Origin of the sequence: Fictibacillus fluitans (genome assembly GCF_030418125.1) — a bacterium.
Classification (GTDB): Bacteria; Bacillota; Bacilli; order Bacillales; family Fictibacillaceae; genus Fictibacillus_C; species Fictibacillus_C fluitans.
In genome coordinates, this window is record NZ_JAUHTR010000001.1 from 1 (window position 1) to 57,671 (window position 57,671).

A 57,671-nucleotide genomic window follows, 5' to 3' on the forward strand; every position below is an offset into this window, starting at 1 on the left:
TGTTCAAAGCCTCCAACGTCTGCCGCTTCTGAACGGGCATCTCAGCTTTTCTTAGATCCCTATAGGGTTTTTGTCGGCATCGAGGGTAAATCCTTCTCCCAGGACTTCGTGGACGTCATTGACGGTCACAAACGCGTGAGGATCGACCCGTTCAATGACTTGCTTGAGGCGGACAATTTCGTTGCGGGCGAATACACAGTACAGCACTTCCTTCTGTGTGCCGGTAAAGCTTCCCTTTGCAGTGAGAAGGGTAGCTCCCCTGTCCATCTCTTTCATGATGAGAGCGGCAATTTCGGTATTTTTTTCAGAAATAATCATTGCTGCTTTACCGGCATACGCGCCTTCCTGCATGAAATCAATCACCCTTGCCCCTACAAATACGGCGACAAGGGTATACATGGCTTCTTTGTAATCAAGATAGATGAGTGAAATGGAAATGACAACGAAATCAAACATGAACATTGTTTTTCCCATGCTCCAACCCAGAAATTTATGACCGAGCCGTGCAATAATATCCACTCCGCCGGTTGTTCCTCCATACCGGAAAATGATGCCGAGCCCAATGCCTATAAAGGCACCTGCGAACAGGGCGGCGAGCGGCATGTCATGTTTCAGGTCTACCCTGAGCGATGAAAACCGCTGAAAAAGGAATAGAAACAGAGATACACCAACAGTCCCGATTAATGTATAAATGAATGCGTTTTTTCCAAGAAGCTTCCAGCCGACGAAAAAAAGCGGAAGGTTCAGCGCCAGGTTTGAATAAGAAGGATCAATATGGAACAAAAAATAAAGAATAAGGGTGATGCCGGTAAAACCGCCTTCAGCAAGATTGTTTTGCATGTTGAAATGAACAATGCCAAAGGAAAAGATGGCGGAGCCTAATAAAATAAAAAAGACGTTTTTAGTGCGGATGGGAAAAGTCATTTGTGCCTCCTGATACTGTTGCTTGGCCTTGATGGCGTTTTCATTATAAAGCAAAACCGGGGGGGGTTCAATCGCTCAAGAAATTTGTCAAATGCTTTATTCTCCGCTAACATTAACGTAGGATTGAACAAGAGGTGATATGCGATGAATAAGACCATGCAAGACATGCAAAAAGAAGTAGATACATATATCAGCCAGTTTAAAGAAGGCTATTTCAGCCCTCTGGCCATGACTGCGCGAATGACTGAAGAGCTTGGCGAGCTTGCCCGTGAAGTTAACCACTATTATGGGGAAAAACCGAAAAAATCAACCGAAAAAGAACAGACGGTCGAAGAGGAACTCGGCGATCTATTCTTCGTCTTACTATGCTTTGCCAATTCACTCAATATTAGTATGGAAAAATCGTTTGATATGGTTATGAAAAAGTTCAATACGAGAGACAAGGACCGATGGACACGGATTGAAGAAGGAGAGGAACAATAAAATGAACAAGGAAATTTCAATCGTCATTGCAGGACCGAGAGGGAAAATGGGGAGTGAGGCCGTCCGTATGGTAACTGAAACCCCTCATTTTAAGCTGGTGGCGGTGATTGACTCAAGAAATGACGGCATGATGCTGAAAGATGTCGAGGGAATGCCGCAACTGGACATTCCTGTATACGAGGATGCGCCAAGGTGTTTTGCGGATATACGTCCTGATGTGCTGATTGACCTGACAAAGCCGGATGTGGGAAAAGTTCATCTTGAGCAGGCACTGGAACATAATGTCCGTCCTGTGATCGGGACTACCGGTTTTTCTGATGAGGACCTTGAACGCCTGAAGAACCTCGCTTCCGAACGCGAACTTGGGGCCATCATTGCACCCAACTTTGCTGTTGGTGCTGTTTTGATGATGAAGTTTGCCCAGATGGCTTCAAGGTACCTTCCGGATATTGAAATCATTGAAAAGCATCATGACCAAAAGCTGGATGCTCCTTCAGGAACCGCGCTGAAAACCGCACAGCTGATCCGGGAGATCAGAGAATCGAAACGCCAGGGGCATCCCGGGGAGAAGGAAGATCTCAAGGGAGCAAGAGGCGCCGAAATGGACGGCATCCGGATTCACAGTGTGCGCTTGCCAGGGCTTGTTGCCCATCAGGAAGTCATTATGGGCGGTGAAGGACAAACACTGACGATCAAACACGATTCCATGAACCGGGCTTCGTTCATGCCCGGTGTTAAACTGGCAGTTGAAGCGGTCATGAATGTGGACCATCTGGTTTACGGCTTGGAAAATATTATTGAATAAAAAGGGTGGGGAACGATGAGAATTGCGTTGGTGGCGCATGATAATAAAAAGCAGGAAATGATAAATTTTACTGTAGCTTATGAACCGATTTTGAAGAAGCATGAATTGTTTGCCACTGGTACTACCGGGCAAAAAATAATGGATGCTGCCGGACTCAATATCCACAGGTTTCAATCCGGCCCGCTCGGCGGAGATCAGCAGATTGGGGCGTTAATTGCGCAGAACCAGATGGATCTTGTGCTTTTTTTCCGGGATCCGTTAACCGCGCAGGCACACGAGCCCGATATTTCCGCGCTCATACGGCTCTGTGATGTTTACCAGATCCCGGTCGCGACGAACGTGGCAAGCGGAGAACTGTTTATCCGGGCCATGGGTCGCGGTGATTTTAATTGGAGAACCATTATTACAGAGAGAGAAGGCAAATGATGATGAAATTAGAAAGCTGGCTCGCTTTTGGCGCTCATTCTGACGATGTTGAAATCGGAATGAGCGGTTCCATTGCGATTCATACAGCTAAAGGGGGCACAGTTACCATTTGCGACCTTACCAAGGCCGAACTATCATCCAACGGAACTGTTGATCGGAGGAAAGAAGAAGCAAAAAATGCTGCGGAAGTGCTTGGCGTAACGGAGCGGCTGAATCTTGGAATCCCTGATCGCGGCATCTTTATGAAAGAGGAGTACATAGCAGCCGTTGTGTCAGTCATTCGGAAAGTGAAGCCGGACACTATTTTTGTTCCGTATTCGTTGGATCGTCATCCGGACCATGGGAATTGTACAAAGCTGGTGGAAGAGGCAGCGTTTTCTGCAGGGGTAAAAAATGTTTCAGATCCTGAGGGGCTTCCCCCGCACAGGGTCAAAAATATATATTTTTATTTTATCAACGGCTTTCACAAGCCCCATCTGCTTGTTGATATATCATCAGTTTTTGAAAAAAAGGTGGCGGCGCTGAATTGTTATGAAAGCCAGTTCGTCAAAGGCGATGACAGTTTTGATACTCCGCTTGTCAATGGATATATTGAGTCTGTCAGCGCCAGGGAAAAGATGTATGGTTCTGAAGCAGGTGTTGCCTTCGCGGAAGGCTTTATCACCAAAAAGCCATATTTATTAAAGACATTGTAAGGAGAACCAGATGAAACTGAAAATTGGAATTACGTGTTATCCTACCGTCGGCGGCTCCGGGGTCGTGGCTACTGAACTTGGAAAGCTGCTGGCTGAAAAAGGGCATGAGATTCATTTTATTACTTCAGCCCTGCCCTTCCGCCTGGGAAAAGTTTATGCGAATATCTTTTATCATGAAGTGGAAGTCAACAATTATTCCGTCTTTAAATACCCGCCCTACGATTTGGCTCTGGCAAGTAAAATGGCGGAGGTCGCCAAACGTGAGAAGCTGGATATTATTCATGCTCATTATGCGATACCTCATGCGATTTGTGCCTTTTTGGCGAAGCAGATGGCAGGTGAACAGCTGAAGATCGTTACCACCCTTCATGGGACCGACATAACCGTCCTTGGCTATGATCCCTCCCTGAAAGAGATGATTAAATTTGGTATTGAAAATTCTGATGCCGTAACGGCGGTATCCAATAGTTTGAAGAACGATACTTACCGGCTGCTGGGCGTCGAGAATGAGATTTATCCCATTTATAATTTTGTGGATGAGCGAGAGTATTTTAAGCAGGATGCGAGCCATCTGAGGAAAGGATATGGGATTAAACCGGAAGAAAAGGTCATTATTCATATTTCCAACTTCCGGACGGTTAAACGGGTGCCCGATGTCATTAAAGCGTTTCATCAAATAGTAAATGAAATTCCGGCCAAACTTTTATTGATTGGAAACGGTCCGGAATTTACGGTCGCCTGCAAGCTCGTTCAGGAATTGAATATCGAAGACCATGTTCTCTTTCTTGGAAAACAGGAAAATGTGGCTGAACTGTTTTCCATCAGCGATTTAAAGCTTCTTCTTTCGGAAAAAGAGAGCTTTGGGCTTGTTTTGCTTGAAGCCATGGCTTGTGGAGTCCCGGTTGTTGGAACAAACATCGGCGGAATACCAGAAGTAATCCTGGACGGGGAAACGGGCTACATTTGCGAGCTGGGTGACATAGATGGCATTGCCCGTGCTTCTCTTTCCATTCTGACGGATGAAAGCAAAAAACAGAGATTTTCCTATCAGGCGATGCAGCATGTCAGGGACCATTTTCATTCTTCCAAGATCGTGGAAGATTATGAGCAGCTATACTACAGCGTTTTAAAAGGATAGGATGCATTATGAGAGATCTTTTTGAAGGTGCGCAATCTATCATGCACCGACTGGAAGAGGCAGGATTTCAGGCCTACATGGTAGGCGGCTGTATCCGGGATCTTCTGCTGGACCGCGAAATAGGGGATATTGATATAGCCACTTCGGCACTTCCTGCTGAAGTTTCTTCCCTTTTTCAAAAAACCATCCCAGTCGGCATTAAACACGGAACAGTGATTGTCCGGCAAGAATCGGTTTCGTTTGAAGTGACAACCTTCCGAAAAGAAGGGAAGTATGTGGACCGCCGCCACCCTTCGTCTGTAGAATATATTGAGTCACTCGAAGTGGATTTGGCGAGAAGAGATTTTACCATTAATGCGATGGCCATGGACCGCTTCGGGAGGATTCATGACCCGTTTGGCGGCAGGCAGGACCTGCAAAATCAATTGATTAAAACCGTCGGAAATCCCAGTGAACGATTCCTTGAGGACCCTCTCCGGATTATGAGAGCCCTCCGTTTTTGGTCGGTCATGGGCTTTTCGCTTGAAACCGAAACAAAAAGGGCCTGTGTGTCCTTGTCCAAAGAATTAAAGGAAATTGCTGTTGAACGGCTCGCAGTGGAGTTTATTAAGCTGCTCCGCGGCAGGGATGCCGCCGGCTGCCTGGCGTTTATATTTGAAGAAGGAATTTCTTCTTCGCTCCCGGAACTTGAAAGATTTAAAGACAGGTCGGATTCGCTTTCGTCCTTTGACTGGACCAGGTTAGAGAGTGATGAGGAAAGATGGGCCGCTCTTCTTTTTTTACTTGGGGTTACCGATTTGCCTGGCTTTCTAAAATCATGGAAACGATCCAACGCCCTCATCCGGGAGGCTGGCCTGCTCTTTGGTTTTTTGGACAAGGATGTACGGCAACCGCTCTATTTGTATGAACTCGGCGAGGAACGGGCAGCATCCTGTTTGCGGATGAGAAATCTGCTGCAGGGGAAAAAGGCCAGTGAAGATGTCCAGGAGCTTAAGGAATCCTACCGCGGGCTGCCCATTCATTCGAGAAAGCAGCTGGCAGTCAATGGCCGGGACATTGTAAAAGTATTTGAAAGGGAAAAAGGACCATGGATCCAGAAGGTTCTTGGTGAAATTGAAAAAAGTGTCCTTGAAAAGACGGTACAAAACAATAAAGAAGAGATACTGAGTTGGGTAAGGAGTTGGAAAGAATAATGAGACAGCACTTGCTGCAGATGCTCATAAACAATGGGGGCGACTATGTTTCCGGACAGCAGATCAGCGACGAGCTGAACTGTTCACGCACTGCAATCTGGAAGCATATTGAGGAATTGCGCAAAGAGGGGTATGTGATTGAAGCGGTGCCGCGCAAGGGATACCGGATTACATCCGCGCCAGACCGTGTTACGGCGGCAGAAATCAACGCCCGGCTCAAGACTGAGGTTCTAGGAAAGGTCATTGTGTACGAGGAATCTGTCAAAAGTACACAGGAAATTGCTCAACGGCTCGCACAGTCTGGCACAAATGAAGGAACGCTGGTGGTTGCTGATGAACAAACCGGCGGAAGAGGGCGTCTCGGCCGTCAATGGCAATCGCCAAAAGGAACGGGAGTATGGATGAGCCTTATTCTTCGTCCCGACATTCCTCTCCAGAAGGCTCCCCAGCTCACCCTGCTTGCAGCGGTCGGCATTACCAAAGCCATTGCGAAGGTTACAGGTCTCCGGCCGGAGATCAAATGGCCAAACGACATTCTGGTCAAGGGAAAAAAGGTAGTCGGGATTTTAACGGAACTCCAGGCGGAATCCGACCGTGTTCATGCGGTTATCATCGGTCCAGGCATCAATGTTAATGTAGGCCGGGATGATTTTAACGACGAGCTGAAGGATATTGCCACTTCCCTGAAAATAGAATCGGGAAAAGAAATCAAACGGGCAGAATTGATTTCAGCCATTCTTCACGAGATGGAAGAGCTTTACCATGATTATTTGAACAACGGGTTTGAGCTTGTAAAGCTTTTATGGGAAAGCTACGCAAACAGCATCGGGCGGCGCATTCGTGTGCGTACGCTGAATCAGCAGATTGAAGGAATCGCAAAGGGCATCACTGATGACGGGGTTCTCCTTCTTGAGGACGATGAAGGGAAGGTTCATCCGATTTATTCGGCGGACATTGAAATTCCCAGAACCTGAATAATGTGGTAAAGTATGAAGTGTAGAAAAGGCGGTATCCCGGGAACGGGAACTGCACTTTCTGTGAAGGAAAGATTAACGTATTAATCTGCCTAGATCCATAAAGGGACCGGGACAGAGGGATTGCAGAAACACACGTACTTTAAAACCCCTCTGATGAATCCGAGGGGTTTTTTTTCCTCTGTGCCTCCTTAAAAAAGGAGGAGTAAGGATGAAAACGACTCAAAGTTTTCTTGCAATGAAGCAAAATAAGGAAAAGATTGCGATGTTGACCGCCTACGATTACCCTTCCGCCCAGCTCGCCCAGAGAGCAGAAGTGGATATGATTCTTGTCGGTGATTCACTCGGAATGGTGGTTCTTGGCTATGATTCGACGGTACCGGTTACAGTGGACGATATGATTCATCATGCCAAGGCTGTAAAACGCGGCGCGCCAGACACCTTCATTGTGACTGATATGCCGTTCATGAGCTATCATGGCACACGAGCCGAGACTGTTAAAAACGCAATGAGAATCATGCAGGAAACCGGTTCCCAGGCCCTTAAACTTGAGGGAGGAAAAAGCGTCATCGAAACGATCCGCTATTTGGTGGAGGGCGGAGTTCCTGTTGTCGGCCATCTTGGGCTTACTCCGCAGACAGCCGGTGTGCTTGGCGGCTATAAAGTTCAAGGAAGGGATTCAGCGCAGGCCATTCAGCTGTTGGAAGAGGCGAAATTAATCGAAGATGCCGGAGCTTTTGCCCTTGTTCTTGAGTGTGTCCCTAAACAGCTCGCCCAAGTGGTCTCCGAATCCGTGGGGATACCTGTAATCGGTATTGGAGCAGGCAGGGAAACCGACGGGCAAGTGCTCGTCTACCATGATCTTATCGGCTATGGATTTCACCACATCCCCAAATTCGCAAAAATGTATGCCCGAACCGCCCATCCCATTTTAAAAGGGCTTGAAAACTATGTTGCTGAAGTGAAGGACGGAACGTTTCCTGAAGAAGCGCATTCATTTTCAATGAAGCATGAAGAAGCACAAGCGCTGTACGGAGGGAAATAAGTTGAAGATTATAAGAAGCATCCGCGAGATGACGGCATACAGCAAAACGCAATTGGCAGCGGGGAAGAGCCTGGGTTTTGTTCCGACCATGGGATATCTCCATGATGGGCATGCGGCTCTCATGCAGCAGGCAATAAGAGAAAATGATATTGTGGTGGTCAGCAGTTTTGTCAACCCGCTTCAATTTGGACCGAATGAAGATTTTGAGCGGTATCCAAGGGACTTTGCACGTGATGAAAAAGTGGCTAACGACAATGGGGTTGATGTGGTGTTTTATCCCGAAGTACGGGAAATGTATCCTGATCAGCCATCTGTTGTTTTGCATGTTACGAAAAGAGTCAATGCTCTGTGCGGCAAAACAAGGGAAGGGCATTTCGACGGGGTGGCAACCGTTCTTTCCAAACTGTTTCATCTTGTTTCACCCACAAGGGCTTACTTCGGGATGAAGGATGCACAGCAGGTAGCGGTTGTCCAGGGGTTGATCAAAGACCTGAACTTTCAAGTAGAGCTGGTGGCATGCCCGACTGTCCGGGAAGAAGATGGTCTGGCAAAAAGCTCCAGAAACGTATACCTGTCACCGCAGGAGAGAAAAGAAGCACCAGTGTTATACCGTTCCCTCAAGGTGGCGGCAGAACTGCTTGAAAAAGAGAAAAATATTACACTTGTGAAAGAAAAAATGGTAGAGTATGTAGAGACAGAAACAAGCGGCAGCGTGGATTATTTTGAAATTCTTTCTTACCCTGAGCTTGAGGAAGTTCCCTTCTCCGGGCAAACAATGATCATCGCCCTTGCCGTCCAGTTTGAGAATGCCAGGCTGATTGATAATTTGCTGTTTACCCACAACGAAAGGGAACAATAGGTGATATTATGTACAGAACAATGATGAAGGGCAAGATCCATCGCGCCCGTGTAACCGAATCGAACTTGAATTACGTGGGAAGCATAACGATAGATGAAGATATTCTTGATGCGGTTGACATGGTTCCCAATGAAAAGGTGCAGATTGTAAACAATAATAATGGAGCAAGATTTGAAACATATATTATTCCGGGTCCCCGGGGAACCGGAGTCATGTGCCTGAATGGCGCAGCTGCCCGCCTCGTACAGGAAGGCGATGTTATTATTGTGATTTCCTACTGCATGCTTTCGGAAGAGGAAGTCCATTCCCACCAGCCGAGAGTTGCGATCATGGATGAAAACAACCGGATTACAGAAATACTAGGTTATGAACCGGCTTCAACGATTCTTTAACCCCTTCTTCAAGGGGTTTTTCTATTTACATACAAGAGCTGCACAAGAAGTGCATGCCGTTTGACCCGAGGTGAAAAGGATGAACAACCGTTATGTTGTTATTGATGTAGAAACAACTGGAAATTCCCCCGCCCGAGGAGACCGAGTCATTCAAATCGGAGCTGTGGTGGTTGAAAATAACATAATTGTTGACCGTTTTTCTTCCTTTGTGAACCCGGAAAAACCCATTCCGCCGTTTATTGAGCAGCTTACCGGGATCAATGATGAAATGGTTGCAGATGCGCCTTTATTTGAGGAAGTAGCCCCTGCCATATTACAGATGCTCGAAGGCTCTTATTTCGTGGCCCATAACGTTTTATTTGATTTGAACTTTTTGCAGGAAGAGTTTGAAAACAGCGGCTACCGGCGGTTTTCCGGACCGATGATTGACACTGTGGAACTTTCCAGAGTTTTATTGCTGCAGGCTGACAGCTATCAGCTCGGACAATTGGCGGACTATCTGGGCATAGTCCATGAAAATCCACATCAGGCAGACAGTGATGCTGAAGTAACGGCACACTTGCTCGTTCAGCTCCTCGATAAGCTCGAGGCGCTTCCGCTGCTGACGCTTCAGCGTCTTGAACCATTTTTGAAAAAAATGCAGAGCAGTCTGGAGGAAATCGTAAAGGACATCATCCTTTCAAAGTCTTCCAGAATAGAAGATGAGGAAGGAATGGATTATTTCCGGCAGCTCGCGATCAGGTCTTTTTCACCCGTTGAAAAAGAAGACATCGGGGCAGCCGCCGGCATTGATCCTCAATCCTTGTTGCGCACTCTTGCTGAGGAAATGGAACATTATGAAACAAGAGAAAGTCAGCAACAGATGATCGGCATGGTTTTTGAAGCAATGGAAAATCATCAGCACGCGATGATCGAGGCCGGAACGGGTGTAGGAAAGTCACTTGGCTACCTTATTCCTTCCCTGGTGTACGGAAAGCAGAATGACCGGCCAATCATAATCAGTACCCATACGATTCAGCTTCAGCAGCAGTTGATGGAGCGGGATATTCCGATACTGAAGAATATTTTGCCATTCTCGTTTCATGCCACAGTATTGAAAGGCCGCAACAACTATTTGTGCCTTCGTAAGTTTGAACAATCACTTGATGACTCTTACGATGATAATTATGATACCAATCTGACAAAAGCCCAGCTGCTCGTCTGGCTGACTGAAACCACCCAGGGCGATGTCGAAGAATTAAATCTTGCCTCAGGCGGCAAGCTCTTCTGGCAGCAGGTGAAAAGTGATTCGGGCTCCTGCCTGAATCAGCGGTGTCCCTGGTTTTCCAGATGTTTTTATCACAGGAAGCGAAGAGAGGCCATGACGTCGGATCTTGTGATCACAAACCATGCTCTTTTGTTCACCGATGTTAAATCCGATTCCCAGCTGCTGCCTTCCTACAAGGAAGTAATTATTGACGAAGCGCATCATGTGGAGGAAGTGGTGAGCGACCATTTCGGCGTCCAGACGGACTATTTTGTGTTTGCAAGAATACTTGAACGCATGGGCACAAAAGAAGACAGCGGGCTTATACAGAAACTTTACGGATTGACAGAAACGGTGGAAGTGCCCGGTCTGACAGAGGCTCTTGACGACATTGCAGCATCGCTGCCCGAGCTGAAACTGGAATTGGACGATCTTTTCCGGACGCTTCGTGACTATGTGCTTGATGCCAAAAAAAGCAATTTGAATGATTTCGGCCGTGTCAGCTACCGGTTCGGGGAACGGGACGGCAAACGTGCAGCATGGAAGGCAATCACGGAGATGTCCCATCGTGTTCATTTTGAAATCAATGATTTGGAAAAGCTGCTGAAAAAGGCCGCACACCTGTGCGAAGAAAAGGAAGACCACTTCACCTTCAAGCAAAAAGGGGTTGTCGCTGATTTTAATGGTGTGAGAAACCAGCTGCAGGAGGAGAAGGAAAAGCTCCGGCACCTTTTACGTGAGGTGAACGATGATGAAGTATTCTGGCTGGAGGTAGAGGCGAAGGGAGCAAAAAATGCCGTTTATCTGTACAGCAAACCGATCATCATCGGAGATATGCTGGCTGATGAATTTTTTGCGAAAAAGAACAGCGCGGTTCTGACCTCGGCAACGCTTTCGGTCAGAAACTCGTTTCAGTATATGATCTCCCGGCTGGGGCTTGATGATTTCGGTCCGGTGGCTGCTAATCTTCCATCTCCGTTTTCCTACGATCAGCAGGTGAAGTTTATGGTTCCTGAGGACATCCCGCTCATTAATGAAGTGGACCAGGAAACCTTTGTTGCCGTTATTGCCCGGCAGCTTTACCATATTGCCAAAGTGACCAGAGGCAGGATGCTTGTTTTGTTTACTTCGGGCGACATGCTAAGGGAAACATACAATGTGTTCAAGGGCATATCTGATGCTGACGAGTTTGTCCTGTTTGGGCAGGGAATAGACAGCGGAAGCAGGGCTCGCCTCACGAAGAACTTCAAGAAATTTGAACAGTCCATTCTGTTTGGAACAAGCAGCTTTTGGGAAGGGATTGACATTCCTGGCGAAGATCTGTCCTGTCTTGTCATTATCCGGCTTCCATTTACCCCGCCTGATAATCCGGTAACTGCAGCAAGGGCAGAAAAACTCAGGAATGATGGCGGGAATCCGTTCATGGAGCTATCTCTTCCCCAGGCCATTATCCGCTTTAAGCAAGGGTTTGGAAGATTGGTACGTACACAGCGCGATAAGGGTGTCGTGTTTGTCTTCGACAGGAGGATAACAGAGACCCGCTACGGCAAGTCGTTCATTACATCACTGCCGCCAGTGCCTGTGCAAAAGGGACTGATGGCCGACCTGCTGACTGATCTTGAAGGATGGCTCGATCAGTCATAAAATAGATGGAGATTGCCTGTCCCCAAAAAGGCGGAAGTCTGATATAGTAAGTTACGAGATGGAATTGGGTAAGGAGGCAGCTGGTTTGGAGAGCAGAATTAAAGTTCTTTCCACGGTAAAGATTGGCAAATCGCCGGATCTTTACAAGGTTGTGACCGAATTAAACAAAACGCTGAAACACAAGGATGTCATGTTCGGTCTGGCACTCGATGAACAAGATGAAAATAAAATGATATTTACCATCTACAAAACATAAAAAGGATGCAGTCGAGATGAAAAAATGGTGGATTATCCTTGGGATAGCCTGTATTGGAATTATCCTCTGGCAGAGCATTTCACTGTATTATAAAATTCTTTCAAACCGTGATGCGGGACAGGAGAGAGCGGTACAGGCTGCACAAAACAACTACGCTTTAACTGTTGATCAGATGGATTATTATCATGGTGACCAGGCGCTGGATGTGATCAGCGGCACTTCCGGGAAGTACGGGAAAGTATATGTGCTGGTAAATAACAAAGGCAAGACCAAGCTGGTGAAACAAAGTGATGGACTGACAAAACAGCAAATGAAGAACTATGTGGACAAAAATTTCAAACCAAAACAGTGGGTGAATCTCCGTCTTGGAATGGAGAACAGCCAAGTCGTATGGGAAGCCGTTTATCTCGATGATAGCGGCAGGTACACGTTTTACTACGGCGATTTCCAAACCGGAGAACGCTATAAAAAATACAGTATCAAGCAGGAAATCTAAAAGTGAGGGATGAAAAGAATGGAACTGGCAAACCGAGTAAAAGCACTTACACCATCTACGACACTCGCCATCACGGCAAAAGCAAATGCATTAAAAGCAGAAGGGCATAATGTGATTGGACTGGGCGCGGGAGAACCGGACTTTAATACCCCGGAACACATCATTGAAGCCGCATACCGGGCCATGAAGGAAGGGCACACGAAATATACAGCTTCCGGCGGCCTGCCTGCACTGAAAAAAGTGATTGCTGAAAAGTTTAAAAAAGACCAGAATCTTGACTACTCACCTCAGGAAATCGTAGTTGGGACAGGAGCGAAACAGTCACTCTATTCCCTGTTTCAAGTTTTACTTAGCGACGGAGACGAAGTTATTATTCCAACGCCTTACTGGGTGAGCTATCCTGAGCAGGTGAAACTAGCAGGCGGTGTACCGGTCTATGTGGAAGGCAAGGAAGACAATGCGTTTAAAATTACACCGTCACAGCTTGAAGAAGCAGTCACAGGAAAAACAAAAGCGATCGTCCTCAATTCCCCAAGCAACCCGACAGGCTCTTTGTACAATGAAGAAGAACTGAGACAAATCGGGGATGTTTGCTTAAAACATAATATTCTAATCATTTCGGATGAAATCTATGAAAAATTAATATATGACGGTGCACAGCATACGTCCATTGCCCAGCTTTCTCCTGAACTGAAAAAACAGACCATTATCATCAACGGGGTTTCCAAGTCTCATTCCATGACAGGATGGAGAATCGGATATGCGGCTGGCGACAGCACAATCATTAAAGCAATGACCAATCTGGACAGCCACAGCACCTCCAATCCGACCAGCATTTCCCAATATGGCGCAATTGCTGCCTACGAGGGGAGCCAGGAGCCGGTGGAAGAGATGAGAAAAGCCTTTGAATCCCGTCTGAACACCGTTTATGAAAAGCTGATTCAAATTCCGGGCTTTTCATGTGTGAAACCTAAAGGAGCGTTTTATCTCTTCCCGAATGTGAAGGAAGCGGTCAGGATGACCGGTTTTAACAGTGTGGATGAATGGGTGGCAGCGCTGCTTGAGGAGGAGAAAGTTGCCCTTGTTCCGGGCTCCGGATTCGGATCACCGGACAATGTGAGGCTTTCTTATGCTACCTCACTTGAAAAATTTGAGGAAGCTTTGGAGCGAATTGCCCGTTTCATGGAAAAAAAGAGCAAATAATAGAGTTTGAGGGTATTTGATTTTTATAAGTGATTAGATGATAATCACTTATACATAGAATGATTTGGAGGGTGTCACGTGAAAACAACAATTTCCCAATTAAAAAACCATATCGATGAGACAGTGACCATCGGTGCATGGCTGAGCAATAAGCGCTCAAGCGGCAAGATTGCTTTTTTGCAGCTTCGGGACGGAACCGGCTTTGTTCAAGGTGTAGTCGTTAAAGCTGAAGTGGCTGAAGACATCTGGACAACAGCAAAAGGACTTACGCAGGAAACCAGCCTGTATGTAACAGGGAAGGTCCAGCAGGATGACCGCTCTCAAACAGGTGTTGAGCTCGTCGTTACAGACGTAAAGGTCATCTCAGAGTCGGTGGATTATCCGATTACGCCAAAAGAGCATGGCACAGAGTTTTTGATGGATCACCGCCATCTTTGGCTGCGTTCCAAACGCCAGCATGCGATTATGAAAGTCAGAAACGAAATTATTCATGCAATGTATGAGTTCTTTCATAAAAATGAATTTATCAAAGTCGACCCGCCTATTCTGACAGGGAGTTCTGCCGAAGGAACTACGACTTTATTCCATACCAAATATTTTGATGAAGACGCATATCTTTCCCAAAGCGGGCAGCTGTATATGGAAGCGGCAGCCATGGCTCTTGGAAAAGTTTTCTCATTCGGTCCGACATTCCGTGCTGAAAAGTCAAAAACGCGCCGTCATTTGATCGAATTCTGGATGATTGAGCCTGAGATGGCTTTCGTTGAACATGAAGAATCTCTCGAGATTCAGGAACAGTTTGTCAGCCATGTCGTGCAATCCGTTCTTGAACGCTGCAAGCTTGAACTGACCGTGCTGGGCCGGGATCTTTCCAAGCTTGAGAATGTTAAAGCTCCGTTCCCGCGCATTTCCTATGATGATGCCATTACACTCCTGAAGGAAAAAGGGTTTGATGATATTGAATGGGGAGAAGATTTTGGTGCGCCGCATGAGACAGCTATTGCCGAAAGCTATGACAAGCCAGTGTTCATTACCAATTATCCAAAAGAGATCAAGGCTTTTTACATGAAGCCGCACCCTGAACGCGATGATGTTGTCCTTTGCGCCGACCTGATTGCGCCTGAAGGCTACGGGGAAATCATCGGAGGAAGCCAGCGTATTGATGATCTTGAACTGATGAAAGCCCGCTATGAAGAGCACGGACTTACTGATGATGCCTACAAATGGTATCTTGAGCTCCGCCAATACGGCAGTGTTCCGCATTCCGGATTTGGTCTTGGTCTTGAACGTACGGTTGCCTGGATTACCGGCGCCGAGCACGTGCGTGAAACCATTCCGTTCCCGCGTTTGCTGAACCGCCTGTATCCTTAATTTTTTGACCATGTTTCTTTAGAAAAAACTTTTAAAAAACCTCCTCTTAAAGGAGGTTTTTCACCTTTACCCGGCATGGGAACCTGTCTTGCAAGGGCGGTTCCTATATCTGTTTTAAGCTTCATCGATGTTTTTCACGACGGCATCATGACTGGGGAAATAAGGCTTACTCGTGGTATACTGATGAAGAAGGGGTGTTATGATGGAAAAGGCATTATTTTTGAAATGGCTGTCAGAAGGAACGGTTTCAATACCCCATGTTCTGTTTAAGCATTACCGGTCCATCGGGCTTCAAGACGAAGAATGCATGCTCCTTCTGCATGTACATACATTCATTGAATCGGGGAATCCGTTTCCGACTCCGGAGGAGCTTTCCGGAAGGATGAGCATTACCCCGACCAGGTGCATGGGAATGCTGAGAGGGTTTATCCAGCAGGGATTATTGGAAATGGGACAGTATGAAGACCAGGAAAAAGGGATGTATTATGAAGCTTATTCCCTCAATCCGCTTTGGGAAAAATTGCTGTCGGTCCTTTCCGGCCAGGAAGCCGAGCAGGACTTAGCCAATAAAGAAAAAGAAGAACAAAGTGTTTATACGATTTATGAACGGGAGTTTGGAAGGCCGTTGTCTCCCATGGAGTGTGAAACCCTGAAGATTTGGATCGATCAGGATCGGCATACTTCAGCATTGATTATTTCTGCGTTAAAGGAAGCGGTCATGACGGGGAAGCTTAACTTTCGTTATATCGACCGGATTTTGTTTGAATGGAAGAAGAATAATATACAAACACCAGAACAGGCCAGAACATACGGAGAGAAGTTCAGGGCGCGGCAAAACAAACCAGCGGCCAGGCAGGCAGAATCCATTGACAGCCGGAATCAATTCTCTGTTCCCGTATATAATTGGCTTGAGCAATCATAGACGAGGGAAATCTCGTCTGTTTTTGCATGTGCAAGGGTATTGAATCAGGAGGAAAATTATGCTGAACAAAACACAGATTGCTTATTGCTTGGACACCCTTGGAGAAATGTTTCCCGATGCCCACTGCGAACTGAATCACAGCAATCCCTTTGAACTCACCATTGCTGTCCTTTTATCGGCACAGTGTACAGATGCACTGGTAAACAAAGTCACACCCGGCCTCTTTGCCAAATATAAAACACCGGAGGATTACCTCAAGGTGCCGGTTGAAGAATTGCAGGATGATATACGTTCCATAGGGCTCTACCGAAACAAAGCAAAAAATATCCAAAAGCTGTGTTACATGCTGCTGTACGATTATGGCGGCAAGGTGCCTGAAGACCGTGACGAGCTGACAAAGCTCCCGGGTGTCGGGAGAAAAACGGCCAATGTTGTTGTTTCGGTTGCTTTTGGCATTCCGGCCATAGCAGTGGATACACATGTCGAACGGGTAACAAAGCGCCTGGCCATTTGCAAATGGAAAGACTCTGTCCTGCAGGTTGAAGAGACGTTAATGAAAAAGGTCCCTAAAGAGCAGTGGGGTCTCACCCATCATCGTCTCATTTTTTTCGGAAGATATCATTGCAAGGCACAAAGCCCGCGATGTCCGGAGTGCCCGCTGCTTGAATTGTGCCGGGAAGGGCAAAAACGAACAAAACTGAACCTTAAAAAAGCACAGCTTTTAAATAAAAATGAAAATTCCTGATTCCATGAATCATCCGCTGTTTTTTGGCAGGGATACCAAACGTGATAAAGGCTGCTTTCGGGAAGACATAGTGGCGCTTTCTTTTCGGGATGCACCGCCTTTGTCACCTGAGAAGCTGAAGCAAAAGTTGGATGGGTGGAAAACCGAGGGTGAGAAAATCCGGCAGTTGTTTTCAGAGCGAAAGCCACACGAAGCATCCGGCCCGTTGATTGATCAGCTCAGTTGTTTTATCCAGGCTTTATTTTGGTGCAACAACAGCTGGGTTCATGATTTGGTTCATTGGCAGAACACGGTGGACAACCTTCCTGTAAGGCCCGTGAATGCGGTAGAGAGGCTTGAGCTGATTTTTACCCGGCCATCCCATTTCACAGCATGGATCCAGCTGAATGAGCTGTTTTCCGAGCTTGAAAAAAAGGCAGCCAGCCATCTCCGCGCCCCCCGCATGGAATAGGGACATTCTCATAACACATAGAATGTGTTATGAGAATGTCTAGGAGGGGGAGTTATGCAAATCCATGTAGTAAAGAAAGGGGATTCGCTGTATAAGCTGTCACAATATTACAGTCTGCCATGGCAAAATATTGCGGCAGTCAATGCCCTTGGACCGCAGGATGTGCTGGCGGTAGGACAAACGCTGCTTATTCCTGCACCTTTTGAATATAAAGTGAAAAAGGGTGATACGTTCGAAAAAATTGCGGCTAAGCTGGGTATTACGAAAGCAGAACTACAGCAGGCAAACCCTGAAATTTCGGAAAGCCAGTTGATGGAAGGGCTTGCACTGACGGTGCCCCAGAAACGCAAACGGACCATAACAACGAACGCTTTTGCAGAGCCTTCCGAAAAGTCACGGGAAAACTTTAAGAAAGCGGCCAAGGCATTAAGCTATATCTCATTATTCAGCTATGAAGTAAATGAAAATGGTGAACTGAAACCATTGGATGACGGACCTTTTTTACAGGATATCAAAAATCAAAACGTTCGTCCGCTGCTTTCCTTGACCACCATCAAAGATGGGGCGTTCAGCAGGGAACTGGCTACTTCCATCTTAAAGAACCAGGCCATCAGCAATAAGGTGATCGAGAACACGGCGAAAATCATGAAAGAAAAAGGGTACGTTGGCGTCAATGTGGATTTTGAATATATCGGGGGAGAGAACAGGGAGCGTTACAACCGGTTCCTCAGGGCCATGACCGAACGCATGCATAAAGAAGGGTATATTTCCACCACGGCTCTTGCTCCCAAAATCAAAGAAAAACAAAAAGGAATATGGTATGAAGGCCACGACTATAAGGCACATGGCCAGATAGTGGATTATGTCATTCTCATGACGTATGAATGGGGATACAGCGGCGGACCTCCTTTGCCGGTAAGTCCGCTCACAGAAGTAAAAAAAGTAATTGATTATGCAGTCACAGTGATTCCGAGAAGCAAAATTCTGATGGGGATCAACCTGTACGGCTATGACTGGAAGCTTCCCTTTGTTCAGGGAGGGCCGCAGGCCAAGGCGCTCAGCCCCGTACAGGCGGTGCAGCTTGCAGCCAAACGAAAAGCTGCAGTACAGTATGACAGCAAGGATCAGTCCCCGTACTTCGAATATTATGATAAAGAAAAGAAAGAGCATAAGGTATGGTTCGAGGATTTCCGCAGTATGAAAGCCAAATTCGATATGATCGATGAATACAAGCTTGGAGGAGCAAGTTTCTGGAATCTCGCATTTGATTATCCGGGCTTGTGGAACTATCTGGAGGATCGTTACAATATCCGTTTTCAATAATATACACAGAAGAAGGCCGCCCCTTACTGGGGGCGGCCTTCTCTGTATTATTGGCTTAAATCGGGAAGGGCAGGAGTCTGTTGTTCGTTCTGCTGCTGCTGCTGTCGTTGATTTTGGTCATTCCCATTTCCCTGTCCAGGGCCATTTCTCTGGCCGTTTTGGTTCTCACCTTGTCCAGGAGGATTTTGTGGTTCTGTATTGTCAGGCTGACCGGTATTGCCTTCCTGATTTCCGCCTTGATCTGGTGGATTATTTTCTCCACCCTGGTTTTGATTCTGGTCACCCTGATTCTGGCCTTGATCCTGGTTTCCTCCCTGATTTTCGTTTCCTCCCTGGTTTTGGTCACCAGGATTGTTTTTGTCAGGAGGAGTGCCTTCTTCTGGCGGCTTTTCACCACCTGGAACCGTGACCGAGGTTTGCGCAGGAGGGCTTTCCTTACCAGTTTCACTGTTGATGGCCGTTACCTGGAAGCTGTATGTTTTTCCTGCTTCCGCGTTTGGAACGGTAAAGGACTTATCTTTGATCGTTTGTTCTGCTGCCGGTGTGCCATCCACACTGGCTGCTACTTTATAGACCGTTTTATCATTGCCTTTGTAGTTCCATTTCACATCGATGGCTTTTTTCCCTTCATTGTACTTGGCATTAAGGCCTTCAATGGAAGCCGGCTGATCGTATTTGTCCGATACTTCACTAGGCTCAGTACCGCGTACGAACAATTCTTTTGTTTTCTGGTCATCAGGCGTAAATTCACCTGCTTTTTTATTAGTGCCTTTTTCGAGCGTCACATCGACAACCGAATTCGGTCTTTTGAAATCTGAACCGTCATGGTTAAGCCGGCTCATCACCTCTTTGAAGATTAGCTTTGAGTAGTTCCTCTGATTGGTATCCAGGTAATGAACGCCTTCTTTATCCTTTTTGCTATTGTAGCCTGTCCACACAGCAGCGGAGTAGGATGGAGTATATCCCGCCATCCAGGCGTCATTTGTTGCACTCTTAGGAATCCCGTTCGCATCCCTGAACTCCTTCGGGAGATTGGTGGTGCCTGTTTTTCCAGCAAGATTTAAGCCGGGAACGTTCGCCATCGTTCCGGTTCCGCCGCTTTTCATAACGTCTTTGAGCATGTCGGTAACCATATAGGCGGTAAAGTCATTCATTGCTTTGACCGGCTTGTTATCCGGCTTAACCACATCGCCATTTGGAAATTCAATTTTGCGGATGGTCGTAGGCGCATTGTAGACTCCTTCATTTCCAAAGGCAGCATAGGCGCCTGCCAGATTTAGCGGTGTGATTCCTTTTTGAAATCCTCCGATTGCATAGGCGGGAGGCGCTGAGTCAATATTGATGCCAAGCTTATTGGCAAAATCAACGGCTTTATCTTCTCCCACTTCCATGAAGGTACGTACGGCCGGTGTATTTTCCGATTTAGCAAGAGCCGTACGCATGGAAACCTCGCCGAACCCTTCATCATTGAAGTTATGGATCGTCGAACCATTAATGGTGATTGGCGAATCCTTCAAAATATGTCCGGTATTCCATTTGAAATGATCAATGGCAGGCCCGTAATCGAGAATCGGCTTAATGGTGGAGCCTGGTTGGCGCTGATTCCCCGAAGCATAATATGCACTCATAAGATTTTCCTCACGTCCGCTTCCAATGGCGCGGATGCTGCCTGTTTTTGTATCGACAATCGCGATGCCGGATTGCAGTTTTTTATTTTCATTTTTAAGGAACGAAGCGTTTTGAAGAACATCTTCGGTAGCTTCCTGCGCTTTCGTATCCATATTGGTGTATATTTTTAATCCATCGGCAAACACATCGACATTCTTCATTCCATCCATCTTATGAATATCTTTAATTACCTGCTGAAGGTACGCTTCATGAATACGTGTTTCCTGAAGGCTTCCTTTATGCAATCCTTTAGTTACGGGAGTTGCCTTTGCTTTGTCTGCTTCGGATTTCGTGATATACCCATACTTTTCCATTTGCCCTAGAACTACGTTTCTGCGTTTTTCAGCAGCTTCGGGATGGTTCAGTGGATCGTAGTTGCTTGGTGCTTTTGGAAGGCCAGCCAGCAATGCGGTTTGCGGAAGCGTAAGCTGATCGAGCCGGTCTACATCGAAATAGGTTTTGGCTGCAGTTCCGATGCCGTAGACATTATGTCCAAAGTAGATTTTATTGAGATACATTTCAAGAATTTGTTCTTTCGAATATTTCTTCTCAAGTTTAATCGCCAGGTAAGCTTCCTGAATCTTACGGGTCAGCGATTTTTGATTGGTTAAAATCGTATTTTTTACTACTTGCTGCGTGATGGTGCTTCCGCCTTGAGAACCGAAGCCGCCAGTTACATTGGCAAGGGCCGCTCCAAAAATACGGCGCACATCAACGCCCGGATGTTTATAGAACCGGACATCTTCCACTGCGACAAATGCATCCCGTACGTTTGGCGGAATATCCTTTATCCCGGCCTTTACCCGGTTTTGCTCAGAAAAGAGCGAGGTGACCATTTTTCCGTCTTTATCATAGATCTGGGAAGATAAAGGCGTTTTTAATTTGTCAGGATCGAGTTTCGGTGATTTTGCCATAATGACGCCCACCGAGATCGTTCCTATAATAAACATAATAACGATAAACGCTACAATCGCTTTAAAAAGTGGAAACTTCTTTTTCTTTTTTGGGCCGTGCTGATAGCCTTTATCGGCTGCCTGCCTGCGTTCTTGTCTGCTGCGGTATTCATTCGACATAATTGTATCAACCTTTCAATTGCTGCAATATACATTATGATTATTCGTCAATAAGGCGTTATTTATGAACCTTCCCCTCATCTTCGTCATAAAAGTACATTTTATCAATGATTTTCAGATAGTCAATTCGCGGCAGGAAACCGGAAGAAACCGGATGTCCATGCGACTCGATATCCTTTTTTGGGATCGATTTTCTTCCCTTCGTTTGATCATTCCAATAGGGGATCAGGTGCCCGGCGTCGAGAAGAAAGATCTCATTCAGTGTTGAAAAACGCAGGATGACGAAGGAGATTCCGCCATGGGCAAGGATGGCTTCCATATGACGAATTTGATGATCATGAAAGTTGCGAAGCGGGAAAGAAGTTTTATTTTTCGTTTCCTTCGCTTCAAAGTCAATATACTTCCCCCTGTAAATTCCGTTAAAATCCGTGGTGGAAGCAAGCTTGAAATAGGCTTCTTTGATCACGGCGGCGGACCGCTTGGGATATTCAACATTGACGATCTGAACCGGTGTCGGTTTTTTATGAATGACGGCAATTCCCCGTTCCAGATAGTATTCGTTGCTTTTATTCAAATCTTCCTCAAGCGTCATTCCCCGGTTCCCGTAGGAGATGGAACTTTTTGAATTGGCGGGGGACAGAGAGGAAGAGGTTTTTTTTCCGTTGGGATACTGAATCGGTGCCATAGTCTCACATCCTTTTAAAGAATGGCAAATAAAAACTATGTCAGCTTGATGGCCGGCATAGTCTTTTTTCTTTGTTCACTTTCTTATCCCTGCTGAAGAAGTGATTCCAGCTCGTCTTGGTTAAATCCAAGAACAACGTTTTTGGATTCTCCGTCTATAATAACAGTCACAGGAGTGGCGCTTGCTCCCAGATCAATCACTTTATTCATGTATTGAGGGTTCTTTCGGATATCGCGTTCCTCGAATGGGATTTGTTTTGAAGTCAGCCATTCCTTTTCAGCAAAGCAAGGGGGACAGGTTTCCTGTGTGTAAATAATTACTTTCTGTTTCATTGTTGATCCTCCAGACAGCTTCTTATCCTTTCATTTTAGCGTTTTTCTTTCTGTCTTACAAATATTTTACCAACAGCTGCGAAGGATAAGAGAAAAGGAAGGGAGGGCAGTACATGAGAATCAGGGAATGGGAAAAGGCCGTGATTGAGGAAATCCGGCAGAAAACGAATGCCGGCAACCTGGATAATATTTCACGTACCGTATTTTACGAACAATTTTTCAGAAGAAATCCTGAAATTAAATGGTCGTTTCTTGCTTCTATCGTTTCAAGAAATGCCGGTTATAATATGTCCGACCTGGAAGGCAGCTGGCTTAAACGGTCCATACCAACTCATTATCGCAATCTTCTTTTTCTGACGTACGAACGGGCGAACTGGCTGATTTTTTCCGATGCTTATCCGCAGCTGCTTTTATATGAAAAAAGCAAGAAGGCAGGAGAGCCGTTTTTTTCGCTTTTATCATCCTTTAACGTTTCTGCGTTTATGCAAAAAGAATGGTGTGTGTTTTGGCAAAAAGGCGATGAAGAACGGCTTTGGACCTCGCTTATCATAAATGAACAGCATTTGATCCAAAAACCGGTGATTGAGCACCCTGTCTATCGCAGGCGGGTTTTTATGTCGATGCCCTACAGGCTTCAAAACTGGCTTCATTTCAGCACAGTGCTTTTTCCGACCCTTAATGGGGAAATGTTTGGATTCTCTGTACATGGTTTCCGAAAGGTGCAAAATCGAATTTTGCTTGGAAGAAGACTCGCGTGGCTGCTGTTTCAGTCTAAGTATGCAAAGGATTTTGAGGAATTCTCCCGGGTAACACCCCACACTGGTTCAAGGCAGGACTACGAGCAATATGTTTACCCCAATCGGAGGAGGGATCGTGAACTTCTCCGGCTTACTTATCCACTGGTGCAGCATTCACGGCCGTCTCTGCCCGACTGGAGCCAAAAGAAAAAAAATCTGCAGGCTTATTACAAAAAGCTTTCTATTCCTGAAAACATCAACTTAACAAAGTGGCATCACAGCAAAGAGCTTCAGCTTCAAATTGGTATATTGCTGCAGGAACTGCTGTTTAAGGATAAAAGCGATAGCAAAAAAGAACGGTAAAAAAGTGTCCCGGGTTCACGGGACACTTTTTGTTGTTTTCAGGTTTTATTCTTTCATCATTCCCCGAGGCAGCTACACGCTTGTCGGGGCTAAGCGGCCGTTTCAGCTTTCCCGATCTAGCTTCAACGGCCAACCCCTCGAGGTCGCTTCACGCTTCCCCTTCAACACAAAGAACGTGTTGCTGGGTAAGCGCTCCAGCGCTTGTCGGGGCTAAGCGGCCGTTTCAGCTTTTCTTAACTTATGTAGCTGGGTAATTGGGGCCTTCTAGCTTTTTGTCGCCGTAGCCTTCTTTTTTCTCCTGCTCAGGTGCGTTCGTCATTTTTTCCTGCTCCTGCTCCAGGCTGTTTTCGTGTTGATCCATGTTTCTTCACCTCCTAATCGTAGTGTTAGGCAGTAGGTCCTGTTTCATACAGGATAACAGTGTCGAAAGACGGGTTTTTTTGCACAAAACCACTTACTTTGCCGAAACCGTTCTAGTTTTGTCACATGTGAAGGGAAACGAAAAAGAGGAGGGAATACTTCTGTTATAAGATATCGGGGAGGGAATTAGAAATGGAAATGGTGTTTAAAACAAAAACGGTTTCGGAAGAACTTGGTGTAAATCCAACTACCATTCAGCGCTGGGTTAAGCATTTCAATCTTGCCTGCCAAAAAAACGACCATGGTCATTATCTGTTTTCCGAGCAGGACATAGAAGATTTGCGGGAAATTAAGAAACAGCTGGATGCAGGTCTGCTTATGGGCGATATTCAAATCGCAGCTGCAAAAACTAAGGAAGCTGAACCCAAGGCACAGCCTGCAATTGCGTTTGATGAACGGTTCGATCAATTGATGGCCCAGATCGAAAAGCTTGAAAAAAAGCTGGAAGAAAAAGCGGATGACGTTTTGTCCTACCAGGTCTTGCAGCATGCAACAGAAATGGATGACATGATGAAGCGGCTTGTTAAAATAGAAGAGAAAATTGAGGATATTGAAGTCAAACTTTTAAAAATGCCCGATGGGGCTCAGGAAGAAGCCGGCGGGTATAAAAAACAGCGCCGCAATTGGCTGGTGGGGCTTTTCACGCTTTAACCTTGAAGGAAGCTCGTGCATTTTATCCTTTGTTTTGATAGGATAGAGAGGTCAGGAGTGAATTCATAACGTATGGAACAACGTCTTATTCAACTTACTCAAGTGCTGCTGGATAAAACCAGGGCAGCAATGGACCAATATCTTACCGAAACAAAAAAAGAAGGATATGAAGTGGACTTTTATGGCCAGGTAAAGCCTTTTGCCGACGAAATCCGGTCTTTAACAGAGGAATGGAAGCCCCTTGCGCTAAAGTGGGTAGAAAACAACCGTCCAAAGTATGTCCATCTGCCACAGATAAATGATACGTTTGATAATTTGAACTTTATTGCGGTATTTGCCTTCCAGCTCGACACCAGGGAAAAACGATTTACCGAAATGATCAAATCGATTGATTACGTCCTGAGTACTTTGCTGGAGAGGCTGCATTCATAAAAGACGGAAACTGTTACCGTCTTTTTTTATTTTGCCCGTCAGAAATTAGCACTGGCGGGAGGAATTGGGTAAAATGAAATAAATCAACGATCTTAAACAAAATAATTTCACATACCGTAATAAAAAAGTGTTAAAAGAAAGGGCCATTACATGTTTGATCCAACCATCTATGAAAACTTGAAAATTATTCTTGAGGGAATGATTTATGATCTTGATTTTGAAGGAGTTTTAAAAGTAAGCGGCCGAAAAGACCTTGTTGACTTGGCTTCAATGAGCAGGACTTACCAAATCGAGGTTATGTTAAACGGCAAAAAAGAAAAGGACGTCCGAGCAAAAATCGAATTAAAAGCAGGTTTAGAAGACCTTGCTGATGAAATAATGGAAAGGGAAACCGACAAAACGGGATGCACGTTCTCTGTTACTTTCTACACCACCGTACAGGATATTGAAGCTGAATGTTCCAGAACCGGTGAGGCTATGAGGAAATTGTGGAAAACGGATGGAGAGGTTTCACAAACACTTTCCTATATTTATGGGCTGCCGAGGGGAAGCTATCAGAATCAAATAGATATTATCATTCATCGCAAGCTGCATGAAGAAAACAGTGAACAGTTTGAGGATTATTTAGACCGGATCCTTATAGCTGCCGAACGAATACTAATTAAAGGGGAACATTAATCATTATGGCTACAAACACACCGATTCAAGAATTACAGCCTTATCTGCAGGAAAATTGGAAAAAAGCGGCTTTCGATTCCTTAACACCGGTTCAGGAAGAAATGCTGCCGTTTATGCTGGAGGGCAAGGATCTCGTGGTCGAATCACCGACAGGGACAGGGAAGACGCTGGCTTATAGTCTGCCATTACTTGAGAAAATTGACAGCTCATCCACGCAGCTTCAGGCCGTCGTGATGGCCCCAACCAAAGAACTGGTAATGCAGATTCATTCGGTCCTTCAGGAATACGCGAAGGGAAGCAATATTACAGGGACGACTTTAATCGGCGGTGTAAATGTGCAGCGGCAGGTGGACAAGCTCAAGAAAAAACCACAGTACATAGTTGGCACCCCTGGAAGAATCCTTGAACTTTATAAAAATAAAAAAGTGAAGCTTCACGAGGTCAAAACAATTGTCGTTGATGAAGCAGACATTGTTTATGATATGGAATTAATGGATGAAGTTCAGAATATTGTTAAAGGGACGATGAAGGACCGCCAGCTAGTTTTTGTCTCCGCAACCATTTCAAACAAGTCAGAAGAGATCGCTAAAGAGTGGATGAACGATCCCCATTTCATCAAAATTAACCGTGATTCGGGTTCGACAGAGTCGATTGCAAATATCTACCTAATTTCTGAAAGACGTGATAAAATAGATAACCTGAGGCGCATAATTCGACACCATTCGAACATGAAAGCGATCGTCTTCTTTGGTGACAATTTAAAACTTGATGAGATCGCCGCCAAGTTTGCATACCGCGGCATTACCGTTGGCATATTGTCCGGACAAGCAACTAAACATGAGCGGCAAAAGGTAATGAGAGAATTTCGTTCGAGCAGCCATGCGCTGCTTCTTTCTACAGACCTTGCTGCCAGAGGACTTGATATTAGCGGATTAACACATGTGATACATTTTGATCTCGCCGATTCCGAAAAACAATTCTTACACCGTTCGGGAAGAACAGGAAGAGCGGGACAAAAAGGAACCGTCATTTCGCTGGTCACCGAGAGAGAGGAAAATGTGTTGTTAAAATGGGCAAAAAAGCTCAATTTGCCTGCCGAGAGGGCAGTCATTAAGCAGGACCAGTTGTTGCTTGCTTCGCAAATTCAGCAGAAGTCCGCCCAAAAAAGAAGCCCAAAGAAATCAACACCCCAGCGAAGCGGTAATTTTACGAAAAAGAAGGGGAAGTAATTGCTGGTAAATGAAAGATTAATACAAAAGATAAATCATATGGTTGAAACGTTCAATATTTCGGTGGAGATTCATATTGAAGCCAAATGCCCGCTTAACCGGAATATTGGAGGCAAATATAATGCGGGTGAACAATCCATCACATTGTATCTTGAAGAAATTCAGTCACAATGCGGGTGGATGTTTCCAGGCGAGGATGTTTTTGTAGAGTACGCAAGTGTGATTTTTGCTCATGAAGCAGGACATGCTACAGATCCATATTTGCAGAAGCTCGTTGAATTATATGACGCAACAGAAGATGAATTCAAACGCAAAAAAATTGAGCTGCTTGTTGAAGTTCAGGCATGGAAGATTGCCAGTGCGCTTGTCCATGATCTTCCTGATGATTTTTTCAATAAAATCAAAAGAATTTCCCTTGAACATCATTATAAAGCTGTTTCCCAGGGTTTCAAGGACGAAGGGGTAGCTTAATCCGGAAAGGTCCTGTGCAAAGAGCACAGGTCCTTTTTTATGAGAATCAAATTTGGTATGATAGTTGAGTTGAAACTAAGCAATTGGAGTGAAAATAAGTGAACTATCAGGTATTGCTGTTTTATAAATATATCGCAATTGAAGATCCGGAGGAGTTTGTCTCCTCACATCTGGAATTCTGCAAATCCATTGGCTTAAAAGGCCGGATATGGGTGGCAAAGGAAGGGATCAATGGGACGGTCTCCGGAACAATCGAGCAAACCACTGAATATATGAACCATATGAAACAAGACGAGCGTTTTCAAGATATGGTTTACAAAATAGAAGAATCGGATACTCATGCGTTCAAAAAAATGAAGGTCCGTCTCAAAAAGGAAATAGTTAATTTGAGCCTGGAAGATGATGTGAACCCGAATGAGCTTACAGGAAAGCATCTCACACCCAAAGAATTTTATGAAGCGCTGCAGCAGGAGGATGTGGTGATCCTCGATGCAAGAAATACGTATGAATATGACCTTGGACATTTTAAGGGAGCCATCCGGCCGGATATCGAGAATTTCAGGGATCTTCCTGAGTGGGTCAGGGAAAACCTTGATCAATTTAAAGATAAAAAGGTGCTGACATATTGCACTGGAGGAATACGCTGCGAAAAGTTTTCTGGATTCTTGTTAAAAGAGGGACTTCAAAATGTTTCCCAGCTCCAAGGCGGCATCATTTCATATGGTTATGATCCTGAAGTGAAAGGCGATCTGTGGGACGGGAAGTGCTATGTATTTGATGAAAGAACTTCTGTTCAGGTTAACCGTGCAGGAACGGAAAAGGTAGTCGGCAAATGCTATCATTGCGGCAACCCGGAAGAACGTTATGTGAAATGCGGAAATCCCGAATGCAATAAACATCTGCTCATGTGCGAGCCTTGCGAGCATGAGCATAAAAGGGCCTGCAGCACGGATTGCAGAGATCAAGAACGGAACAGGTATGTAACGGAAAAAACCGCTGCTCAATCATAACGATGAAAAAAAGCATCCTTTGGTTAAAAGGATGCTTTTTTAGCACGAAGTCTCAGGTGTATAATAGATACTAGAGACATCATGGAAGGTGTGTAGTTTATGATTGATGTAGAAATGCCGGAAAATAAACTGGAACTGCTGCCTGCTGTATTTATTTTTATTATTTTCGTGATCCTAGCGTGGATGACCGTCAAGTTCCTTAAACAGCTTCATGAACGTGAGTTGAAAAAGGCGGAAGAGGCAGAAGAAAAAATGAGGGAATATAATCTTCAAAATAAGCACTAAATGCAAAAACGAGGCAGCACAGAGCTGCCTCGTTTTTTCTGGCTTTTATACACTTTTCATGTTGTTTACTTCTTCCGTCAATGTTTCTTCCATGTCAGCAAATGTGTTTTGGACTTTGTTTGTTGGTGATTTCGTCAGCAAACTTACTACAATAACAGCGATAAGACTGAGGAAGAAACCTGGAATCATTTCATATACTTGCTCTTTTAAGCCAGGGAACTGCACCCAGGTAATTACAGTTACGGCACCTACGATCATTCCGGCAAGTGCTCCCCATTTGGTCATCCGTTTCCAGTAAAGACTTAGCAGTATGGCAGGTCCAAATGCTGAACCAAAACCTGCCCAGGCATAGCCTACAAGAGAGAGGATGGTATCGTTTGGATGGTACGCAAGAATGGTCGCAATAACAGCCACCAGCAATACAGCCATACGTCCAATGGTAACCAGTTCCTTGTCAGATGCCTCGCGACGGAAAAAGGCTTTATAAAAGTCTTCTGTCATCGCGCTGGAAGTTACGAGCAGCTGAGACGAAATCGTGCTCATGATCGCAGCCAAAATCGCAGCGAGCAGGAAACCGGTAATCAGCGGGTGAAACAAAATTGTGGAAAACTTGATGAATACTGTTTCCGGATCATTTAAACTAACGCCTGATTTATGGAACCATGCAATCCCTACTAAGCCGGTAAGGACGGCACCAAACAGAGAAATGGCCATCCAGCCCATACCGATGCGGCGGGCAACCTTCAAATCTTTGATGTTGGTGATGGCCATAAAGCGGACAATAATGTGAGGCTGTCCGAAATATCCAAGCCCCCAGGCAAGCATGGAAATAAGGCCAATTGCCGACGTTCCTTTAAACAAATCAAACTTTGTGGCATCCATTTGTTTTACGGTATCAATGGTTGATTGTACACCGCCTACGTCTGTAAAGGCAACAATCGGCACAAGTACAAGGGCGATAAACATGATAATGCCCTGTACAAAGTCGGTCCAGCTTACCGCCAGGAATCCTCCAAATAACGTGTAAGCAACCACTACGCCGACGGTAACGAATAATCCCACTTTGTAATCAAGGTTAAAGGAACTCTCAAACAATCGTCCGCCTGACACCAATCCGGCAGAAGCATAGAAAGTAAAGAAAACCATGATAACAATGGCTGAAACGAATCGTAAAATCCTGGCTTTGTCGTTAAAACGATTTTCCAAAAAGTCAGGAATAGTAATGGAATCATTCGCTACCTCAGTGTAGGTACGCAAGCGTGGAGCAAGGATAAGATAGTTTAAATAGGCTCCAACCAATAATCCTACAGCAATCCAAATACTTGATAGGCCGGAAGCATACATGGCGCCGGGTACACCCATAAGCATCCATCCGCTCATGTCTGAAGCTCCTGCTGACAGGGCAGTTACCGCGGGTCCGAGGCCTCTCCCTCCAAGCATGTAATCTGACAGATCGGACGTTTTCTTGTACGCCCAATATCCAATACCCAACATGCCGGCCATATAGATAGCCAGCGAAATGATAACACCAATTTGCACCAAATCTCCCCTTTTTTTAGTTTTTATTTTGCAGCTGGTCTTTTTCTTTTTTTGAGCAGCTGCAGGTTTTTCCACAAAGAAAGTGCTTACGGTTAACTAACCTAACAAAAACTTTACATCCCTTCAAGTCACGGGCGGAACGCAGCACATCGCATAAATCACGTAGAATGCAGACAGGGCAAGGGATTGGAGGGAATTAAGCGGAATTGAAAGTAAAACAATTTAAAATTTTCAGTCAGTCTATTTCTGCAAAAAAAGAGGACCCTGGCCCGTTAAAAATTGACCAAGAATCCTCTTGTAAAATTAATTATTGAGCAGACATTTTCACCAATTTCTTGGATAGCCCCAACAGGACCAAACCAAGAAGGATGGTTACACCGCCGATTATCATGAACACTTCGAAATACCCAAGTGACTCAGTAGTGGAAGCCAATTGTCCGGCAAGAATATTGGCAAATCCTGATCCGGCAAGCCAAACACCCATTAAAAGGGAAGCCAGCTTAACAGGGGCAAGCTTACTTACCATGGACAAACCTACAGGCTGCAGACAAAGCTCCCCGATTGTATGAAGGAAGTAAGTAAGAACCATAAAAATCATGTTTGCCTTAACAGCAGAAGAATCGCCTGTTCCTGTTTGAAGAAGTGCAGGGATAAGAACGGCAAATCCGGCACCAAGCAAGATCATACCTGTTGCCATTTTGGTCGGTGTAGCCAAATCGCCACGCTTTGTTTTAGATAATTTCACCCATAGTATGGAAAGAATAGGTGCAAAGATGACAATAAACAGAGGGTTCAATGACTGGAACCATGAAGTTGGCACTGTCCATCCAAATACGGTACGGTCAATAAACTTGTCTGTGTAAAGGGTTAATGAGCTGCCGGCCTGTTCAAAGCCAGCCATAAAGAAAATAACAAAGAATGTGAGAATAAAGATAACTTTAATGCGGCTTTTTTCAGCTTTGGTAAGAGGTTTCTTTTTCTCTTCTGAACTGATCGAATTCTGTGAAACGCCAACGGGCTTCTTCCCGATGTCTCCCAGATACTTGTTTCCAAGAAGGTTGAACAGAAGCTGTCCGACAATCATACCGATCGCAGCTGCAAGGAATCCGAATTTGAATCCAAAGTGCTCAACTCCATTTACCGTCGTCTTAAAGTAATCTTCAGCGAGGAAACCAACAATTAATGGAGAGAAAAAGGCCCCGATGTTGATTCCCATATAGAAAATGGTAAATGCAGCATCTTTACGTGCATCGCTTTGAGGGTATAGGTCTCCAACAAGTGTAGAAATGTTTGGCTTAAAGAAACCATTCCCGATAATCAATAGTGCAAGACCAATGTAAAAGGCGATATGGCTCTGGTTGGCAAACAATACAAAGTTACCGAGTGCCATCGTTACACCGCCAATGGTGATAGCAAGCCTTTTTCCTAAGAAACGGTCTGTTAAATATCCTCCGATCAGGGGAGTAAAATAAACAGCACCGGTGAAGAATCCGTAAATACTTAGTGCAAGGCCTTCACTCATTCCGAGTCCGCCGCTAATCAGCGATTTTGTTAAATAAAGAACGAGAATTGCTCTCATGCCATAATAACTGAACCTTTCCCACATTTCGGTGAAGAAGAGCAGGTACAGGCCAGGAGGATGTTTCTTTTTTGACTGGAGCTGAATATCCTGCTCCACTTTAACTGTTGCTTCCATCTTGATGCCTCCAATATGTTTAAACTATTAATATTTTAATTTACTAAATATTTAGTAGTCAATGAAAATTATAGGTAAATATTATTATAATTTAATTATGAAAATATTGAATTATCTAAATATAAAACGTTTTCCTTGCTATTGCCGGGATTTAAGACCCGTGACAAAAGAATCATAAAAGAAAAAGAGGTGTATTTTTTCTATGAAAATTGTTGTATTATCTGACACGCATATGCCCAAAAAGGCCAAAAAACTGCCTGAAAGACTAATCGCCGATCTCAATACAGCCGATCTGATTATACATGCAGGTGACTGGCAATCACCTGAAGTGCTTCATCAACTGCAGCAATATGCCCCGGTTGAAGGAGTGACTGGCAACGTTGATGGACCAGAAATGAAAGAGCTATTCAACGAGAGGTTTTTGTTGAAAATAGAACAATTTACTATAGGTGTGGTTCATGGACATGGAACAAAGCAAACAACAGAAAAAAGGGCAATAGCGGCATTTAATGATACAGAAGTAGACTGTATTATTTTTGGTCATTCTCATATCCCGAAAAATTACCGGAAAGATGGAGTTCTCCTATTTAATCCCGGTTCTCCAACTGATAAGAGGAGAGAAAAACAATTTTCTCATGGAATTTTAACTATTGATGACCAGCTGATTGCCAACCATGTATTTTACGATGATAAAAATTAATATTATTAACTATTATTTAGTATACTTAATTTTAATTGATTATTCAAATTCTGGGATTGTCTTGGATTAAAATGAATATTAACAGAATTTTTCCTAAATAAGTGTTGAAGCGTACTGGAAAGTCTGATAGAATGAGACAAAATCTAAAGACTATGTGTAACTGGCGAAACGCGGATCACCGCGAGGGAGCACATAGTGTCGTTGCCGTTCGCCTGGGCAGAGGTAAGGGGATTTTTTCCCTTGCCTCTTTTCGTTTATTTGCCAACCTGGCAAAGATGCGAGACAGAAAACCCATTAAAAAAGAGGAGAGAACCTAAATGACCACAACTGCATTGGAAAAAGTAAAGACCATCAAAACCTTGAACAATATCGCTGAGAGCGGATTGAAGGTATTCAGCAACGGGGTTTATAAAATTGATAATGAAAGTGAAAATCCCGATGCCATTGTTGTACGAAGCTTTAATATGCATGCTCTTCCATTCGGTGATGAATTAAAAGCCATCGCGCGTGCGGGCGCAGGGGTCAACAATATTCCGGTCGATCAATGCACAGAAAAGGGGATTGTTGTTTTCAACACTCCTGGTGCGAATGCCAATGCTGTAAAAGAAATGGTCCTCACGACACTGATGGCGTCTTCCCGCAACCTGTTTGCAGGTATTGCCTGGACAAAAACCCTTGAAGAAGAAGGAGATCAAATTCCCAAGCTGGTTGAAGCAGGGAAAAAGCAATTTGTAGGAAAAGAAATTAAAGGAAAGACACTTGGCGTCATCGGTTTGGGGGCAATTGGTGCACTCGTGGCCAATGATGCACTCGATCTGGATATGGACGTTATCGGTTTTGATCCTTTTATTTCGGTTGACACGGCCTGGAACCTGTCCAGAAATGTTCAGCGGGCCATGACGATGGAGCAGCTTTACGCAGAGTGTGACTATATAACGGTTCACGTTCCTTATACACCTGACACAAAAGGAATGTTCAATAAAAAGGCATTTAACGAAATGAAACCCGGCGTGCATATCCTGAACTTCTCACGCGGTGAGCTTGTGAACGAAGAGGATATGCTGGCTGCACTTGAAGACGGTACGGTAGGCCGCTATATTACAGATTTTCCAAACGAAAACGTGCTGAAAATGAAGAATGCGGTGTCTATTCCGCATCTGGGTGCATCAACAAAAGAATCGGAAGAAAACTGTGCGATTATGGCCACCCGCCAAGTCAAGGAGTTTTTGGAAACCGGGAATATCAGAAACTCGGTTAACTTTCCAAACGCTTCTTTACCCTATACCGGCAAGCTTCGGGTGGCTGCGTTCCATGAGAATGTGCCCAACATGGTGGGTCAAATTACTCAGGCTCTATCCAGCTATGAGTTAAATATTGCTGATATGGTGAACAGGAGCCGTGGAGGGTACGCGTATACCATTGTTGATATTGACAATAAGGTAAACGGAGACGTGATCCCGGGGTTAGAAGAAAAAATTAGAAACATTGAGGGCATTGTGAAAACACGGGTAATTTAATGAATTTGTTTTGCACACATAAAGACCGCCATTCCTAATTGTGAATGGCGGCCTTTTTATTTAGGTTAGACAGGTTCGCTATGAGCCCTGTGGGTTTCCAAAAGAAAACGATGGGTTACATATTCCAGAACACCAAGCAACAGGCTTGTCAGAAATGCCCCGTACCATGTCATGGAAGCCTCCCATTGGAAATTGGAGGCATAGTAAACAAGGATCCAGGAAACCAACACATCAATCAGAACACTGAGCCAAAATGCTCCTTTTCTTAACACAAAATACTCGAGCGGCACACCAAGAACTGCGAGAGTTATGGCGACAACGGCAATTTGCCAATAATCTTCAAAATGGACACCCGGAAAGAAAAAGGCGGAAACAATTAACACAACGGGAATCGCTATAAGTTTAATAATCAGACTGATCATGCTGTACCTCCTGTTCTTCCCTGTATTGTAACCAGCCATCGAAAATTTCATGTCTAAAATGATAGAAATGTGGCGCATACTAAAGTTCAAAAAACAGGGTACAGGAGGTATGAATGATGCCGGAATTGCCTGAAATGGAAACCTACAGAACCATTTTATCCAATCAAATAAAAGGAAGGGTCATTACGGAGGTGGAGGTTAACCGTGAAAAATCAATCAATCTTGAACCACCGGTTTTCACTGGCCAGGTCAAAGGAGCGATGGTTACCGAAATCAGAAGGCGGGCCAAGCATCTCATTTTTCAGTTGAATAACGGGAATGTTCTGCTTCTTCACCTAATGCTTGGTGGAAGGATGTACATTGGAAATGAGAATGACAGTCCGGACAGAACGAAGCAAGTGATTATGTCTTTTGGCGATCGAAAACTTTACTTTATTGGACTAAGACTGGGCTACCTTCATTTACTGACAGCGGCTCAGTTGAAAGATAAACTGGATGATCTCGGTCCAGAGCCGTTGAATCCCAATCTTACAGTAGACACTTTCAAACAGCGATTAAGCAGGAAAAAAGGAACGCTGAAATCAGTGCTGATAGACCAAAAGTTTATCGCGGGGATTGGAAATTGCTATTCAGATGAAATCTGCTGGACGGCCCGTCTGCAGCCGGAAAGAAAAGTGTTTGAACTGAATTCCCAACAAGTTAACGAGCTTTTCTTGGCTATTCAACCTGTTCTTACGCGCGGCATTGAATATGGTGGTTACATGGAGAATCCTGCTTACAGGGAAGACCGGAAAACGGGTGGATACAACCAGCACCTGTTGGTTTATGACAGAGAAGGCGAGCCTTGCAGACGTTGCGGTACTACCATTCAAAAAATAGAGATTGCTTCCAGAAAATCATTTGCCTGTCCGGAGTGTCAAAAATAATCCGAATAGCATTCAAAAGGAGAAGGAGACAAAAATGTCTTCTTTTTTTGTTAAATAATATGTTGACATATATCATCTATATCATTTAAGTTATTGATATAGATATTTACAGAAAATTCAGAAAGGGTGATTTTTAAAAGTATTGAAAGCGCTGTCATTCGGCCTCCAAGAATCTCCATACATACATTTCCATTAATTTTGAGGAGGGGTTGTAATGAAAGTAAAAAACTATAAAAAACTTGCGGCTGTTTCAGTGATCGCGGGAAGTGTCCTATTCAGCTCGGCTTGTTCGGACAGTGATTCGGCTTCAGGCAACAAAACAGCAGGTGACAAAAACACCATCAGCATTACGTTCCGGGATGGGGGAGGAACCAATAAAGGGCTCACACAATGGTTGAATAACGATATCATCCCAGCGTTCAAAAAAGAGCATCCAAAAGCAAATATCAAGTTATCGCCGATCAGCGCTTCAGAGGGTGACTATTTTGCCAAAGTGGCGCTGATGCTCAAATCCAATCAATCGGCGCCTGATATTGTGACAGAAGATACCTTTATGGTGAATTCGGATGCAAGCGCAGGCTATCTTGAACCGCTGGACAAGAGGATCGACGGATGGGATGAATGGGACCACTATATTGATAATGTTAAAAACGGTGTAAAAGCACAGGACGGTAAGACGTATGGTGTGCCTTTTAACACGGATTCACGCGGCCTGTGGTACAACAAGGATGTATTTAAAAAAGCAGGATTGCCCGTCCCGTGGGAACCAAAGTCATGGGATGATATATTGACTGCTGCGCGAACGATTAAAAAGAAGTCACCTGATGTGATTCCGATGTGGATGAATTCAGGGAAAGCAACAGGCGAAGCGACCTCCATGCAGACATTTGAAATGCTGCTCTACGGCACAGAAGATCCTTTATACGATAAGGACAAACAAAAATGGATTGTGAACAGTCCCGGCCTTCTCGATACGTACACCTTCATTGATACCATTTATAAAGAAAAGCTTGGACCGAATTTATCCCAGGTTCTCAATGGACAGGGAGGAACCATTGCTTATACACAGCTCATGCCAAAAGGAAAAATCGGAATTGGCCTTGACGGCATCTGGCAGGCTGGAAACTATCGCAAAGACGGACCGGCTCCATGGCCAGAGGCGTTTGATACACTCGGCTATGCAGCAATGCCTACACAAAAAGGACAAGCCCCGGGAACGACTTCCATGTCGGGCGGCTGGGCGTTCTCCATTCCGAAAAAATCGGATAACAAGGATTTATCATGGGAATTCATTAAATTTGTCTCCACTAAAGAAAACAACCTTAAACTGCTGCTGAAAGAAAACAATTTGTCACCTCGTGAGGATGTTTCTAAAGAAAAGGAATATTTGGATCTGCCAATGTTTAAGGAAGGATCAGAGTTTTTAAAGAACACTCATTTCAGGCCTTCTGTTGACAAGTACCCATCTGTTTCAACGGTCATCCAGTCGACGGTTGAAGATGTCGTAACAGATAAGCTGTCACCGAAACAGGCGGTTGAAAACTACAAGAAAAACGTAACTCGCGTCGTGGGCAAAGACAAGGTGATTGAACGTTAACTTGTATGGAAAGGAGTGATTTCTTTGGACGCAAACCCTGTGATTTCTCCGTCAACTGCGGTTGATGGAGGATCTTCCTCCCGCAAAAGGCAAAACCGGACGGTATGGGCTTCCATCCTCTTTCTGCTGCCGGCCTGGTTGTTGCTGCTTGTTTTCTTTATCGGACCGATACTTTTAACCTTTTATTTTGCATTTACCAATTTATCGCTGACAGGCAGTGAAGCACAAGCCACACAGTTTATAGGATTCAGCAACTTCATGAACATGTTCCAAGATCCCAACTTTCGCATCAGTGTGATGAAGACCGTCATATATTTACTGTTTTCGGCTATTATCGGCCAGCAGGTGCTTGGATTTATTCTTGCTCTTTTGATGAAAGAAAAGAATCCCGCATTTCGCCGGGTAATAGGAATTATCATCATAGCCGGCTGGGTAACACCAGAGATTGTGGTCGCATTCTGCTGGGTGGCCTTTTTAAATGACAGCGGAACATTGAATGCTCTGCTTCAACAAGTGGGCTTTAAACCAATTGCCTGGCTTTTCACGTTTCCAATGGCCAGTGTCATCATTGCGAATATTTGGCACGGAACGGCTTTTTCCATGCTGGTTTTCCAGGCGGCACTGGATGATGTGCCAAAAAGCATTGAAGAGGCGGCAGTGGTGGATGGTGCTTCAAGGTTTCAGGTGCTTTACAAGATTGTGCTGCCCATGATTAAAGGATCAGTGGTCACCAATATGATCCTGGTCACTCTTCAAACGCTGGGTGTATTTACATTGATATACGCAATGACGGGCGGAGGTCCTGGAACAGCAACGCAAACACTGCCTATTTTTATGTACAACCAGGCTTTTGTAAACTATCAGCTCGGATACGGCACAGCCATCTCTCTGATCCTTTTATTAATTGGAGTGATTGTAAGCGTACTGTATTTAAAATCAATGAAAGTGAAAGTGTAGGAGGGGAGAATGATGAAAAGAAAATCAATGAAGATTGAAAAAGTGCTTCCATACAGCATCTTAACGGTAATTGGTGTTCTGTTCCTTCTTCCGCTGCTCTGGGTGGTGATCGCGTCTGTGGATCCCAATGCCAACTCCTCAATTAAACTGCCGTCCGCTTTTACACTGGATAACTTTAAGAGTGTTATAACGGATCCGGTAAATATTCGTGCGTTTATCATAGGGCTGCTGCTATCCATGGGGCAGGGGCTTCTGGTTGTCCTTGTAGCCGGTCTTGCCGCCTATCCTCTTTCCAGGTATCAGCTCAGGTACAAGAAGCCGTTTATGTTCACCATTTTATTTATGACCTCCTTGCCAATAACGGCAGTCATGGTTCCGGTTTATCAGCTTTTTATTTATATGAAACTTCAGGATTCCTTGTGGGGAACGATGTTTTTTTTAACAGCTGCCGGGTTGCCGTATGCCATCTGGATGCTGAAAAATTTTATGGATGCGGTTCCGCTGGAGCTGGAAGAATCGGCATGGATTGATGGGGCATCGGTTTGGCAAGGACTCAAACGGATTGTTGCTCCATTGATGATTCCGGGAATTTGTACAGTTGGCATCTTCACTTTTTCAGGAAGCTGGGGCAATTTCTTTGTGCCCTATATATTGATTCAGACACCTGAAAAGCTGCCGGCCTCGGTAACTATATACCAATTTTTTGGTAATTTTGGAATGGTAGAGTACGGGAAGCTTGCGGCCTTCTCCATTCTGTATACCTTTCCGGCCATTGTGCTTTATATCTTTGCTCAGCGGTTTATGTCGCAGGGCTTCAGTCTGGGGGGAGCTTCCAAGGGCTAATTATACAGAGACAGGCATGGTTGTTAGAATGATCTGACCTTTTCGTTATAATAAATATGTATGCGTTTTCCAAATTCGCGTAGACATATTTCTGGTTTTGGAGTGGTTTAATGGAGCCTTTATACAAACAAGTCTATCAATCAATTAAAAAAAGTATCATTAGCGGCAGATACGCAGCAGGTGAACGCGTTCCTTCCGAAAAAGAATTATCTGATTCGTTTCAGGTAAGCCGGATTACAAGCAAAAAAGCCATTGAACTGCTGGTCACCGAAGGGCTCGTCTTCCGTCAGCGCGGAAAAGGGACGTTCGTTTCCGATCTTGAAGAAAATCTGGTGGAAAAACCCGAAGCTGCGAATAACAGTAAAGGGATTTATCTGGTGGGGCTTGTCATTACAGATTTCGATGACAGCTATGTTTCAAAGGTCATCTCGAGCATTGAAGAAGCGGCCGGTGAGAGATGCTTCGTGATCTTGAAACGAACGCTTGGCTCTGTTGAAAAAGAGGCAGAGGCCATCAAACAGCTCATTGAATATGGCGTGGACGGGCTAATCCTTTATCCGGCACAGGCGGAGCATTATGGAACGGAAATTTTAAAAATGATAATTGCGGAGTACCCTCTCGTATTGATTGACCGGACGTTTAAAGGAGTTGGGGCTGCCTTTGTATCCACTGACAACATCAAAGCAGCCAAACAAGGGATGAAATACTTATTTCAATTGGGACATGAGCACATTGGCGTTCTCGGGCCTTCCATCATTGAAACAACAACAATTGTAGACCGTTTTTCAGGCATACTGCAAGCCTATGAAGAACAAAACAAAATCGTAAACAGGCAATTATGGTGCTCCGACTTAAAAAAGTCGCTGCCTATTGCCTTCAGCAAGGATGTCACCCCCGATCAAGACATCGAAATGATCAAGAGCCATATCAAAAAGCATCCGGAAATGACCGCATTGTTTGCGCTCGAGCATAATATAGCCGTTCTGGCCAAACGGGCGGCAGAACAGCTCGGTCTGCGCGTTCCGGAGGATATGTCCATCCTTTGCTTTGATGCGTACGACAACAATTTAAGTGGATGGGAATTTACACACTTGCGTCAAAATGAAAAAAAGATGGGGAAATTGGCCATGAACCGTTTAGTGGAAATGATGAATGGAAACCGTACCATTAAAAAAGAATTTCTTGATGCACAGCTCATTGAAGGAAATTCGACGTGTTCAATCAAAAGGATGCCTTTAAAACAAACAGGCAAGCCACTTTAACCGGAGCGTGATGATCTATGATACAAGCTGCAATGTTGAGCAGATGGCATGTACATGCCGATGACTATGCTAGAGAAGCAAAAAACAATCCGTATCTTTCCATTCGAATGGTTTGGGATGAGGAAGAGGAAAGAGGGGAGAAGTGGGCACAGGAACTTGGAGTGGCATTTGAAAAAGATCTGGAAGCCATACTGAAAAATCCAGAGATTGATGCTGTTATCGTAAATACGCCTACCAATAGGCACAGGGAAGTGATTTTGGCTGCTATCGCGCATAAAAAGCATGTGTTTACGGAAAAAGTGCTGGCATTGACGACGGCAGAGTGTGAAGAAATTTATGATGCGGCTGAAAATGCCGGCATTAAGCTGATGGTTTCTCTCCCACGGTTAACGTCCGATTATTATTTGTATGCACAGCATGCCCTGGACCAGGGCATGCTCGGTGAGTTAACCTCCGTCCGCTGCCGGCTCGCTCATAACGGGGCGGTTCCGGCGGACGGCAGCAAACATGGATGGCTTCCTGAGCATTTCTTTGATAAGAAAGCGTGCGGTGGAGGGGCATTAATTGATCTTGGCGCACATCCCATCTATTTGACCAACAGGCTGGCAGGTTCAGCAAAATCTGTGACCTCCATCTTTCAGCAAAGCAGCGGACGAGAGGTGGAAGAGAATGCGACCGTGCTGATTCAATACGAATCAGGTGCTCTTGGGACGATAGAAACGGGATTTTTATCGGAATGCAGCCCGTTTCAGCTGGAGCTGTACGGCACAAAAGGAGCTTTGCTTATTGAGGAAAACCAGGTCCGGATGAACAGCCGTTCATCTGGTAAAGATGGGTGGGTAATTCCTGATGAATTGCCTGAAGCACTACCCATGCCGCTGGAGCAGTGGGCAGCTTCCATTGTAAAAGATGAAAAACCAACCATTACAAGAAAGGATGTATGTGAACTGACACTTATCAATGAAGCAGCGGAAAAGTCGAATCGAGAAGGACGAAGAATTTTGGTTTCAGAAATGAAGGAAGTTCAATTTAATCACTAATCAAGGGGGAAAAACGAATGTCTAAGAAAATTCGAATCGGAATCATCGGGTGCGGCGGAATTGCCAACGGAAAGCATATGCCGAGTCTTTCAAAAATTGATGAAGCAGAGCTTATTGCTTTTTGCGATATTGAGAAAGAAAGAGCGGTAAAAGCGGCCAGGGATTTTGGAACCGCGGATGCAAAAGTATACAGTGATTACAAAGAGCTCCTTCAAAATGAAGATGTGGACGTTGTGCATGTCTGCACACCCAACCACTCGCACGCAGAAATTACGATTGATTCACTTGAAGCAGACAAGCATGTTATGTGTGAAAAACCAATGGCCAAGACATCGGCTGACGCTAGAAGAATGGTAGAAACAGCGAAGCGGACAGGGAAAAAGCTCACGATCGGATATCAGTACCGGTTCCGTTCCGACAGCTGGCATTTGCACAAGCTGTGCGATCGGGGTGACTTTGGAGACATCTATTATGCGAGAGCCCACGCCATTCGCCGCCGGGCAGTGCCGACATGGGGAGTCTTTCTGGATGAAGAAAAACAGGGAGGAGGCTCGCTTATTGATATCGGCACTCATTCACTTGATATGACGCTGTGGATGATGAACAATTATGAACCGCAAGCTGTTCTTGGCACAACATTCCATAAATTAGGGAAGAAAAAAGATGCAGCCAATGCATGGGGCCCATGGGATCCTGAGAAATTCACGGTGGAGGACTCTGCATTCGCAATGATTACGATGAAGAACGGTGCCACCATTTCGCTTGAGACGAGCTGGGCGCTCAATACCCTCCACACCGGTGAAGCACGTTGTACGTTATGCGGGACAGAGGGAGGCGCTGATATGCATGACGGCCTGCGGATCAATGGAGAAGATCTTGGCAAGCTTTACACCAATCAAGTTCAAATTGACGGAAAAGGAGTCGCGTTCTATGATGCTGATCAGGAAAGTGATGCCGACCATGAAGCCAGACTTTGGATCCATTCCCTCCTGAATGATACGGAGCCGGTGGTAAAACCAGAGCAGGCGCTCGTCGTTACGGAAATTTTGGAAGCAGTATATGAATCGGCAAGAACAGGCAAGGCCGTTTATTTTGACGATAATGGCAGGAGAGTACCCGATGGAGAAAGAACAGATCAGGTGCTTCAATAAGGTAATAGTTTTGAAGCGGCAGGAAATTCCTCTGCCGCTTTTTTATAGGAGATTTTTAGTTTACATAAGATCTTTAAATGTTTATACTTCCTGATATTGGGCTAAATTCTAAGACATACAAGTATTTATGTTTGGCTTATAAACTATCAACAGGGAGGCATCACCATGGCATATAACAAGCCGGGCAGAGTTAGTGAAATTGCCATTGAGGCAGGAATTGACAAGGCGCGGTCGCCGGCAATAAATCTCCTTATCCTTGGTTTTTTGGGCGGAGCCTTCATCGCACTTGGGTTTTTGCTTGATATCCGGGTCAGTGGCAACCTGCCGAAGGAATGGGGGAGCTTTGGCTCTTTTCTGGGGGCAGCCGTTTTCCCGGTCGGACTTGTTCTGGTTGTTCTTGCGGGAAGTGAGTTAATAACGGGCAATATGATGTCTGTGCCAATGGCATTGTATGCGAAGAAGATTACATGGAAAGGTCTTTTGAGGAATTGGGTTTTTGTCACGATAGCCAATTTAATCGGGGCGCTGTTTGTGGCTTATTTTTTTGGACATGTAGTTGGACTGACGGAAACTGGGCCTTTTCTCGCCAAGACGCTGGCCATTACGCAGGGTAAACTGGAAGAATCTTTTTTTCAAACGTTAATTTCTGGGATCGGCTGTAACTGGCTCGTATGTCTGGCCATTTGGATGGCGTATGGAGCAGATGATGCTGTCGGTAAGATTTTCGGTATCTGGTTTCCGATCATGGCATTTGTTGCCATAGGTTTTCAGCACGTGGTCGCCAATATGTTTCTCATTCCAGCGGCTATTTTTGCCGGCTACTACACGTGGATGGATTTCATCGCAAATGTCATTCCTACTTTTATTGGAAACGTTATTGGCGGAGCCGTATTTGTTGGGTTCATTTACTTCTATACCTACCAAAAAAATAGCAGGGATAAAGCAACAAGAAAAGTTTCCTGATTGTTTCATAGAGCTCTTGCGCAGAATCGCGAGAGCTCTTTTTTTTTATAGATCTGACACGCATTTCACATAATGAAAAGAAAAGGTGTTAGGAAATCTTACAGATTAAATGAATTAAGAGATGATTTGCTATATGCTCAGGTTAACATAGGAAAATTTTCTAAACGGGGATGAGGACGTTTGAAAAAAGAGATGGATTTAAATTGTGATGTTGGAGAAAGCTTTGGGATCTACCGATACGGATCAGATGAAGCCGTGATGCCTTTCGTCAGTTCCGCCAATATCGCATGCGGTTTTCATGCTGGGGACCCACACGTCATCAAAAAGACCATTGATCTTGCCGCTTCTTATGGGGTACGCATTGGGGCTCACGTTGGATTTCCAGACCGGATCGGATTTGGTACCCGTGATATAAAAGCAGATGCGCAGGAAGTCTATGATTATATTATCTATCAAATGGGGGCACTGGATGGATTCCTGACGATAGCAGGGTTATCCATGTCACATATTAAACTTCATGGATCACTGTATATGATGGCTTCTGAGCAGAAGGAAATTAGCTGTGCAACCATTGAGGCGATTCAGGCGTTCAACCCCGGACTGGATGTTTATGCGCTTCCAGGGTCCGAACTAAGCATAAGAGCTGAAGGGGCAGGCTTGAGGGTGATGAATGAGTATTATGCGGACCGGCCATATGATGTAAATGGTGAAAAAAGATTTGGCTGGTGTGAAGAGGAGATCGGCAGTCCTTTTAAAATTGCAGAAACGGTCATGAAGGTGCTGGATCAGGAGTCATGCGATCTGCAGACTGTGTGTGTACATAGCGATACCCGTGAAGCCGCAAATATTATGAAACTGGTCCGCAATACACTTGTTCATGCAGGCTGGAGTATACGCTCTTGTAAAAAACTTTTGGTATAGCCAAAGGTTTTTTATTTGCCGTTATATTACAGGTCCGTTACTTATATATATGGTTAGTGCATTTTCAACCATAAATGGCGGCGGCTTGGGAGGTGATAAGCGTATGGGGAAAATTACGGGGATTTATTTGGCTGCAGGACATAGCAGGAGAATGGGTGTTAACAAACTGGCTCTTCCTTTGAAACATTCAAACGTGGGAAGCCTGGGTTTGGACAATGCGTTGAACACAAGACTTGATGACATGATCGTTGTGGTTAAAAAAGAGGATTGTCTTGACTGGATAAATCCAGTAGTAAAAGAGAAAACGAAAAGGGGCCGGTGGATGCTTGTGCGCTGCGGAGCAGAAAATCAAGGGCAGGCTGAATCATTAAAGACAGGTGTCCGGCAAGCGATAAAATTACAATCGGATGCAATAGTCATTATGCTGGCCGACCAGCCTTTTGTGACGGCAGAAATGATTGAAAACCTGATGAGTCGTTATGAGAGATTTAATCCTCTATATGTTGCCTCCCGTTTCCAAGGGATTATTCAGCCACCCGTTCTGTTTTCCAGTAGTGTATTTCCCGCTTTGCTCAAACTTAAGGGAGACCAGGGAGCAAGATCCCTCTTTGAAGATTATCAAATCAGCCCGGGATCTTTTATCGATTATAAGGACGAACGTTTATTATTTGATGTGGATGATATGAAAGACTATAAAAAGGCAAAGAAATATTCAACAAGTTAGACCTGTTTCAATCCCTATCCTTTGCCGTCCCGCGAAGAAAAATCAGCAGCTTTTCAAGCCAATCAAGATCATACTCAATGTTGCTTCTGGCATGCGATGTAATAAAATCAATGTTTTCCGAGATTTTTTTGCTGTAATTTCCCCACCATACCGGAAGATGAGAATCATTTTGCAGTTGAAATCTCTTTTTTGTCCGTTCAACCGCTTTCTCCGTAAGGTCAATGATCTTTGCGAGGTCAACATGTTTTAGAAAGAGAAGGGAAGCGTAGAGCGGACGAAGGTTGCTGAAGGTTTGGAAGCTTTTATAAATGTCTTCTTTAAGGGCTTCCCGTCCTTGATCAGTTATGCCATAGGTCGTTCTCTCCGGCCGGTTATTTTCACGGCTAACCTCTATTTTTGTAATGTATCCCTTTTTTAATAGTGATTCGAACCGGTAATACAGCGTACCGTCGTTCACCTTGACGATCTCTTCATCACTAATATTTTTTTGGATAAGCTTTTTAATTTCATAGGGATGATTATTGCCTTCACACAATATTCCCAAAATGAAAATTTGAAGTTGCATAAACTGGGCACCGCTTTCCGCCATTTTGCTTTGTATTTTGTCTAGTTTACCCTAAATGGAAGCGGAATGCATCACGTAGACCAACGCGAAAAAGAGGCGTTTATGGTTTGCGGCTCTTTTGGAAGACAACAGTTCCTGCTTAATAGATTAAAAGACGTGCATCTGTAAATGTGTCAGCGACTGGCCAGTTGCGGAATCCGTTAAGTTTTCCTCAAGTTCAAATGATTCAACAGACCGAATTCCTTCAAATTTCTGTACAAAGGTTTTTAATGCGATGTTCAGTTCAAGCCTTGCCAGAGGGGCGCCCAGGCAAAAATGGGGACCGCTTCCGAATGTAAGGTTCTTTTTATTGTTGGGCCGGTGGATATTCAAAGAAAAAGCATCTTCAAACATCTCTTCGTCAAAGTTGGCAGCGCTCATTCAGGCTACAACAATATCGCCTTTTTTCAAAGGAGTTCCGAGCAGGTCGTTGTCCTGTTTCACCGTACGGTCCCGCTTGGAGGTGTGGAACCGGTACCGCAGCATTTCCTCTATGGTGTTCGAAACGAGTTCTGGGTTTCGATGCAATTCTTCATATAAATTAGGATCGTCATAAAGCATGGAATAAAAGGCATTGGCCAGCATATGGCTAGTTGTTTCAACTCCGGCTCCCAAAATGAGCATACTGGTTCGAACAATTTCATCATCAGTGAACCTTTCTCCGTCCACTTCGACGGTGATAAGGTCTGAAATGATGTCATCGGCTAAATTTTCCCGTTTTTCAAGAACAATTGGGTAAAGGTACTGATAATACGCTAAGGCCGCTTCTTGTTTTTTGCGTTCGATTTCCACGTGATTATTCTTGTCATAAGGCTGGAAGAGAATATCCACCCAGTCCTTGAATTGGTGGCGGTCATTAATGGGTACACCAAAAAGTTCAGCAATGACCAGACTTGGCAGCGGGGCGGCAAGGCCTTCAACGATATCAACAACAGCATTTCTTGGCATCGCTTCAACCAGCTCGTCCGCGATCCGCTGGATGCGCGGCTCCCAGACTTTTAAACTGCGGGGTGTGAACGCGGCAGCCAGTAGAGAGCGGCTTTTGCGGTGGCGGGGAGGATCAACGTTTACGAGGTTGATTTTATCCGGGGAAGTTCCTTCTTTATTGTTCGCTCCAACTGAGATGGTTGTCTTTGGGCATTCACTTGAAAAGAACTCATAACTGCTCAGTACTTGTTTCACATGCTCATATTTAAAGACATGCCAAGTATCTGTTCCTTCATGGTAAAAGACAGGGCTGTGATCCAGCATTTTTTTAAACCAGTCAACTGGAAAAAATTCTTCCGAACGAGTGTTGAAGTGTTTGACTTCCTTCAATGAAATGATCTCTTTACTCATAAAATCGTTCCCTCCATTTATAGGATTTCCACTCTGGCAGGCTTCGTTTTAATACTTTAATTAAAGTAGTTAATTTTTAATTCATAATACTCTAATTAGAGTATAACAGTCAATTGATAAGTTAATGGTTTTCTTACGAACGTTTATTCGATAAAATAGAAGATGAGGTGACGATATGGAAACGAAAAAAACAATGCAGGAATTGCTTGCATTATTACGAACGGAGCCTTCTATTTCAAATCAGATTGTTCATTGGGAAACCATCGAAGAAAAAGAGGCGGTAACAGGAGCTATTCCTGACTCCCTTCATCCAAATATAAAACAAGCACTGGAAGACAGGGGGGTAACCTCTCTGTATGCTCACCAGCTGACCGCGTTTCAGACGGCTCTGGAAGGAAACAGCTTTGTGGCTGTAACTCCAACGGCATCCGGTAAAACGCTGTGCTACAATCTCCCGGTGCTGCAGGAGATTGCAAACCACCCTGACAGCCGGGCACTGTATCTCTTTCCAACAAAGGCACTGGCTCAAGATCAGAAAGCAGAAATGAACGAATTTATAGATGCGATCGAAATGGATATTAAAAGTTACACGTATGACGGGGATACACCGGCCAACATCCGGCAGGTTGTCCGAAAAGCCGGCAATATTGTGATGACCAATCCGGATATGCTGCATTCCGCGATCCTGCCGCATCATACGAAATGGGTATCTCTGTTTGAAAACCTGAAGTACATTGTGATCGACGAACTTCATACATACCGGGGGGTATTTGGCAGCCATGTGGCCAATGTCATCCGGCGGTTGAAGAGAATTTGTTCATTTTATGGCAGCAACCCGCTCTTTATTTGCACTTCCGCCACGATCGCCAATCCAAAGGAACTGGCTGAAAATCTGACGGGTTCACCCATGAAGCTGATTGACAACAACGGAGCACCAAGCGGAAGGAAACACTTTATTTTCTACAATCCGCCTGTTGTGAATAAGCCGCTGAATGTACGAAAGTCGGCCACTCTGGAGGCAAGAGATCTGGCTGGGTATTTTCTGAAAAACAAAATACAAACCATTGTTTTCGCACGGAGCAGGGTGCGTGTGGAGATTCTTCTCACGTACCTCCAGGAATTGGCCAAAAAGGAGTACGGTATGAAATCCATTCAGGGATATCGGGGAGGTTATCTGCCAACCCAGCGCCGGGCCATTGAAAAAGGGCTTCGCAACGGGGATATCATGGGAGTTGTCAGCACGAATGCCCTGGAGCTTGGCGTGGATATCGGACAGCTCCATGCTTGCATTTTGACAGGGTACCCTGGATCAATCGCCAGTGCCTGGCAGCAGGCAGGCCGTGCCGGCCGCCGTCAGGATGAATCGGTGGTTATCATGGTCGCCAGCTCCAGCCCCATGGATCAATACATCGTCAGCCAGCCTGAATACTTTTTCGAACGTTCACCTGAGTCGGCCCGCATTAATCCCGAGAATCTCATTATTCTGGTGGATCATGTGAAATGTGCCGCCTATGAGCTGCCTTTTGGTGAAGGGGATTCATTTGGAGAGGTGGAGATCGAGGATATTCTTGAGTTTTTAACAGAAGAACAGGTGCTACATCACCAGGGTAAACGTTTTTTCTGGATGAATGATTCCTTTCCTGCCCATAACATTTCTCTGCGCTCTGCTTCACAGGAGAATGTGGTGATTGTCGATCAAAGCGATGTGGCGAACGTACGGATCATCGGCGAGATGGACCGCTTCAGTTCCATGACACTGCTGCACGAGGAAGCTATTTATCTCCATCAGGGAGTTCAGTATCAGGTAGAAAAGCTGGATTATGAAGAAAAGAAGGCCTATGTGAGGGAAGTGGATGTTGATTATTTTACAGACGCAAACCTTGCCGTCTCGCTGAAAGTGCTTGAAATCGATAAAAACACGATTTTACAGGGACAGGAAAGGGCGTTTGGAGAAGTCACCGTCAACGCCATGGCGACGATATTTAAAAAAATTAAATTCGAAACGCACGAAAACATAGGCTCAGGACCGATCCATTTACCGGAAGAGGAGCTTCATACTTCCGCGACATGGCTGGAATTTGACCGGAAGTCATTTGATGATGTAGCTGAAAGCTCCATGGAACAGGGGCTGATTGGAATTGCCAATGTCCTGAGTCATGTGGCTCCGCTTTTCGTGATGTGCGATCCAAGTGATCTTCATGTGGTGCCGCAGATTAAGGCGGTTCATTCGGACAAGCCCACCATTTTCTTGTACGACCGATATCCCGGCGGCATCGGATTGAGTGAAAATGTCTATAAAATCTGGGATACAGTCATCAGGGAAGCGTACCGGGTTATCGATACCTGCCCGTGTGAGTCGGGATGTCCTTCCTGCACAGGAACCATGCTTGAAGGTGATAACGTGAAGGAACTGTCGCTTAAGCTTCTGAAAAAAGTAAGGAGAGATCCGCATGTCGATGCAGTCCAAACTGAATCGCTTTAAGAAGCATCTGGTATCGGAGAATAAAGATCCGGTTGTTAAAGTTCCTCCACTTCAAGACATGGAGCATGGTGACACCTGGGCAGCATTTGAGACGTCTCCCTATTTTTATGAGGACGCATTTTGCCTGATCAGAGAAGTTCGCTATCCCATCAGCCACCGCTGGGGACGCTATTCTTTCAACGAACTGAAAGGTGTAATGGAAGGATGGCGTCAGACGGGGCTCGGCCAAAAACATCCGCTCTCTTCAGGCGGGCTGGCTCCTGCCGATCTATTGTTTTTCGACACGGAAACAACGGGTTTGAGCGGCGGAACGGGAAATACGATTTTTCTTCTGGGCCACAGCCAGGTGGATGATCAAGAGGTGAAGGTGAAGCAATACTTTCTTCCGGGTCCGGGTGCAGAAATTGCCATGTACCATTATTTTTTAACGCAGGTTAAGGAACTGAAGAATCTGGTCACCTATAACGGTAAATCCTTTGACTGGCCACAGGTGAAAACACGACACACGCTCATCCGTGATTTTGTGCCGTCACTGCCTGCATTTGGTCATTTTGATCTGCTGCATGGGTCGAGAAGAATGTGGAAGAGCAGTCTGGAATCCGTCCGGCTGTCTGTGGTTGAAAAGGAGATTTTGGATGTACAGCGGGAGCATGACACACCGGGCTACATGGCTCCCATGCTTTATTTTCAATATCTGAAGAACAACGATCCAGAACTCGTAAAAGGGGTAATGACCCATAACGAATGGGATGTACTTTCCCTGATCACACTTTACATTCATCTTTCCAAACTTTTGCAAAACAGCGGTACGGAAATAACCACCATCGAACAATATGAAAGTGCAAGATGGTTTGAGGCAGTTGGACAGCATGACATCGCGCTGCAAAAGTACGGCACACTGCTGGGGGCCGAAAGCAGCCACAGCAGGCTTGCCAAAAAGGCGATGGCGGCTCTATACAAAAAACAAAAAAGGGAAGATCTTGCTATACCGTTGTGGGAAGAATTATGCCAGGATGCCATTCAAAATGACGAAATCCCCTTTATTGAATTATCCAAGTGGTATGAACACCAGCAAAAGGATGCCCAAAAAGCTCTCTATTATGCCGAGGCAGCTTATGGAATTTGGAAAAATAAAAAAAGGCTTTTAAAGCGTATAGAAGAAAAGGAAAAGGCTGCCTTCGGAACACGAATCCAGCGATTAAGAAAAAAATGTGAATTGTGCTAAAAAAATATAAATTTTGGTGGATAAATGTATTTAAATCTTGTTCTGTATTGTGTAGAATAAGGATGGAGATTTTCATAGGAAAATAATAATTTATTCCCCAGGCAAGCGCAAAAAGTGCGCCGCTTTGACGAATTTTGCAACAAGTGATGAGTGTGTGTAAAAAATGGGGAATCGGGCATTTTCCTGTAAAAATATACTAGTATATCAGGTAATGGAGAGATGTTTCCGTGAGGCAATGGGTAGTGTTTGCTTTTTTTCTTGTTTTGGGTCTGACGTTTTTTGTTGCAAATGAATTAAGTCATGCTACGTGAGGGAACTAATCATTTTTGATTGGTTCTTTTTTTAAAATCCGGAGTAAAAAGGAGAAGTTCATGGTAAAAAATCTGCTGGTGACTGGATATAAATCCCATGAACTTGGGATTTTTAAAGAAAAAGATCCAGGGGTACACTATATAAAAAAAGCGCTGGAAAAACAGCTGACAGCATTGCTTGAGGAAGGACTGGAGTGGGTGATCATCAGCGGCCAGCCCGGGGTGGAGGTGTGGGCAGGAGAAGTGGTTGTTGCTTTAAGAGATGAACGCTTTCCGGAACTGAAATTGGCGGTTCTTACCCCTTTTCTGGAGCAGGAGGCAAAGTGGAATGAGAGCAGGCAGGAGCAGTACCAATCCCTCCTGGCGCAAGCCGATTTTGTTGAGTCCATTTCCAAGAAGACATATTTCAGTCCCAGGCAGCTTGCTGCAAAAAACGGGTTTCTCGTGGAAAAAACGGATGGCATGCTGATCTTGTATGACGAGGATACGCCAGGGACGCCACGTTTTTACCTTGAGCCGGCGAAACGAAGGCAAGAAAAAGACCCGTCGTACGAAATACTGTATATCACACCGTATGATCTTGAACTGATTTATCAGGATGAGCAGGAACTAAAGGGGCAGTTTTGGGAATAAAGCAGGTACCTGAGGATAGAAATTGACTTTTTCTATAACATTTGAAAAAATATAGGCTAGATAAGTGCATTTGAAAGTCGTTCAATTTGTGATGCAACGGTGTTTTAAGCTATAAAAGTTTTATGCCCTAAAGCATGAAAAGAAGCTAAATATTGAGGTGAGACCAGTGAATGGTGAAAAGCGATTAAATTTAACAGCGAAAGAAATTCTGGAAAAAGATTTTAAACAAGGATTCAGAGGTTATGATCAGGATGAAGTCGATAAGTTTCTTGATCTGATCATTAAGGATTATGAGAACTTTCAAAAAGAGTTCGATAAAGTCATCCAGGAAAACAACCGCCTGCGAAAAGAAGCTCAAAATACGTCCGAGCAGACGAGAAGAGTCCCTACTTCATCCATGAATATCAATTCTGATATTCTTCAGCGTTTATCGAACCTTGAGAAGCACGTATTCGGCAGCAAGTTATACGATTGATCCCGTAATTATTATCCATTTGATTTTTAATGCGTATCCTGTTATACTGAATTCTGCTTTGATAAATTACAAACTAATAACGTTCGGGTAATCGCGGCATCTTTTTAAAGATGTTGAGGAAAGTCCATGCTCGCACGGTCTGCGATGGCCGTAGTGTTCGTGCCTGGCGAAACGATAAGCCAGGGTATTCCGGTTTCGACTGGATTAACGGCAGGGAACTCACCTAAGTCCTTTGGGATATGGTGACACTACCTTTAAAGTGCCACAGTGACGTAGTCTTTTCGGAAACGGAAAGAGTGGAACGCGGTAAACCCCACGAGCGAGAAACCCAAATTATGGTAGGGGAGTTTTCTTTGCGGAAATGAACGCGAAGAAGAACAGATGTTAAAGCCATCTGGAGATAGATGATTACCACCGGAGTACGAGGCGGCAGCCGCATGCAGTACAATGGAACAGAACATGGCTTACAGAACGTTATTGGTGACACTTAAAAATGAGAGGGCCCTAGAGGCCTTTTTTATTTTACATAAGAAATTTAGGGTATATTAGTATTGGAAAATCAAACCTAAGGAGATCTCCTATGAACTTAACATATATTGCGACGGCAGCCATGGGGCTGGAATCTCTCGTTGCCCATGAGGTGAGAGACCTCGGTTTTGAGGATGTACAAGTTGAAAACGGAAAGGTTATTTTTAAGGGGGATGAATCAGCCCTTTGCCGGACCAACCTCTGGCTGAGAACGGCCGACCGTGTAAAGCTGCTGGTTGGCGAGTTTAAAGCAGAAACGTTTGACGAACTGTTTGAACAGACGAAGGCGCTTCCGTGGTCTGATTTTATTCCCGAAAACGGTGAATTCCCCGTGATCGGAAAGTCGGTAAAGTCCAAGCTCTTCAGTGTTTCTGACTGCCAGGCGATTGTAAAAAAAGCGGTCGTGGACCAAATGAAGAATGCCTATCAGAGAGAAACATGGTTTCCGGAAGACGGTCCCCTTTACCGGATTGAAGTCGCTTTGTTAAAGGACGTTGCGACTCTGACGATTGACACGAGCGGCACCGGACTGCACAAGCGGGGATACCGGGCACTTCACAGTGAAGCACCGCTGAAGGAAACGATGGCTTCAGCCCTGATTAAATTAACCAACTGGACCCCTGATAAGCCGTTTGTTGACCCGTTTTGCGGTTCCGGAACCATTCCCATTGAAGCAGCGATGATTGGACAGAATGTCGCACCTGGGCTGAACCGGGAATTTGCATCCGAAGAATGGTCATGGATCGATAAAAAGGTCTGGTACAAGGCGGTTGAAGAAGCAAACGACCTGGCGAAATATGATACCCCTCTTGATATCCAGGGATCAGATATTGATCACAAAATGATTGAGCTTTCCATTAATAATGCAGAGGAAGCGGGATTTGGCGACTTTATCACGTTCAAGCAGATGCAGGTGCGTGACTTTACCACAAGGAAAGAGTATGGATATGTTATTTCCAACCCGCCTTATGGTGAACGGATCGGCGATAAAGAAGAAGTGAAACAGCTTTACCGTGATATGGGAAATGTTTTCCGTCAGCTTGAAACATGGTCGGTTTATGTAATCACCTCCAATGAACAATTTGAGCAGTTGTACGGAAAACCGGCCACCAAGAAGCGTAAGCTGTACAACGGCCATATTAAAACTGACTATTATCAGTACTTTGGTAAACGGGCACCTCGAAGCTAAATGGCTGAAGCTTGAGTAATGAAAAGCGTTTGTATGGTCGATACTGTTACAGAGGTGATGGAATGGACCAGAAAGCGGATTATATTCTTCAGCTAAAGCACGCCTACGAGACCATCAAGGCGTTGTCTGAACAGAATGGCGAACCGTATGCTCAGGCATTAATCGAAGCAGACGAGGCGCTGAAACAGGCATTATACTTCGAATTTGGCATCCGTGGAGATAACGGCGTAACAGCATATATGGAACGATTACATTAATAGCAGAAAGAAAACAGTCCAGTCGGGCTGTTTTTTGGTGTTGAAGGAGTTTTTTATTTTTCGGCGAATAATAAGCAGGGTATGGTTAATCTACTTAGATATAGAGAGGAAGAAAAGACGTGGAGAAGGAATTTACAGAGTATGTTAAAAAGATGACGAATATAAATGAGGCGGTAAGCCTGATGTATTGGGATCTTCGTACAGGAGCTCCAAAAAAGGGTGTCAGCCAGCGTTCGGAGGTCATCGGTACACTGTCAGCAGAAGTATTCGCGATGTCAACATCCGATCAAATGAAAACATACATAGATGAATTATCTCAGGAGCAGGTGTACAGCTCGTTGTCTGAGGTAACAAAAAAGACGCTTGAGGAAGTCAAAAAAGATTACGAACGAAATACGAAAATTCCTCCTGAAGAATTCAAAGAGTACGTTATCTTGCAGTCACAGGCGGAAAGTGTATGGGAAGAAGCGAGAGAACGGTCTGATTTTGCCATGTTCCAGCCTTATTTGGAGAAGCTTGTGGAATTCAACAAGCGCTTTATCGGATATTGGGGATATGATGGCAACAAATACAATACGCTCTTGGATATGTATGAGCCTGGAGTAACGGTTGATATTATTGATGCCACCTTCTCTAAGCTTCGTGACCGCATTGTTCCGTTACTGCAAAAAATCACAGAAGCTGGCAAGCCGGATATTTCTTTTCTCTTTGAGAAATTTCCAAAAGAAAAGCAAAAGGAATTCAGCCTTCAGGTATTAAAAGAGATGGGCTATGATTTTCAGGCCGGCCGTCTGGATGAAACGGTTCATCCATTTGCGATCGGGCTAAACCCGGGAGACGTGCGTGTAACGACCCGCTATGATGAAAGTGATTTTAGAACAGCTGTATTTGGAACCATCCATGAAGGCGGCCATGCTCTTTATGAGCAAAACCTTTCTGAAGACCTTGTCGGTACACCGCTCAGTACGGGCACGTCGATGGGAATTCATGAGTCACAGTCGCTCTTTTGGGAAAACTTTGTCGGTCGGAACCGCGGCTTTTGGAAGCATCATTATGCTTCCCTCAAAAAATACGCGGGCGGGCAGTTTGATCAAGTGGACCTGGATGCCTTCTATAAAGCCATTAATATCGTGGAGCCTTCTTTCATTCGTATTGAAGCAGACGAGTTGACTTACGCGCTTCATATCATTGTCCGCTATGAAATTGAAAAAGGCTTGTTCAATGATGAAATTGAAGTGAAGGATCTGCCGCGCATCTGGAATGAGAAAATGCAGGAATACTTAGGAATCACACCTGAAAATGACAGTCAGGGTGTGCTGCAGGATGTTCACTGGTCCGGAGGAAGCTTTGGATATTTCCCGTCCTATGCACTCGGTTATATTTATGCTGCGCAATTAAAACAGGCCATGCTGCGGGAGGTCCCTGAATTTGATGAACTGCTCGAAAAAGGAGAGCTGAAGCCGATTCAGGAATGGTTGAGCCGGAATATACATCAATATGGAAAAACGAAGAAACCGATGGAAATTCTCGAAGACGTAACAGGTGAAGGGTTAAATCCTGATTACCTGATCCGTTACTTTGAGGAAAAATATTCTTCCCTCTACTCCCTTTAAGACTTCTACAGAGCCGGAATCCGGATGGAGGCTGGGATTTTTGGCTGATGTCGCCAGCCGAAAGTCACGCCGCATCAAGGAACGGCTTTTTTTATGTGTTTGAAATGTTGAATTTCAGTCGATATATAAGATAACAAATTTACTTTTTTATTTTAAATAAAAAAGTACTATAAAAGGGGAGAATAGTATGCGGTTTGAAAATCCTACAAATGATGCAATTCGTGATATTTTAAAAAGCAAAAAAAGGATTGCTGTCGTGGGTCTGTCAGACAATCCGATGAAAACATCATACATGGTAAGCTCGGTAATGAGAGATGCCGGTTATGAAATCATCCCTGTCAATCCAACCGTTGATGAAGTGTTCGGGGATTAAGGCTGTGAAATCTTTGCAGGACATTGATGGCCATGTGGATATTGTAAATGTATTTCGCCGAAGTGAGTTTTTACCCGAAGTGGCTAGGGATACCGCAGCCATCGGAGCAGATGTGTTTTGGGCGCAGCTTGGTCTTGCCAACGACGAAGCCTATGATTACCTGAAAGAGCACAACGTGACCCCCATTATGGATAAATGCATCAAAGTTGAGTACGCCAGGTTACTCAGATAGGTCCGGACCACCCGTTACGATGGGGTGGTTTTTTATATAAGTCCAAAAGGTTTTTGCACGATTGGAGCAGAAAAGATAGAATAGAAAGCGGTGCACTTATTTTTTGACATCTGGAATAGAAACAAATGTTCTGTTCTGGTATGATTAGTTTATTGTATTGTATTGTATGTTTTGAAGGGAGAAAGTGTTTTGGCTAGTAAACCACATTTAGATTACAACGATGACGCCATTCAGGTATTAGAAGGCCTGGAAGCGGTCCGAAAGCGGCCCGGGATGTATATTGGGAGCACGGACAGCCGGGGGCTGCATCACCTCGTTTATGAAATCGTAGATAATGCCGTTGATGAAGCACTTGCTGGGCACGGCACCAATATATACGTCACGATACATAAAGATAATAGTATCAGTGTTCGTGACGAAGGACGTGGCATGCCGACGGGGATGCACAGGATGGGAAAACCAACACCGGAAGTCATCCTTACTGTACTTCATGCCGGTGGAAAATTCGGCCAGGGAGGCTACAAGACCTCAGGTGGTCTGCATGGTGTCGGAGCATCTGTCGTTAACGCGCTGTCTGAATGGCTTGAGGTGACGATTCACAGAAACGGCACCATTTATCAGCAGCGTTTTGAGTTTGGAGGAAAGCCGGTTACCACACTTGAGGAAATCGGTACAACCAAAAAAACGGGTACCACCATTCACTTTAAACCGGATCCGTCCATTTTCAGTACTACCAATTATAATTATGAGACATTAAGCGAGCGCATGCGGGAAGCAGCCTTTCTGTTAAAAGGGGTTAAAATCGAGCTCAGTGACAAACGGAGCGGCGAGAGTGAAAGCTTTCAATATGATACAGGCCTTGAAGCGTTTGTCGGCTATTTGAACGAAGATAAAGATGTCCTGCACCCGGTAGTCAGTTTTGAAGGTGAACAAAATGATATTGAGGTTGATTTTGCCTTTCAATTTAATGACGGCTATGCAGAAAATGTCCTCTCCTTCGTAAACAACGTCAGGACCAAGGACGGCGGAACACATGAATCCGGAGCAAAGACCGCCATCACCCGGATCATGAACGATTACGCAAGGAAAGTTTCCCTTTTAAAGGAACGGGATAAAAACCTCGACGGTTCAGACATCCGTGAAGGATTGACCGCCATCGTTTCAGTTCGCATACCTGAGGAAAAACTGCAGTTTGAAGGACAGACCAAAAGCAAGCTCGGAAGCAGCGACGCGCGCTCAAGTGTGGACAGCGTTGTCTCCGGCCATCTTTCCTACTTCCTTGAGGAAAATCCGCAAACTGCTGATATGCTTATCCGTAAGGCTGTAAAAGCGGCTCAGGCCCGCGAGGCGGCCCGTAAAGCAAGGGAAGATGCGCGTAACGGCAAAAAAAATAAGCGTAAAGAGACAATGCTTAGCGGCAAGCTGACCCCGGCTACTTCCAGAAATCCGGCTAAAAATGAGCTTTACCTCGTGGAGGGCGACTCTGCCGGAGGATCGGCCAAGCAAGGGCGGGACCGGCGTTTCCAGG

56 protein-coding genes, 1 other RNA gene, 2 pseudogenes and 1 riboswitch (1 of these 60 running past the window's edge) are annotated in these 57,671 nt (G+C 44.9%); of the genes and pseudogenes, 49 read left to right on the forward strand and 10 right to left on the reverse strand.

All coding sequences use genetic code 11. The annotated features are described in order from the left end of the window. Window positions 1–51: 51 nt before the first annotated feature. Window positions 52–924 (reverse strand): YitT family protein, encoded by an 873-nt coding sequence (locus QYB97_RS00005; RefSeq protein WP_301163912.1) that lies wholly within the window; start codon window positions 922–924, stop codon window positions 52–54. 144 nt (window positions 925–1,068) lie between these two features. Between QYB97_RS00005 and QYB97_RS00010 the strand changes: the two genes are divergently transcribed. The 19 genes from QYB97_RS00010 to QYB97_RS00100 all read left to right on the forward strand — a co-directional run bounded on the left by QYB97_RS00010 (window position 1,069) and on the right by QYB97_RS00100 (window position 18,591). After that, the gene (locus QYB97_RS00010) at window positions 1,069–1,407 is read left to right on the forward strand and encodes a nucleotide pyrophosphohydrolase (RefSeq protein ID WP_301163913.1); all 339 of its coding nucleotides are present in this window, start codon (window positions 1,069–1,071) and stop codon (window positions 1,405–1,407) included. A gap of 1 nt (window position 1,408) precedes the next feature. Next, window positions 1,409–2,212 carry a 4-hydroxy-tetrahydrodipicolinate reductase gene (dapB, locus tag QYB97_RS00015; RefSeq protein ID WP_301163914.1) on the forward strand — a complete coding sequence of 268 codons (804 nt, stop codon included), beginning with the start codon at window positions 1,409–1,411 and terminating at the stop codon, window positions 2,210–2,212. Between the two features lie 15 nt (window positions 2,213–2,227). After that, window positions 2,228–2,638 carry a methylglyoxal synthase gene (mgsA, locus tag QYB97_RS00020; protein WP_301163915.1) on the forward strand — a complete coding sequence of 137 codons (411 nt, stop codon included), beginning with the start codon at window positions 2,228–2,230 and terminating at the stop codon, window positions 2,636–2,638. A gap of 2 nt (window positions 2,639–2,640) precedes the next feature. Then, window positions 2,641–3,333 (forward strand): bacillithiol biosynthesis deacetylase BshB1, encoded by a 693-nt coding sequence (gene bshB1 / locus QYB97_RS00025; RefSeq protein ID WP_301164878.1) that lies wholly within the window; start codon window positions 2,641–2,643, stop codon window positions 3,331–3,333. A gap of 10 nt (window positions 3,334–3,343) precedes the next feature. Next, the gene (bshA, locus tag QYB97_RS00030; protein ID WP_301163916.1) at window positions 3,344–4,471 is read left to right on the forward strand and encodes an N-acetyl-alpha-D-glucosaminyl L-malate synthase BshA; all 1,128 of its coding nucleotides are present in this window, start codon (window positions 3,344–3,346) and stop codon (window positions 4,469–4,471) included. Between the two features lie 8 nt (window positions 4,472–4,479). Continuing rightward, window positions 4,480–5,664 carry a CCA tRNA nucleotidyltransferase gene (locus QYB97_RS00035; protein WP_301163917.1) on the forward strand — a complete coding sequence of 395 codons (1,185 nt, stop codon included), beginning with the start codon at window positions 4,480–4,482 and terminating at the stop codon, window positions 5,662–5,664. Beyond that, window positions 5,652–6,638 carry a biotin--[acetyl-CoA-carboxylase] ligase gene (locus QYB97_RS00040; protein WP_301164879.1) on the forward strand — a complete coding sequence of 329 codons (987 nt, stop codon included), beginning with the start codon at window positions 5,652–5,654 and terminating at the stop codon, window positions 6,636–6,638. The genes QYB97_RS00035 and QYB97_RS00040 overlap by 13 nt, the downstream gene beginning before the upstream one ends. Before the next feature lie 211 nt (window positions 6,639–6,849). Continuing rightward, entirely contained in the window at window positions 6,850–7,683 is an 834-nt protein-coding gene (gene panB / locus QYB97_RS00045) for a 3-methyl-2-oxobutanoate hydroxymethyltransferase (protein ID WP_301163918.1), read from the forward strand. Between the two features lies 1 nt (window position 7,684). Beyond that, window positions 7,685–8,542: a pantoate--beta-alanine ligase gene (gene panC, locus QYB97_RS00050; protein ID WP_301163919.1), complete on the forward strand. Its 858-nt coding sequence runs from the start codon at window positions 7,685–7,687 to the stop codon at window positions 8,540–8,542. Window positions 8,543–8,550: 8 nt separating this feature from the next. After that, on the forward strand, window positions 8,551–8,934 hold the full coding sequence (gene panD, locus QYB97_RS00055; protein WP_301163920.1) for an aspartate 1-decarboxylase: 384 nt from the start codon (window positions 8,551–8,553) through the stop codon (window positions 8,932–8,934). A gap of 79 nt (window positions 8,935–9,013) precedes the next feature. Beyond that, window positions 9,014–11,824, forward strand: coding sequence for an ATP-dependent DNA helicase DinG (gene dinG / locus QYB97_RS00060; RefSeq protein ID WP_301163921.1), 2,811 nt, complete (start codon window positions 9,014–9,016; stop codon window positions 11,822–11,824). Between the two features lie 85 nt (window positions 11,825–11,909). Continuing rightward, window positions 11,910–12,080, forward strand: coding sequence for a YpmA family protein (locus tag QYB97_RS00065; RefSeq protein WP_090234061.1), 171 nt, complete (start codon window positions 11,910–11,912; stop codon window positions 12,078–12,080). Between the two features lie 16 nt (window positions 12,081–12,096). Continuing rightward, complete coding sequence (locus QYB97_RS00070) at window positions 12,097–12,576, forward strand: hypothetical protein (RefSeq protein WP_301163922.1); 480 nt, start codon at window positions 12,097–12,099, stop codon at window positions 12,574–12,576. A gap of 18 nt (window positions 12,577–12,594) precedes the next feature. Next, window positions 12,595–13,779, forward strand: a complete 1,185-nt coding sequence (locus QYB97_RS00075; RefSeq protein WP_301163923.1) for a pyridoxal phosphate-dependent aminotransferase — start codon at window positions 12,595–12,597, stop codon at window positions 13,777–13,779. Between the two features lie 78 nt (window positions 13,780–13,857). Continuing rightward, the gene (gene asnS, locus QYB97_RS00080) at window positions 13,858–15,150 is read left to right on the forward strand and encodes an asparagine--tRNA ligase (RefSeq protein WP_301163924.1); all 1,293 of its coding nucleotides are present in this window, start codon (window positions 13,858–13,860) and stop codon (window positions 15,148–15,150) included. A gap of 202 nt (window positions 15,151–15,352) precedes the next feature. Further along, a complete protein-coding gene (locus tag QYB97_RS00085) occupies window positions 15,353–16,072 on the forward strand; it encodes a DnaD domain-containing protein (RefSeq protein WP_301164880.1) in 720 nt (239 codons plus the stop codon). Window positions 16,073–16,130: 58 nt separating this feature from the next. Next, window positions 16,131–16,817 carry an endonuclease III gene (gene nth / locus QYB97_RS00090; protein ID WP_301163925.1) on the forward strand — a complete coding sequence of 229 codons (687 nt, stop codon included), beginning with the start codon at window positions 16,131–16,133 and terminating at the stop codon, window positions 16,815–16,817. After that, entirely contained in the window at window positions 16,804–17,268 is a 465-nt protein-coding gene (locus QYB97_RS00095; RefSeq protein ID WP_301163926.1) for a YpoC family protein, read from the forward strand. The genes nth and QYB97_RS00095 overlap by 14 nt, the downstream gene beginning before the upstream one ends. A 54-nt stretch (window positions 17,269–17,322) precedes the next feature. Further along, entirely contained in the window at window positions 17,323–18,591 is a 1,269-nt protein-coding gene (locus QYB97_RS00100; RefSeq protein WP_301163927.1) for a glycosyl hydrolase family 18 protein, read from the forward strand. Between the two features lie 47 nt (window positions 18,592–18,638). Here the strand turns inward: QYB97_RS00100 and QYB97_RS00105 are convergent, their stop codons facing one another. The 3 genes from QYB97_RS00105 to QYB97_RS00115 all read right to left on the reverse strand — a co-directional run bounded on the left by QYB97_RS00105 (window position 18,639) and on the right by QYB97_RS00115 (window position 22,349). Further along, window positions 18,639–21,332 carry a PBP1A family penicillin-binding protein gene (locus QYB97_RS00105; RefSeq protein ID WP_301163928.1) on the reverse strand — a complete coding sequence of 898 codons (2,694 nt, stop codon included), beginning with the start codon at window positions 21,330–21,332 and terminating at the stop codon, window positions 18,639–18,641. A 58-nt stretch (window positions 21,333–21,390) separates the two neighbouring features. Continuing rightward, window positions 21,391–22,017 carry a Holliday junction resolvase RecU gene (gene recU / locus QYB97_RS00110; protein WP_301163929.1) on the reverse strand — a complete coding sequence of 209 codons (627 nt, stop codon included), beginning with the start codon at window positions 22,015–22,017 and terminating at the stop codon, window positions 21,391–21,393. A gap of 83 nt (window positions 22,018–22,100) precedes the next feature. Then, the gene (locus QYB97_RS00115; protein ID WP_301163930.1) at window positions 22,101–22,349 is read right to left on the reverse strand and encodes a glutaredoxin family protein; all 249 of its coding nucleotides are present in this window, start codon (window positions 22,347–22,349) and stop codon (window positions 22,101–22,103) included. Between the two features lie 113 nt (window positions 22,350–22,462). Here QYB97_RS00115 and QYB97_RS00120 point away from each other — a divergent pair, with 113 nt between their 5' ends. After that, the gene (locus QYB97_RS00120) at window positions 22,463–23,449 is read left to right on the forward strand and encodes a DUF2515 family protein (RefSeq protein WP_301163931.1); all 987 of its coding nucleotides are present in this window, start codon (window positions 22,463–22,465) and stop codon (window positions 23,447–23,449) included. Window positions 23,450–23,687: 238 nt separating this feature from the next. On the opposite strand, the gene QYB97_RS00125 is transcribed toward QYB97_RS00120, so the two are convergent. After that, on the reverse strand, window positions 23,688–23,810 hold the full coding sequence (locus tag QYB97_RS00125; protein WP_301163932.1) for a hypothetical protein: 123 nt from the start codon (window positions 23,808–23,810) through the stop codon (window positions 23,688–23,690). A 191-nt stretch (window positions 23,811–24,001) separates the two neighbouring features. Here QYB97_RS00125 and QYB97_RS00130 point away from each other — a divergent pair, with 191 nt between their 5' ends. The 7 genes from QYB97_RS00130 (at window position 24,002) to QYB97_RS00160 (ending at window position 28,625) form a co-directional block, all read left to right on the forward strand. Beyond that, complete coding sequence (locus QYB97_RS00130; RefSeq protein ID WP_301163933.1) at window positions 24,002–24,520, forward strand: MerR family transcriptional regulator; 519 nt, start codon at window positions 24,002–24,004, stop codon at window positions 24,518–24,520. A gap of 72 nt (window positions 24,521–24,592) precedes the next feature. After that, window positions 24,593–24,952 carry a YppE family protein gene (locus tag QYB97_RS00135; RefSeq protein ID WP_301163934.1) on the forward strand — a complete coding sequence of 120 codons (360 nt, stop codon included), beginning with the start codon at window positions 24,593–24,595 and terminating at the stop codon, window positions 24,950–24,952. A gap of 150 nt (window positions 24,953–25,102) precedes the next feature. Further along, entirely contained in the window at window positions 25,103–25,630 is a 528-nt protein-coding gene (locus QYB97_RS00140; RefSeq protein ID WP_301163935.1) for a hypothetical protein, read from the forward strand. A gap of 5 nt (window positions 25,631–25,635) precedes the next feature. Next, the gene (locus tag QYB97_RS00145; RefSeq protein ID WP_301163936.1) at window positions 25,636–26,859 is read left to right on the forward strand and encodes a DEAD/DEAH box helicase; all 1,224 of its coding nucleotides are present in this window, start codon (window positions 25,636–25,638) and stop codon (window positions 26,857–26,859) included. Continuing rightward, complete coding sequence (locus QYB97_RS00150) at window positions 26,860–27,330, forward strand: hypothetical protein (RefSeq protein ID WP_301163937.1); 471 nt, start codon at window positions 26,860–26,862, stop codon at window positions 27,328–27,330. It abuts the gene before it with no gap. 98 nt (window positions 27,331–27,428) lie between these two features. After that, window positions 27,429–28,340 (forward strand): oxygen-dependent tRNA uridine(34) hydroxylase TrhO, encoded by a 912-nt coding sequence (gene trhO / locus QYB97_RS00155; protein ID WP_301163938.1) that lies wholly within the window; start codon window positions 27,429–27,431, stop codon window positions 28,338–28,340. Window positions 28,341–28,439: 99 nt separating this feature from the next. Continuing rightward, window positions 28,440–28,625 (forward strand): hypothetical protein, encoded by a 186-nt coding sequence (locus QYB97_RS00160; RefSeq protein WP_301163939.1) that lies wholly within the window; start codon window positions 28,440–28,442, stop codon window positions 28,623–28,625. 45 nt (window positions 28,626–28,670) lie between these two features. Here QYB97_RS00160 and putP read toward each other — a convergent pair whose 3' ends face one another. Beyond that, on the reverse strand, window positions 28,671–30,164 hold the full coding sequence (gene putP, locus QYB97_RS00165; protein ID WP_301163940.1) for a sodium/proline symporter PutP: 1,494 nt from the start codon (window positions 30,162–30,164) through the stop codon (window positions 28,671–28,673). A 307-nt stretch (window positions 30,165–30,471) separates the two neighbouring features. Beyond that, window positions 30,472–31,860, reverse strand: a complete 1,389-nt coding sequence (locus QYB97_RS00170) for a peptide MFS transporter (RefSeq protein ID WP_301163941.1) — start codon at window positions 31,858–31,860, stop codon at window positions 30,472–30,474. 202 nt (window positions 31,861–32,062) lie between these two features. Between QYB97_RS00170 and QYB97_RS00175 the strand changes: the two genes are divergently transcribed. Together QYB97_RS00175 and QYB97_RS00180 are read left to right on the forward strand one after the other, a co-directional pair. Then, on the forward strand, window positions 32,063–32,560 hold the full coding sequence (locus QYB97_RS00175) for a metallophosphoesterase family protein (protein WP_301163942.1): 498 nt from the start codon (window positions 32,063–32,065) through the stop codon (window positions 32,558–32,560). Between the two features lie 146 nt (window positions 32,561–32,706). Beyond that, window positions 32,707–32,785: riboswitch (ZMP/ZTP riboswitch) on the forward strand. 92 nt (window positions 32,786–32,877) lie between these two features. Then, complete coding sequence (locus tag QYB97_RS00180; RefSeq protein ID WP_301163943.1) at window positions 32,878–34,077, forward strand: phosphoglycerate dehydrogenase; 1,200 nt, start codon at window positions 32,878–32,880, stop codon at window positions 34,075–34,077. Between the two features lie 65 nt (window positions 34,078–34,142). Here the strand turns inward: QYB97_RS00180 and QYB97_RS00185 are convergent, their stop codons facing one another. After that, window positions 34,143–34,499, reverse strand: coding sequence for a DUF2512 family protein (locus QYB97_RS00185; protein ID WP_301163944.1), 357 nt, complete (start codon window positions 34,497–34,499; stop codon window positions 34,143–34,145). Window positions 34,500–34,615: 116 nt separating this feature from the next. Here QYB97_RS00185 and mutM point away from each other — a divergent pair, with 116 nt between their 5' ends. From mutM to QYB97_RS00235, 10 genes are all read left to right on the forward strand, one after another. Beyond that, window positions 34,616–35,425 carry a bifunctional DNA-formamidopyrimidine glycosylase/DNA-(apurinic or apyrimidinic site) lyase gene (mutM, locus tag QYB97_RS00190; protein WP_301164881.1) on the forward strand — a complete coding sequence of 270 codons (810 nt, stop codon included), beginning with the start codon at window positions 34,616–34,618 and terminating at the stop codon, window positions 35,423–35,425. A gap of 214 nt (window positions 35,426–35,639) precedes the next feature. Continuing rightward, a complete protein-coding gene (locus QYB97_RS00195) occupies window positions 35,640–37,022 on the forward strand; it encodes an extracellular solute-binding protein (RefSeq protein WP_301163945.1) in 1,383 nt (460 codons plus the stop codon). 114 nt (window positions 37,023–37,136) lie between these two features. Beyond that, window positions 37,137–37,979: a carbohydrate ABC transporter permease gene (locus tag QYB97_RS00200; protein WP_356948161.1), complete on the forward strand. Its 843-nt coding sequence runs from the start codon at window positions 37,137–37,139 to the stop codon at window positions 37,977–37,979. A 12-nt stretch (window positions 37,980–37,991) separates the two neighbouring features. Next, window positions 37,992–38,822: a carbohydrate ABC transporter permease gene (locus QYB97_RS00205; protein ID WP_301164883.1), complete on the forward strand. Its 831-nt coding sequence runs from the start codon at window positions 37,992–37,994 to the stop codon at window positions 38,820–38,822. A 110-nt stretch (window positions 38,823–38,932) separates the two neighbouring features. Next, window positions 38,933–40,084 (forward strand): GntR family transcriptional regulator, encoded by a 1,152-nt coding sequence (locus tag QYB97_RS00210; RefSeq protein ID WP_301163946.1) that lies wholly within the window; start codon window positions 38,933–38,935, stop codon window positions 40,082–40,084. 17 nt (window positions 40,085–40,101) lie between these two features. Then, entirely contained in the window at window positions 40,102–41,124 is a 1,023-nt protein-coding gene (locus QYB97_RS00215; protein WP_301163947.1) for a Gfo/Idh/MocA family protein, read from the forward strand. A gap of 17 nt (window positions 41,125–41,141) precedes the next feature. Beyond that, window positions 41,142–42,275 carry a Gfo/Idh/MocA family protein gene (locus QYB97_RS00220; RefSeq protein WP_301163948.1) on the forward strand — a complete coding sequence of 378 codons (1,134 nt, stop codon included), beginning with the start codon at window positions 41,142–41,144 and terminating at the stop codon, window positions 42,273–42,275. 165 nt (window positions 42,276–42,440) lie between these two features. Beyond that, on the forward strand, window positions 42,441–43,238 hold the full coding sequence (locus QYB97_RS00225; RefSeq protein ID WP_301163949.1) for a formate/nitrite transporter family protein: 798 nt from the start codon (window positions 42,441–42,443) through the stop codon (window positions 43,236–43,238). 180 nt (window positions 43,239–43,418) lie between these two features. After that, entirely contained in the window at window positions 43,419–44,159 is a 741-nt protein-coding gene (locus QYB97_RS00230) for a 5-oxoprolinase subunit PxpA (protein ID WP_301163950.1), read from the forward strand. Between the two features lie 103 nt (window positions 44,160–44,262). Continuing rightward, window positions 44,263–44,883, forward strand: coding sequence for an NTP transferase domain-containing protein (locus tag QYB97_RS00235; protein ID WP_301163951.1), 621 nt, complete (start codon window positions 44,263–44,265; stop codon window positions 44,881–44,883). A 7-nt stretch (window positions 44,884–44,890) separates the two neighbouring features. Here QYB97_RS00235 and QYB97_RS00240 read toward each other — a convergent pair whose 3' ends face one another. Then, on the reverse strand, window positions 44,891–45,448 hold the full coding sequence (locus QYB97_RS00240; RefSeq protein ID WP_301163952.1) for a PadR family transcriptional regulator: 558 nt from the start codon (window positions 45,446–45,448) through the stop codon (window positions 44,891–44,893). Between the two features lie 147 nt (window positions 45,449–45,595). Next, a pseudogene (locus tag QYB97_RS00245) lies at window positions 45,596–46,825 on the reverse strand (cytochrome P450). 175 nt (window positions 46,826–47,000) lie between these two features. Between QYB97_RS00245 and QYB97_RS00250 the strand changes: the two are divergent. From QYB97_RS00250 to parE, 10 genes and pseudogenes are all read left to right on the forward strand, one after another. Next, entirely contained in the window at window positions 47,001–49,307 is a 2,307-nt protein-coding gene (locus QYB97_RS00250) for a DEAD/DEAH box helicase (protein WP_301163953.1), read from the forward strand. After that, window positions 49,276–50,532, forward strand: coding sequence for a ribonuclease H-like domain-containing protein (locus tag QYB97_RS00255; RefSeq protein ID WP_301163954.1), 1,257 nt, complete (start codon window positions 49,276–49,278; stop codon window positions 50,530–50,532). The genes QYB97_RS00250 and QYB97_RS00255 overlap by 32 nt, the downstream gene beginning before the upstream one ends. A 371-nt stretch (window positions 50,533–50,903) precedes the next feature. Further along, a complete protein-coding gene (locus tag QYB97_RS00260; protein WP_301163955.1) occupies window positions 50,904–51,476 on the forward strand; it encodes an SLOG family protein in 573 nt (190 codons plus the stop codon). 166 nt (window positions 51,477–51,642) lie between these two features. Then, window positions 51,643–51,951, forward strand: coding sequence for a cell division regulator GpsB (gpsB, locus tag QYB97_RS00265; RefSeq protein ID WP_425589746.1), 309 nt, complete (start codon window positions 51,643–51,645; stop codon window positions 51,949–51,951). 79 nt (window positions 51,952–52,030) lie between these two features. Beyond that, an RNA gene (rnpB, locus tag QYB97_RS00270) (RNase P RNA component class B) lies at window positions 52,031–52,423 on the forward strand. A 108-nt stretch (window positions 52,424–52,531) separates the two neighbouring features. Next, window positions 52,532–53,668 carry a THUMP domain-containing class I SAM-dependent RNA methyltransferase gene (locus QYB97_RS00275; RefSeq protein WP_301163957.1) on the forward strand — a complete coding sequence of 379 codons (1,137 nt, stop codon included), beginning with the start codon at window positions 52,532–52,534 and terminating at the stop codon, window positions 53,666–53,668. A 62-nt stretch (window positions 53,669–53,730) separates the two neighbouring features. Further along, complete coding sequence (locus QYB97_RS00280; RefSeq protein WP_301163958.1) at window positions 53,731–53,925, forward strand: hypothetical protein; 195 nt, start codon at window positions 53,731–53,733, stop codon at window positions 53,923–53,925. Between the two features lie 119 nt (window positions 53,926–54,044). Continuing rightward, entirely contained in the window at window positions 54,045–55,538 is a 1,494-nt protein-coding gene (locus QYB97_RS00285; protein WP_301163959.1) for a carboxypeptidase M32, read from the forward strand. 187 nt (window positions 55,539–55,725) lie between these two features. Further along, window positions 55,726–56,143 (forward strand): annotated as a pseudogene (locus QYB97_RS00290) (CoA-binding protein). A gap of 189 nt (window positions 56,144–56,332) precedes the next feature. After that, window positions 56,333–57,671, forward strand: partial view of a DNA topoisomerase IV subunit B gene (gene parE / locus QYB97_RS00295; RefSeq protein WP_301163960.1) — the 5' portion only. 635 nt of this gene lie beyond the right edge of the window; only the first 1,339 of its 1,974 coding nucleotides appear in the window; it begins with the start codon at window positions 56,333–56,335; its stop codon lies off the right edge, out of view.

Excerpts from the sequence above, each read along its gene's own strand:
- QYB97_RS00005 (WP_301163912.1), bottom strand. The coding sequence starts at position 924 with ATGACTTTTCCCATCCGCACTAAAAACGTCTTTTTTATTTTATTAGGC.
- QYB97_RS00010 (WP_301163913.1), top strand. The coding sequence starts at position 1,069 with ATGAATAAGACCATGCAAGACATGCAAAAAGAAGTAGATACATATATC.
- dapB (WP_301163914.1), top strand. The coding sequence starts at position 1,409 with ATGAACAAGGAAATTTCAATCGTCATTGCAGGACCGAGAGGGAAAATG.
- mgsA (WP_301163915.1), top strand. The coding sequence starts at position 2,228 with ATGAGAATTGCGTTGGTGGCGCATGATAATAAAAAGCAGGAAATGATA.
- bshB1 (WP_301164878.1), top strand. The coding sequence starts at position 2,641 with ATGAAATTAGAAAGCTGGCTCGCTTTTGGCGCTCATTCTGACGATGTT.
- bshA (WP_301163916.1), top strand. The coding sequence starts at position 3,344 with ATGAAACTGAAAATTGGAATTACGTGTTATCCTACCGTCGGCGGCTCC.
- QYB97_RS00035 (WP_301163917.1), top strand. The coding sequence starts at position 4,480 with ATGAGAGATCTTTTTGAAGGTGCGCAATCTATCATGCACCGACTGGAA.
- panB (WP_301163918.1), top strand. The coding sequence starts at position 6,850 with ATGAAAACGACTCAAAGTTTTCTTGCAATGAAGCAAAATAAGGAAAAG.
- panD (WP_301163920.1), top strand. The coding sequence starts at position 8,551 with ATGTACAGAACAATGATGAAGGGCAAGATCCATCGCGCCCGTGTAACC.
- dinG (WP_301163921.1), top strand. The coding sequence starts at position 9,014 with ATGAACAACCGTTATGTTGTTATTGATGTAGAAACAACTGGAAATTCC.
- QYB97_RS00070 (WP_301163922.1), top strand. The coding sequence starts at position 12,097 with ATGAAAAAATGGTGGATTATCCTTGGGATAGCCTGTATTGGAATTATC.
- QYB97_RS00075 (WP_301163923.1), top strand. The coding sequence starts at position 12,595 with ATGGAACTGGCAAACCGAGTAAAAGCACTTACACCATCTACGACACTC.
- QYB97_RS00085 (WP_301164880.1), top strand. The coding sequence starts at position 15,353 with ATGGAAAAGGCATTATTTTTGAAATGGCTGTCAGAAGGAACGGTTTCA.
- nth (WP_301163925.1), top strand. The coding sequence starts at position 16,131 with ATGCTGAACAAAACACAGATTGCTTATTGCTTGGACACCCTTGGAGAA.
- QYB97_RS00095 (WP_301163926.1), top strand. The coding sequence starts at position 16,804 with ATGAAAATTCCTGATTCCATGAATCATCCGCTGTTTTTTGGCAGGGAT.
- QYB97_RS00100 (WP_301163927.1), top strand. The coding sequence starts at position 17,323 with ATGCAAATCCATGTAGTAAAGAAAGGGGATTCGCTGTATAAGCTGTCA.
- QYB97_RS00105 (WP_301163928.1), bottom strand. The coding sequence starts at position 21,332 with ATGTCGAATGAATACCGCAGCAGACAAGAACGCAGGCAGGCAGCCGAT.
- recU (WP_301163929.1), bottom strand. The coding sequence starts at position 22,017 with ATGGCACCGATTCAGTATCCCAACGGAAAAAAAACCTCTTCCTCTCTG.
- QYB97_RS00115 (WP_301163930.1), bottom strand. The coding sequence starts at position 22,349 with ATGAAACAGAAAGTAATTATTTACACACAGGAAACCTGTCCCCCTTGC.
- QYB97_RS00120 (WP_301163931.1), top strand. The coding sequence starts at position 22,463 with ATGAGAATCAGGGAATGGGAAAAGGCCGTGATTGAGGAAATCCGGCAG.
- QYB97_RS00125 (WP_301163932.1), bottom strand. The coding sequence starts at position 23,810 with ATGGATCAACACGAAAACAGCCTGGAGCAGGAGCAGGAAAAAATGACG.
- QYB97_RS00130 (WP_301163933.1), top strand. The coding sequence starts at position 24,002 with ATGGAAATGGTGTTTAAAACAAAAACGGTTTCGGAAGAACTTGGTGTA.
- QYB97_RS00135 (WP_301163934.1), top strand. The coding sequence starts at position 24,593 with ATGGAACAACGTCTTATTCAACTTACTCAAGTGCTGCTGGATAAAACC.
- QYB97_RS00140 (WP_301163935.1), top strand. The coding sequence starts at position 25,103 with ATGTTTGATCCAACCATCTATGAAAACTTGAAAATTATTCTTGAGGGA.
- QYB97_RS00145 (WP_301163936.1), top strand. The coding sequence starts at position 25,636 with ATGGCTACAAACACACCGATTCAAGAATTACAGCCTTATCTGCAGGAA.
- QYB97_RS00160 (WP_301163939.1), top strand. The coding sequence starts at position 28,440 with ATGATTGATGTAGAAATGCCGGAAAATAAACTGGAACTGCTGCCTGCT.
- QYB97_RS00170 (WP_301163941.1), bottom strand. The coding sequence starts at position 31,860 with ATGGAAGCAACAGTTAAAGTGGAGCAGGATATTCAGCTCCAGTCAAAA.
- QYB97_RS00175 (WP_301163942.1), top strand. The coding sequence starts at position 32,063 with ATGAAAATTGTTGTATTATCTGACACGCATATGCCCAAAAAGGCCAAA.
- QYB97_RS00180 (WP_301163943.1), top strand. The coding sequence starts at position 32,878 with ATGACCACAACTGCATTGGAAAAAGTAAAGACCATCAAAACCTTGAAC.
- QYB97_RS00185 (WP_301163944.1), bottom strand. The coding sequence starts at position 34,499 with ATGATCAGTCTGATTATTAAACTTATAGCGATTCCCGTTGTGTTAATT.
- mutM (WP_301164881.1), top strand. The coding sequence starts at position 34,616 with ATGCCGGAATTGCCTGAAATGGAAACCTACAGAACCATTTTATCCAAT.
- QYB97_RS00195 (WP_301163945.1), top strand. The coding sequence starts at position 35,640 with ATGAAAGTAAAAAACTATAAAAAACTTGCGGCTGTTTCAGTGATCGCG.
- QYB97_RS00205 (WP_301164883.1), top strand. The coding sequence starts at position 37,992 with ATGAAAAGAAAATCAATGAAGATTGAAAAAGTGCTTCCATACAGCATC.
- QYB97_RS00210 (WP_301163946.1), top strand. The coding sequence starts at position 38,933 with ATGGAGCCTTTATACAAACAAGTCTATCAATCAATTAAAAAAAGTATC.
- QYB97_RS00215 (WP_301163947.1), top strand. The coding sequence starts at position 40,102 with ATGATACAAGCTGCAATGTTGAGCAGATGGCATGTACATGCCGATGAC.
- QYB97_RS00220 (WP_301163948.1), top strand. The coding sequence starts at position 41,142 with ATGTCTAAGAAAATTCGAATCGGAATCATCGGGTGCGGCGGAATTGCC.
- QYB97_RS00225 (WP_301163949.1), top strand. The coding sequence starts at position 42,441 with ATGGCATATAACAAGCCGGGCAGAGTTAGTGAAATTGCCATTGAGGCA.
- QYB97_RS00235 (WP_301163951.1), top strand. The coding sequence starts at position 44,263 with ATGGGGAAAATTACGGGGATTTATTTGGCTGCAGGACATAGCAGGAGA.
- QYB97_RS00240 (WP_301163952.1), bottom strand. The coding sequence starts at position 45,448 with ATGCAACTTCAAATTTTCATTTTGGGAATATTGTGTGAAGGCAATAAT.
- QYB97_RS00250 (WP_301163953.1), top strand. The coding sequence starts at position 47,001 with ATGGAAACGAAAAAAACAATGCAGGAATTGCTTGCATTATTACGAACG.
- QYB97_RS00255 (WP_301163954.1), top strand. The coding sequence starts at position 49,276 with ATGTCGATGCAGTCCAAACTGAATCGCTTTAAGAAGCATCTGGTATCG.
- QYB97_RS00260 (WP_301163955.1), top strand. The coding sequence starts at position 50,904 with ATGGTAAAAAATCTGCTGGTGACTGGATATAAATCCCATGAACTTGGG.
- QYB97_RS00275 (WP_301163957.1), top strand. The coding sequence starts at position 52,532 with ATGAACTTAACATATATTGCGACGGCAGCCATGGGGCTGGAATCTCTC.
- QYB97_RS00280 (WP_301163958.1), top strand. The coding sequence starts at position 53,731 with ATGGACCAGAAAGCGGATTATATTCTTCAGCTAAAGCACGCCTACGAG.